General features: G+C 42.7%; 46 protein-coding genes, 2 tRNA genes and 4 pseudogenes (1 of these 52 running past the window's edge). 18 read left to right on the top strand and 34 right to left on the bottom strand.

What is annotated here, in order from left to right; translation table 11 throughout:
- The 4 genes from BTR1S_RS18285 to BTR1S_RS18270 all read right to left on the bottom strand — a co-directional run.
- Window positions 1-872: the 5' portion of a sugar porter family MFS transporter gene (locus tag BTR1S_RS18285; RefSeq protein ID WP_006638845.1), read on the bottom strand. Its footprint begins 568 nt before the window's first position; 872 of the gene's 1440 nt are visible here — the first part of the coding sequence; the start codon lies at window positions 870-872; its stop codon lies beyond the left edge, outside the window.
- Window positions 873-1541: 669 nt separating this feature from the next.
- Window positions 1542-2177, bottom strand: a complete 636-nt coding sequence (locus BTR1S_RS18280; RefSeq protein WP_006638844.1) for a class A sortase — start codon at window positions 2175-2177, stop codon at window positions 1542-1544.
- Between the two features lie 107 nt (window positions 2178-2284).
- Window positions 2285-8203 carry a SpaA isopeptide-forming pilin-related protein gene (locus tag BTR1S_RS18275; RefSeq protein ID WP_029419005.1) on the bottom strand — a complete coding sequence of 1973 codons (5919 nt, stop codon included), beginning with the start codon at window positions 8201-8203 and terminating at the stop codon, window positions 2285-2287.
- A 294-nt stretch (window positions 8204-8497) separates the two neighbouring features.
- Complete coding sequence (locus tag BTR1S_RS18270) at window positions 8498-9574, bottom strand: response regulator (protein WP_029419004.1); 1077 nt, start codon at window positions 9572-9574, stop codon at window positions 8498-8500.
- A 223-nt stretch (window positions 9575-9797) separates the two neighbouring features.
- On the opposite strand from BTR1S_RS18270, the pseudogene BTR1S_RS23435 reads away from it, so the two are divergent.
- From BTR1S_RS23435 to BTR1S_RS18260, 3 genes and pseudogenes are all read left to right on the top strand, one after another.
- Window positions 9798-11705: pseudogene (locus BTR1S_RS23435) on the top strand (sensor histidine kinase); the annotation flags it as partial.
- 87 nt (window positions 11706-11792) lie between these two features.
- Window positions 11793-12833 (top strand): response regulator, encoded by a 1041-nt coding sequence (locus BTR1S_RS23430; protein WP_326187254.1) that lies wholly within the window; start codon window positions 11793-11795, stop codon window positions 12831-12833.
- A gap of 225 nt (window positions 12834-13058) precedes the next feature.
- Window positions 13059-14231, top strand: a complete 1173-nt coding sequence (locus tag BTR1S_RS18260; protein WP_029419002.1) for an iron-containing alcohol dehydrogenase — start codon at window positions 13059-13061, stop codon at window positions 14229-14231.
- 48 nt (window positions 14232-14279) lie between these two features.
- Here BTR1S_RS18260 and BTR1S_RS18255 read toward each other — a convergent pair whose 3' ends face one another.
- Window positions 14280-15485, bottom strand: a complete 1206-nt coding sequence (locus BTR1S_RS18255; RefSeq protein ID WP_006638840.1) for a Bcr/CflA family efflux MFS transporter — start codon at window positions 15483-15485, stop codon at window positions 14280-14282.
- A gap of 210 nt (window positions 15486-15695) precedes the next feature.
- Between BTR1S_RS18255 and BTR1S_RS18250 the strand changes: the two genes are divergently transcribed.
- Window positions 15696-16142 carry an NUDIX hydrolase gene (locus BTR1S_RS18250; RefSeq protein ID WP_029419001.1) on the top strand — a complete coding sequence of 149 codons (447 nt, stop codon included), beginning with the start codon at window positions 15696-15698 and terminating at the stop codon, window positions 16140-16142.
- A 64-nt stretch (window positions 16143-16206) separates the two neighbouring features.
- On the opposite strand, the gene BTR1S_RS18245 is transcribed toward BTR1S_RS18250, so the two are convergent.
- From BTR1S_RS18245 to sigV, 3 genes are all read right to left on the bottom strand, one after another.
- Window positions 16207-18090, bottom strand: coding sequence for an acyltransferase family protein (locus BTR1S_RS18245; protein WP_029419000.1), 1884 nt, complete (start codon window positions 18088-18090; stop codon window positions 16207-16209).
- A 206-nt stretch (window positions 18091-18296) separates the two neighbouring features.
- Window positions 18297-19157, bottom strand: coding sequence for an anti-sigma-V factor RsiV (gene rsiV, locus BTR1S_RS18240; RefSeq protein WP_006638837.1), 861 nt, complete (start codon window positions 19155-19157; stop codon window positions 18297-18299).
- On the bottom strand, window positions 19157-19654 hold the full coding sequence (gene sigV, locus BTR1S_RS18235) for an RNA polymerase sigma factor SigV (protein WP_006638836.1): 498 nt from the start codon (window positions 19652-19654) through the stop codon (window positions 19157-19159). The genes rsiV and sigV overlap by 1 nt, the downstream gene beginning before the upstream one ends.
- A gap of 355 nt (window positions 19655-20009) precedes the next feature.
- Between sigV and BTR1S_RS18230 the strand changes: the two genes are divergently transcribed.
- The gene (locus tag BTR1S_RS18230) at window positions 20010-20273 is read left to right on the top strand and encodes a CD3324 family protein (protein ID WP_006638835.1); all 264 of its coding nucleotides are present in this window, start codon (window positions 20010-20012) and stop codon (window positions 20271-20273) included.
- Between the two features lie 143 nt (window positions 20274-20416).
- Complete coding sequence (locus BTR1S_RS18225) at window positions 20417-21235, top strand: alpha/beta fold hydrolase (protein ID WP_029418999.1); 819 nt, start codon at window positions 20417-20419, stop codon at window positions 21233-21235.
- A 48-nt stretch (window positions 21236-21283) separates the two neighbouring features.
- On the opposite strand, the gene BTR1S_RS18220 is transcribed toward BTR1S_RS18225, so the two are convergent.
- From BTR1S_RS18220 to BTR1S_RS18210, 3 genes are all read right to left on the bottom strand, one after another.
- Window positions 21284-22024 (bottom strand): SDR family oxidoreductase, encoded by a 741-nt coding sequence (locus tag BTR1S_RS18220; protein ID WP_006638833.1) that lies wholly within the window; start codon window positions 22022-22024, stop codon window positions 21284-21286.
- A gap of 23 nt (window positions 22025-22047) precedes the next feature.
- Complete coding sequence (locus BTR1S_RS18215) at window positions 22048-22629, bottom strand: TetR/AcrR family transcriptional regulator (protein WP_006638832.1); 582 nt, start codon at window positions 22627-22629, stop codon at window positions 22048-22050.
- A 159-nt stretch (window positions 22630-22788) separates the two neighbouring features.
- Window positions 22789-23154 carry a putative zinc-binding protein gene (locus BTR1S_RS18210; protein WP_006638831.1) on the bottom strand — a complete coding sequence of 122 codons (366 nt, stop codon included), beginning with the start codon at window positions 23152-23154 and terminating at the stop codon, window positions 22789-22791.
- A 297-nt stretch (window positions 23155-23451) separates the two neighbouring features.
- Here BTR1S_RS18210 and BTR1S_RS18205 point away from each other — a divergent pair, with 297 nt between their 5' ends.
- Window positions 23452-24237, top strand: a complete 786-nt coding sequence (locus BTR1S_RS18205) for a cyclase family protein (protein WP_006638830.1) — start codon at window positions 23452-23454, stop codon at window positions 24235-24237.
- Window positions 24238-24608: 371 nt separating this feature from the next.
- On the opposite strand, the gene BTR1S_RS18200 is transcribed toward BTR1S_RS18205, so the two are convergent.
- A complete protein-coding gene (locus BTR1S_RS18200) occupies window positions 24609-25241 on the bottom strand; it encodes a DUF2306 domain-containing protein (RefSeq protein WP_029418998.1) in 633 nt (210 codons plus the stop codon).
- Window positions 25242-25669: 428 nt separating this feature from the next.
- On the opposite strand from BTR1S_RS18200, the gene BTR1S_RS18195 reads away from it, so the two are divergent.
- Together BTR1S_RS18195 and BTR1S_RS18190 are read left to right on the top strand one after the other, a co-directional pair.
- Window positions 25670-27058 carry an amino acid permease gene (locus tag BTR1S_RS18195; RefSeq protein ID WP_029418997.1) on the top strand — a complete coding sequence of 463 codons (1389 nt, stop codon included), beginning with the start codon at window positions 25670-25672 and terminating at the stop codon, window positions 27056-27058.
- A 134-nt stretch (window positions 27059-27192) separates the two neighbouring features.
- On the top strand, window positions 27193-28554 hold the full coding sequence (locus BTR1S_RS18190) for a serine hydrolase (RefSeq protein WP_029418996.1): 1362 nt from the start codon (window positions 27193-27195) through the stop codon (window positions 28552-28554).
- A gap of 191 nt (window positions 28555-28745) precedes the next feature.
- Here the strand turns inward: BTR1S_RS18190 and BTR1S_RS18185 are convergent, their stop codons facing one another.
- The 3 genes from BTR1S_RS18185 to BTR1S_RS18175 all read right to left on the bottom strand — a co-directional run bounded on the left by BTR1S_RS18185 (window position 28746) and on the right by BTR1S_RS18175 (window position 30980).
- The gene (locus BTR1S_RS18185; protein WP_006638826.1) at window positions 28746-29384 is read right to left on the bottom strand and encodes a nitroreductase family protein; all 639 of its coding nucleotides are present in this window, start codon (window positions 29382-29384) and stop codon (window positions 28746-28748) included.
- 15 nt (window positions 29385-29399) lie between these two features.
- A complete protein-coding gene (locus BTR1S_RS18180) occupies window positions 29400-29861 on the bottom strand; it encodes a MarR family transcriptional regulator (protein WP_373870236.1) in 462 nt (153 codons plus the stop codon).
- 222 nt (window positions 29862-30083) lie between these two features.
- Complete coding sequence (locus tag BTR1S_RS18175; protein WP_006638824.1) at window positions 30084-30980, bottom strand: LysR family transcriptional regulator; 897 nt, start codon at window positions 30978-30980, stop codon at window positions 30084-30086.
- Between the two features lie 132 nt (window positions 30981-31112).
- Here BTR1S_RS18175 and BTR1S_RS18170 point away from each other — a divergent pair, with 132 nt between their 5' ends.
- Together BTR1S_RS18170 and BTR1S_RS18160 are read left to right on the top strand one after the other, a co-directional pair.
- Window positions 31113-31691 (top strand): LysE family translocator, encoded by a 579-nt coding sequence (locus BTR1S_RS18170; protein WP_029418995.1) that lies wholly within the window; start codon window positions 31113-31115, stop codon window positions 31689-31691.
- A gap of 104 nt (window positions 31692-31795) precedes the next feature.
- Window positions 31796-32173 (top strand): annotated as a pseudogene (locus BTR1S_RS18160) (VOC family protein).
- Between the two features lie 123 nt (window positions 32174-32296).
- Here BTR1S_RS18160 and brnQ read toward each other — a convergent pair.
- On the bottom strand, window positions 32297-33622 hold the full coding sequence (gene brnQ / locus BTR1S_RS18155; protein WP_006638821.1) for a branched-chain amino acid transport system II carrier protein: 1326 nt from the start codon (window positions 33620-33622) through the stop codon (window positions 32297-32299).
- Between the two features lie 430 nt (window positions 33623-34052).
- Entirely contained in the window at window positions 34053-34634 is a 582-nt protein-coding gene (locus BTR1S_RS18150) for a TetR/AcrR family transcriptional regulator (protein WP_006638820.1), read from the bottom strand.
- A gap of 247 nt (window positions 34635-34881) precedes the next feature.
- On the opposite strand from BTR1S_RS18150, the gene BTR1S_RS18145 reads away from it, so the two are divergent.
- Window positions 34882-36072 (top strand): MFS transporter, encoded by a 1191-nt coding sequence (locus BTR1S_RS18145; protein ID WP_006638819.1) that lies wholly within the window; start codon window positions 34882-34884, stop codon window positions 36070-36072.
- A gap of 186 nt (window positions 36073-36258) precedes the next feature.
- Here the strand turns inward: BTR1S_RS18145 and BTR1S_RS18140 are convergent, their stop codons facing one another.
- Window positions 36259-36843 carry an NAD(P)H-dependent oxidoreductase gene (locus BTR1S_RS18140; RefSeq protein WP_081723739.1) on the bottom strand — a complete coding sequence of 195 codons (585 nt, stop codon included), beginning with the start codon at window positions 36841-36843 and terminating at the stop codon, window positions 36259-36261.
- A 110-nt stretch (window positions 36844-36953) separates the two neighbouring features.
- Here BTR1S_RS18140 and BTR1S_RS18135 point away from each other — a divergent pair, with 110 nt between their 5' ends.
- On the top strand, window positions 36954-37334 hold the full coding sequence (locus BTR1S_RS18135) for a winged helix-turn-helix transcriptional regulator (RefSeq protein WP_029418994.1): 381 nt from the start codon (window positions 36954-36956) through the stop codon (window positions 37332-37334).
- A gap of 418 nt (window positions 37335-37752) precedes the next feature.
- Here BTR1S_RS18135 and BTR1S_RS18125 read toward each other — a convergent pair whose 3' ends face one another.
- Window positions 37753-38574 (bottom strand): MerR family transcriptional regulator, encoded by an 822-nt coding sequence (locus tag BTR1S_RS18125; protein WP_029418992.1) that lies wholly within the window; start codon window positions 38572-38574, stop codon window positions 37753-37755.
- A 192-nt stretch (window positions 38575-38766) separates the two neighbouring features.
- Between BTR1S_RS18125 and BTR1S_RS18120 the strand changes: the two genes are divergently transcribed.
- Window positions 38767-39969 carry an MFS transporter gene (locus BTR1S_RS18120; RefSeq protein ID WP_006638814.1) on the top strand — a complete coding sequence of 401 codons (1203 nt, stop codon included), beginning with the start codon at window positions 38767-38769 and terminating at the stop codon, window positions 39967-39969.
- A 164-nt stretch (window positions 39970-40133) separates the two neighbouring features.
- On the opposite strand, the gene BTR1S_RS18115 is transcribed toward BTR1S_RS18120, so the two are convergent.
- The 6 genes and pseudogenes from BTR1S_RS18115 to BTR1S_RS18090 form a co-directional block, all read right to left on the bottom strand.
- Window positions 40134-41243 (bottom strand): D-TA family PLP-dependent enzyme, encoded by a 1110-nt coding sequence (locus tag BTR1S_RS18115; protein ID WP_029418991.1) that lies wholly within the window; start codon window positions 41241-41243, stop codon window positions 40134-40136.
- A pseudogene (locus BTR1S_RS18110) lies at window positions 41243-41581 on the bottom strand (RidA family protein). The gene BTR1S_RS18115 and the pseudogene BTR1S_RS18110 overlap by 1 nt, the downstream one beginning before the upstream one ends.
- Before the next feature lie 220 nt (window positions 41582-41801).
- Window positions 41802-42899, bottom strand: coding sequence for a threonine synthase (gene thrC, locus BTR1S_RS18105; protein WP_006638811.1), 1098 nt, complete (start codon window positions 42897-42899; stop codon window positions 41802-41804).
- 74 nt (window positions 42900-42973) lie between these two features.
- Window positions 42974-43318 (bottom strand): annotated as a pseudogene (locus BTR1S_RS18100) (RidA family protein); the annotation flags it as partial.
- Window positions 43319-43343: 25 nt separating this feature from the next.
- Window positions 43344-44009: a helix-turn-helix transcriptional regulator gene (locus BTR1S_RS18095; RefSeq protein WP_029418990.1), complete on the bottom strand. Its 666-nt coding sequence runs from the start codon at window positions 44007-44009 to the stop codon at window positions 43344-43346.
- Between the two features lie 238 nt (window positions 44010-44247).
- Entirely contained in the window at window positions 44248-44589 is a 342-nt protein-coding gene (locus BTR1S_RS18090) for a winged helix-turn-helix transcriptional regulator (RefSeq protein ID WP_006638808.1), read from the bottom strand.
- Between the two features lie 105 nt (window positions 44590-44694).
- Here BTR1S_RS18090 and BTR1S_RS18085 point away from each other — a divergent pair, with 105 nt between their 5' ends.
- The 3 genes from BTR1S_RS18085 to BTR1S_RS18075 all read left to right on the top strand — a co-directional run bounded on the left by BTR1S_RS18085 (window position 44695) and on the right by BTR1S_RS18075 (window position 47554).
- Entirely contained in the window at window positions 44695-45609 is a 915-nt protein-coding gene (locus tag BTR1S_RS18085; protein WP_029418989.1) for an arginase family protein, read from the top strand.
- A 470-nt stretch (window positions 45610-46079) separates the two neighbouring features.
- Window positions 46080-47189, top strand: a complete 1110-nt coding sequence (locus BTR1S_RS18080; protein WP_006638806.1) for a Rap family tetratricopeptide repeat protein — start codon at window positions 46080-46082, stop codon at window positions 47187-47189.
- A 5-nt stretch (window positions 47190-47194) separates the two neighbouring features.
- A complete protein-coding gene (locus BTR1S_RS18075) occupies window positions 47195-47554 on the top strand; it encodes a hypothetical protein (protein ID WP_155910132.1) in 360 nt (119 codons plus the stop codon).
- A gap of 336 nt (window positions 47555-47890) precedes the next feature.
- Here the strand turns inward: BTR1S_RS18075 and gmuG are convergent, their stop codons facing one another.
- The 7 genes from gmuG to BTR1S_RS23645 all read right to left on the bottom strand — a co-directional run bounded on the left by gmuG (window position 47891) and on the right by BTR1S_RS23645 (window position 56099).
- Window positions 47891-48976: a mannan endo-1,4-beta-mannosidase gene (gene gmuG / locus BTR1S_RS18070; RefSeq protein WP_029418987.1), complete on the bottom strand. Its 1086-nt coding sequence runs from the start codon at window positions 48974-48976 to the stop codon at window positions 47891-47893.
- Between the two features lie 654 nt (window positions 48977-49630).
- Complete coding sequence (locus BTR1S_RS18065) at window positions 49631-50224, bottom strand: YdeI/OmpD-associated family protein (RefSeq protein WP_006638803.1); 594 nt, start codon at window positions 50222-50224, stop codon at window positions 49631-49633.
- 37 nt (window positions 50225-50261) lie between these two features.
- Complete coding sequence (locus tag BTR1S_RS23650; RefSeq protein WP_006638802.1) at window positions 50262-50981, bottom strand: metalloregulator ArsR/SmtB family transcription factor; 720 nt, start codon at window positions 50979-50981, stop codon at window positions 50262-50264.
- 562 nt (window positions 50982-51543) lie between these two features.
- Window positions 51544-52839, bottom strand: a complete 1296-nt coding sequence (locus tag BTR1S_RS18055; protein ID WP_029418986.1) for an MFS transporter — start codon at window positions 52837-52839, stop codon at window positions 51544-51546.
- Between the two features lie 115 nt (window positions 52840-52954).
- Window positions 52955-54340, bottom strand: a complete 1386-nt coding sequence (locus BTR1S_RS18050; protein WP_029418985.1) for an aminotransferase-like domain-containing protein — start codon at window positions 54338-54340, stop codon at window positions 52955-52957.
- Between the two features lie 794 nt (window positions 54341-55134).
- Window positions 55135-55338 (bottom strand): cold shock protein CspC, encoded by a 204-nt coding sequence (gene cspC / locus BTR1S_RS18045; protein ID WP_006638799.1) that lies wholly within the window; start codon window positions 55336-55338, stop codon window positions 55135-55137.
- Between the two features lie 632 nt (window positions 55339-55970).
- Window positions 55971-56099 carry a molecular chaperone TorD family protein gene (locus BTR1S_RS23645; protein ID WP_224254517.1) on the bottom strand — a complete coding sequence of 43 codons (129 nt, stop codon included), beginning with the start codon at window positions 56097-56099 and terminating at the stop codon, window positions 55971-55973.
- 150 nt (window positions 56100-56249) lie between these two features.
- On the opposite strand from BTR1S_RS23645, the gene desA reads away from it, so the two are divergent.
- Complete coding sequence (gene desA, locus BTR1S_RS18040) at window positions 56250-57278, top strand: Delta(5) desaturase DesA (RefSeq protein ID WP_029418984.1); 1029 nt, start codon at window positions 56250-56252, stop codon at window positions 57276-57278.
- A 198-nt stretch (window positions 57279-57476) separates the two neighbouring features.
- Here the strand turns inward: desA and BTR1S_RS18035 are convergent.
- Together BTR1S_RS18035 and BTR1S_RS18030 are read right to left on the bottom strand one after the other, a co-directional pair.
- Window positions 57477-57560, bottom strand: a tRNA-Leu gene (locus BTR1S_RS18035).
- 19 nt (window positions 57561-57579) lie between these two features.
- Window positions 57580-57662 (bottom strand) — tRNA-Leu (locus BTR1S_RS18030).
- Window positions 57663-57671: the final 9 nt, after the last annotated feature.

Here is a 57671-nt window from a genome sequence, read left to right as displayed (position 1 = left end):
TTTGTTTCAAAGCCGGCATTTTTAAGAATTTCTGTTCCATAGTACATAATCGAGTTCACACCGGTGATCTGTTGTACGATGGCGATGCCGATTCCAATAAATACGATGCGGCGCACCCACGGCACTGTCAAATCTTTAAAGGTCGCTTTCTTAATTTCCGACTCCCTGTTGAGCGCTGCTTCAATTTCAGCCAATTCTGATTGGGCGCGTTTTTCTGGTCGGATTTTTTTGAGGACGCCCAAAGCATGTTCGCTTTTCCCCTTCGATACAAGCCAGCGCGGACTCTCAGGAACCCTCAGCATACCGAAGAACAACAATACGGCCGGAACCGCCGCAATCGCAAGCATGTAGCGCCAGACATGGGAGCTGTCTCCCATCGTGGTACCGAGAATGGCGTTGAATGTAAAAGCAAGCAGCTGTCCGGACACAATCATTAATTCATTTTGAGTCACCATCCGGCCTCTTTTTTCAGCCGGCGACATTTCCGCCAAATAAGTCGGAACCGTGACAGACGCGCCTCCTACAGCGATCCCCAGCATAAAACGAGAAAAGACCATGACAGATACATTCGGCGCTAAAGTACATCCAAGTGTCGCGAAAAAGAACAGCACTGCCAGAAAAATAATATTTTTGCGCCGTCCGACATAATCTGAGAGTCGGCCTCCAAATACCGCTCCAAGCGCAGCGCCAAGAAGAAGCGAGCTTGCAACAAGGCCTTCGGTAAATGCATTGAGGTTAAGCTGGTCTTTTTCAGCCATATAAGGCAATGCACCATTGACGACACCTGTATCATATCCAAAAAGGAGTCCGCCAAATGTCGAGACTAAAATGATGGTGCTTAAAAACGATTTTTGACTTTTCTGTTCATTCATGTCTATTCCCCGCCTTTATTAAAGAATGTTCAACGAATTGTTTCCTTTGTTTATTCCCTCGGGTATTGAAGCATAAATCCAACGGAGTGCAAATTCTGCGCCGTGATTGCCATGTATCACCACATCATGTATAAGTTCTAATACCTTTCCGCTTTCAGCCGCTACTCATCGAATTGTGTCCGCCAGGCTCCCTCCTCGATCATCACCTTTTTGAAAATTGGGAATTTTATGTTGGCAAAAACGCAAATCAATCTCAAGCCAAGACCGAAATGCAATCGCTTTCATTTATGCGTTTGCAGCCATCCCTTTTTTCATTGTTATGTTATAGTTATATTTTTGTTATTTTTTTGTGATGTCTGCTATTATCATAATTATAAAAGCGCTTACAGTCAATATAAAAATTCAGAAATCTTAATTGAATCTATATAATTTTTCCGATAAAACCTTGATATATCCGGCATAAATCCTATTTCTTTTTACAAACCGACTGCCCCTCGTCCATTTCTCGAGGGTGGATGTGCTTTTTTACTTTTTGTCATGTTATAGTTATGTTTTAGTTATCTATTTGTAAACTTTAATATAACAAAAAGTAAAAAAAAAGCCGTAGGTTTAAAACCTCCGGCTTTTTAGATGCATTCATATTGTATTCCTTGGTCCAATAACAAAGTATTATTGCGAATGAACAGTGATATGAATCAGTTTTCCTTTCACCGCAAGGCGTCCTTCGGTTCTTTCCGGTTTGTCACATGTAATCAGCGTAATGTTCTTTTCTTTTGTCTCTTGAATGACAGCTGCATCCATTTCTGAAATAACGTTTTTCGATGTCACCGCATAGATGTAGTCTTTTTTAAAATCTGTGATCACGATCCTGTCCCCTTTCTTGATCTGGACCAGAGGACCGAATAGAAGGCTCTCCCGCCTCATATGATGGCCGGCTAACGGGTAATTACCCTCGCCCATTTTCTGCTCGGGACGCATTGTCGTCGCTCCGAAAAGCAGGTTTTGATTGGTTGTGCCTTTCAAAATCGGCAGCCGAATCCCGACACTGCTAATGGTGATGCGGCCGATCACCGCTTTCGGATCGCGTTCGATGCCCGCTTTTACCGCTTCGAAAAAAGAAGGCGGCTGAATCGCATCGAAGTCGAATGATGCCTGTTGTTGATTATTTCTTTCCGCCTGCCCCGCAGTCAATTCAGAACGATGGCCATTGCTGAGATTGATGATGATGCTTTCTTTAATGAAAGGGGACAATATGAGCAACAGACCTGAAAAGACAAGCACCGCAATCATTATTTTTTTATACATGCTCATGATCCCTTTCTCACTGATCAGCCTTTTAGCGGCGTCGCGTCGTTTTTTCTTTAAAAAAACACCTGATCGACTCTTCCTTGATCAGGTGCCATAACAACTATTTACGCCTTTTTCCGCCTCTTTCTGGAGAGAGCCAAGGCTCCGCCTGCCAGGAGCATCAGAATGCCGGTCACAATCGGAATCATGCTGTCTGTATCACCGGTTTTCGGAAGTGTTTTGTCAGTTTTCGTATGACCGTTTGAGTCATTGGAATTGGAATGGTGTCCTTTTCCATTGACATTGTCATTCGGTGTGTCTTTGTCAGGCGGTGTTGTTTTTAATTTCGTATTAAAAGCCGTTATTTCCACTGCTCTCGACTGTCCTGCTTTAATGTCGAACTGAAGCGGTGTTTCGTCCAGCTGATAGCCGTCCGGCGCTTTTGTTTCGATGAATTGGTAGCGCCCAGGCGCCAGTCCTTTCACCGTGAACTGTCCATTCTGATCCGTTTTCCAGACTGCCGGCAGCTCTTTGCCGTAGCCATCGGTTTTAACAGGATGGCCGCTGGAATCCACCAGCTTGAATTCAGCCCCTTGCAAAACGGCATTTTTATCGTTACGATCCACTTTCGTCAGTTTGACATCGCCTGGCGTCAATAGATTCGCCGCGGTGATTTCGACTGGTTTTGTATCGGTATTGCTGATCTTGAACGGTATTGGCGTCTTATCCAAACTGTAATTCTCAGGTGCTTTTGTTTCGACAAACTGGTAATCGCCCGGTTTGAGACCGCTGACTTTAATCTGCCCTTTGTCATCAGTGGTCAGTCCGGCTTTCAATACTTTGCCGTTTGCATCTGTCAGATTGAATGTCGCGCCTTGAAGAACGGAGGCTTTGTCGTTCTGATCCACTTTTGTCAGGACAACGCCGTTCTCCTTGTTGACCGCCGTTAATTCAACCTGCTCCGGTTTTCCTGCGTGCTCAGCCTTGATGGTGAACTGTACTGGGCTGGTTGACAAAAGATAGCCGTCGGGCGCCTCTTTTTCAACAAATTGATAGCTTCCCGGAGCCAATCCGTCCGCCTCAATTTTACCGCCATCTTTTGAGACTAGATCGTCTCTGACTGTTTTTCCATCACTGTCAATGATTTTGAAAACAGCGCCGGCTAATCCTTTTCCATCTTCATCTTGTTTCAGCAAATGAACAGCGCCTTTATAGTTGACAGCAGTGCCGGCATCAGCCGCCTTCGGCTTCCCTTCTGCTGATTCAATGATGGTAAACTCTATTTTCTCCGTATTCAACACATATCCTTCCGGCGCTTTTGTTTCGACAAAGGCGTAATGCCCCGGCGCGAGACCTGAAGCTGTTACGTTCCCGTCTTGATCTGACGCCAGATCTTCCTGAACGGTATTCCCTTTCTGATCAACAATCTTGAAGACCGCTCCCTCTAGTTTATGGCCGTCCGCATCTTCCTTCGTCAATTGGACAGAACCTTTATGGTTGACTGCAATTCCGGCGTCAGCCGCCTCTGGTCTGCCTTCTGCGGAATCGGAGATGGCAAACTCTATTTTCTCTGTATTCAGCACATATCCTTCTGGCGCTTTCGTTTCGACAAAAGCGTAGTGTCCCGGAGCCAGACCCGAAGCCGTGACTTTGCCGTCTTGATCAGCGGTCAGCTCTTCTTGGATTGTGTTCCCTTCCCGGTCAACAATCTTGAAGACCGCTCCCTCTAGTTTTCGGCCGTCCGCATCTTCTTTCGTCAATTGAACCGAACCTTTGTAGTTGACGGCTATACCGGCATCGGTTCCCTCCGGTTTTCCTTGCGCAGAGCCGGAGATGACAAACTCTTTTTTCTCCGTGTTCAGCACATATCCTTTTGGCGCTTTCGTTTCGACAAAAGCGTAGCGCCCCGGAGCCAGGCCCGAAGCTGTGACTTTGCCGTCTTGATCAGAGACCAGCTCTTGCTTTACGGTTTTCCCTTCCTGATCGATAATCTTGAAGACCGCTCCTTCTAGTTTTCGGCCGTCGGCATCTTCCTTCGTGAACATGACACCGCCTTGATAATTGACCAGTGTGCCCAAATCCAGGTCAGGCACTTGATTTTTGCTATTCTTTGTTACTGAGAAATCAATCGCTTTTGTATTCAAGATATAACCTGACGGAGCTTTTGTTTCCATCAGACGATAGTCGCCCACCGGCAAACTGTTAATTTCAACCTTTCCGTTTTCATCGCTTTTGATATTCGTGCGTATCGGAATATAGCTGCCGTTGTTTGACTTTTTCTCCAGCTTGAATTGAGCTCCCGCCAAAGGATTTTTTTGTTCGTCTCTTTTGATAAGCGTCACCTTGTTCTGTTGATTTATAACTTTATGAAAAACGCCTGTGCTTGACGATTTGCTGTCTATTTTGACGGTGACTCCGTTAGCATAATCATCGCTGATGGTGTATCCGTCCGGAGCCTTTACTTCTTTCAAGACGTAGGTGCCGTAGCGGATATTTCCAAACGTAATCTTACCGTCGGCTTCGGTCGTTCCCGTACGCAGGAGCTGCTTGTTGTCTTTCGTCCACAATTGAAAATCTGCTCCTGAAAGAGGTTGATTGTCCTCTCCTGTTTTAAAGATGGTTAAACTTCCTCTTTCCCCTGATCCGGAACCGCCGCCGCTAGAAATGGCGACAAAGACCGATCTGCTGTTTTCCTGTGTCTGCTCCTGGACATTCGTTCCGGAAATCGACACTTTGTTGCTGACGTGGCCGTTGCTGCCGGCTATGTTGATCAGAGAACGGTATTGTATAACATATGCACGGTCAATCTGTTTGTACTTGCCTGTGAATGTCAGGACAAATGATTGTTCGCCCGTTTTATGATCAGTTTTGATGTCTAATGTATAGTCTTTGTCCTTCTGAAGCTGGATATCACCCGGGAGCAGATTTCCGCTGCTATCTTTGAGTACGCCGCTTTCATCATATTTTGCCTGGTGCACTTTAAATGAATCTGCATCTAAAATCTGATTATCGTCCGGAGTGTCAGTAATTTTAACGTCATCCAGCGTTGATTGACTTGAATTGACATTGATATTCCAATCGATATAGCTGCCATCCTGTTTGCCGCCTTTGAAAATCAGGTTTCCACCGTTGGCGACCGAAACTGAGCCTGTCAAGGTGCGGTCTGAATGGCCGTCATTATGGTACGTTGCCTTGTTTGAATATTGATTCTGCTTAATGACCTGCCCTTTAAGCGATGTTTTGAATTCAATCAAGTATGGTACAGAATCATCCGTTTTCAGGTGTACGGTCAAGGTATGATCATTGCCCGCCGATGGCTCTTCCACATCGTATTTGGAAGAATCAAGGGCTTCTCCTTCTGTAATGGAGCCGTTTTTATTGATCGTATAAGTCTTCACCACAACAGACCCCGGCACAAATTGCTGGTTATCTGCTATCGAATCTTTAATATAAGGATTTTTTAAAGGTTCGCCATTATAATTAACGCCGATTTTCCACGTGATTTCTTTTGAAACAGCGTTGTACGAACCGTTTTTGAATCCGTTGTTGGAAGTCTGGTCATTAGGTGTAAAACCGTTTGACTCCTTGTTTGTACGTTTGCCGCCGCTTTTATCAGTCCAGATTGACTCAGCCGTATTCTTTATATTTTCATTAGAAAAATCAACATTGAATTTTGTCGTGTATGTTATGTTGAAATGGCTGTTTGTCGTTGCATAGTCCCCGATCAATGCCAATGTAAATCCTTTATTGTCGGGTTTTTTCGTCAATGTGTAATCATGGCCTTCCTGCAATGTTTTGTTATTCGTCTTGTCTTGAATGCTGAATGACCCATCAACAAGCTCAAGTCCTCCGCTGACGAATTGATCATCCATTGTCCAGCTGTTCATTGTATAGTTGTTCTTATTAATGATGATCGTCCAATCAACTGTTTTCTTCTGATAATCAACGTTCGAATAACCTTTAATCAAATTCTGCTGGATCGCCGTACCTGAAGCTTCCCTTGACTCCCCTGTTCCGGTCACAGCGCTGTTGGTGTATTTCGTCGATTTATCAATGATCACTCCGCTGTTGACCTGGGTTTGATAAGTGATTTTGTAAGCTCCTGTAACAGTGTGATTGAATTTGATTTCAAAGCCGTTCCCATTGTCGGTCAGCGTGTAGTCTACACCTTCCTTTAAAGGGGTTCCGGCCTGCTCGCCGCCGTTCTGACTAAACGTAATCGGAATCACTTTCAAGGAATCAGAAACAAGATGCAAGTCGCCAGACCCAAACGCATCCTTGATGCTGGCTTTGGACTGATCTATCTTTTTCTCTCCGTAGTTGTACAAAATCGACCAGCTGAATGTTTGGGAATCCCCTTTGTAGCCTGTCGAGGATTTTTCGATCATTTTTCCGTAATTGGCTGTAACAGTGGCTTCTGCAGAAATGGGTTCCAAATTGTCCCCGCTGAATGACGCCTTGTTCGTCAGCGCAACATGTCCGCCCTCGCCCGGTTTTGCTTGATTGTCAATGTCTGTGTCATATATGAGGCGATAAGCCGAATCAATGGTCCCGTCGAATGTGACATTTCCATTTGCGTCCACGCTGAAGCCTGACATCACTTCACTTCCCCGGCTTACCGAACCGTCAATGTTGACATCGAGTTGATACACTTTAACCGAACGATAGATCAATCCCTTCGGAAGGCTTTCGGTCAGTTTTGCGTTTTTAACTTGATCTAATTTTTTATTGACATCGACCGTCCATGTTACTTTGCCGGGGTTGATGCCTTTATCCAATGTTCCCGATTTATCAATGGTTTTGCTGACATTCGGTTTAAAATAAACCGTTGTTTCCGGTGTATCGGAATTTACCGGAAATTTAATTTTTTGTGTTGTTGAACCAGTGATTTTTTTCTCATTGAACTGCGTGTTGATGAACAATGTCCCTTTAACATTGGAATCCTGTTTGACTTCATCGTTGAACGTCATCACCACATGCCCGTTCATATCAATTGAAAATGTGCCGTATGTGGTATCGCCTCCGCTCAATGGCTGGTTCGCAATGCCGTTGTGCATGATAAATTCCTGAGGCAAATCAAATTCATATTGATCGCCGGCGTTTATCGTTTTGCCCAAGTCATTCGGAATGGCCCAGGTAAACGAAATGTTGGCCGGTGAATTCGTATTGGCGCGATTGTTCTTGTCATACGGTTTTCCGTGTTCATCTGTCAGTGTCACACCGGTCAAAATATTTTGCGTGATTTGTTTTTCTTCGGATTTAAGACTTCTGACTGCCGAGTGACCTGAAGGTGCCGCCGCACGTCCATCGCCTTTCTTAGAGTCGGCAGGCGGTTTTGCTTCAGCCTCTTCTTGTTGGCCGGCGGAAGATTTTGATTTGTCTTCCGCTCCTTCGCGCCCGCCCGCAGATTCTGAAGAATCATTTTTTGGCGCTTTTGATTCGGATCCAGATGTCTCATTTGTCTTCACTGGTATGATCAACTGCTGGGTCTTGCCGGCGCCGAGATCAAAAAGAGCTGTCACCGTTTTGGCATCGTCTTTAACACCATCTGCAAACTTTGCTGACAGCGTGATGGTCCCTTTGGCTTCGGCAGAATCACTAGCTGAGCCGTCGTTGAACTTCACCGTTAAGACATTGTCGCTTGCTGTCACGTTATAGCTGCCGATGATCTGTTGATCAGCCGTTTTCACATCACCTGCAGCATCCTCGTCAAATTCAAAACTTTTAGGGATCTTGACGGTGACGCCTTTCGCGATGTCGGCTTTTTCATCTTTTAAAGACCAATCGTATGTCAGCGTTACTTCATCCCCAGGCGCTAATGCGGGATCGTCACCCTTTGACCCGTCAACAGCCTGATTTTTGCCGTTTTTGACTGTCACTGAATCGAAAAGCCGGCTGTCACTTATTGACGTGCCGACAGCCTCCGATTTAACTGTAAACCCAAGCACCTGGCTGAAGACAAAAAACAGTGTCAAACAAGTGATCAAACATGTTTTTAGCCTTCCGCTTTTTCTCGGGCCGAGCGGAAATTTACTCAATCTCAAACTCTTATTCCCCCTTTTTTTAAACTTTTTTTACTTGCTGATAGATTCGCGAGCCTTGAGCTTCTTGAACTTATCTGCATCTGGCGAATGATACGTTTTAAAATGAAATGCTATATGTTTCAGCGGTGATCATCAGGATTACCCCGAGGTATGAGGTATTTGGCTTCCCCTTGAGCAGCTGTCATCATCCGAACCAAACTACATTGTATGAAATGGAACTATACAATTTCTGTACATGCGACGATGGGTTTCACCATTTCATTGCACAAAAAAAGACCGGTGCATCCGGTCTCGTCATTTCATCTGATCCTTCATTCGTTTGTAGCGCTCATACTCCTTTATCGCCTCTTCTACATTTCCGATCTTATTAAATAACTTTATCTTGTATTGCATAATGTTATGATCACAAGGTTCAATTTTTTCGGCCTGCAGGCATACGTCCAGCGCCTGGTGGTCGTTCTTTTCATCAATGAGAAAATCGATCAGTTCATAAGCCTTGCCAAGCCACAGCTGAGCAAGCCTTGCTTTCTCAGGTTCTGCCCAAAGATAGCCGTGCTCCCCAAAGTAATGGTCCCGGTATGACATGAACATATCCATCTGCTTGTTAATTGTGGCTTTGTTGATGGGGGGAGACTCTTTCAGTGACTTCTCCCATTCTATTGCATCGACTTTTACGCCGGAAAGCCGCAGAATATATCCTGTGTCGGTCTTCTCGATGGATTGGCTGAAAGGCAGCTGGCCGATTAGCTTTCGTATTTGGTAAATCGTTGAATAAAGCTGAGTGCTTGCTTTAGAAAAATCATAATTGGGCCAAAAAAGGTCGATCAGCGTGTCTTTGCTGACCACATGCCCTTGGTGGTGAAGCAAATATGCGTAAATCTCGCGGGCTTTAGACGTTCTCCATTTGACTGGTATGTATGTCTTGGCACCATCTTCCATTTGGTGAAACTGCAAGCTTCCAAAGCATTGGATGAAAAAATTTTTCCCGGTATGATCTGCAGGTGATCTGAGCATGCCATTCATTCTGATTCTCTCAATCGTCTTCACCAGGCGGGCATAATCTACTGGCTTCAGCAAATAATCCACGGCATTCAATTCAAACGCTTTGATAGCAAATTCATCAAAGGCTGTAATAAAAACAACTTGAATGTTTTCATTGATCGATTGTATCGCTTCAGCGAGCTCAATGCCGTTTATCCCGGGCATTTCAATGTCAAGAAATACCGTATCCACATCAAGAAACGCTGAAAGCTCCTGAACTTCAACCGGGTCTTGAAAAGTCGCAATGGATTGAAAGAAGTTTGTCCGTTCAAGCATATGTTTTAAATGAAGCAATGCCAGTTCTTCGTCATCGACAATTAACGCTTTCACGAATCATTCCACCTCATTTTTCAAATCGAGTCATCTGGAAATAATTTTTATTATATCATGACCTGCGACCCATTCTGTTGGATTATTTTTCTTGCTCTTGTTGTTTTTTAACATGTAAGAGTACAATATTTGTGCTGATCAGAAAGGAACTTGGCAGGTGTCTTTAGTTGATTTTAGATAAGGAGTGCTGATTTTGAAAAAGATATTCGTTTTAATTTCGATTATGATCGGCTATGCAGCCTTCTTTTTTATTTTTCTGGCGGTTACCGATCCGCACGATTCGACATATCCCGAAGCAAAAAAAGGGATCATCAATCTGGAAAATTGGGATTTTAAGAAAGATGGGAACGCGGCTCTGATCGGGGAGTGGACATTATACCGAAACCAGCTGTTGTCGCCAAACGCCATTCATTCAGGCAAAGGAAAAGAACCAACATTTGTTGATGTGCCGGACAGCGTGACATTCAACGATTCAAAAGAAAATGTGGATTACGGAACATACAAGCTGACAATTCGGTCAAATCAAGACAATCAGATTTTCGGGCTCAGAACTTCATTTATTAATAGTGCAAACCGCATCTATCTCAATGGGACATTAATCGGACAAAGCGGAAGCCCCTCAAGCAAAGCGAATTTTACGGCGCAAAACAGACCGTATATTAGCTTTTTCACGATTCACCGCGGTGACAATGAACTGGTTGTGCAATTTTCGAATTTTCGAAAAGCGCCTGCATGGGGGATTGAAAAACCAATTACGATCGGAACCCAGGAGAACATTTTACTAAAAAGCAAAATATCTTTTTTTAATGAATCCATCACGATGACGGCCTTTTTCATCACCGGTTTGTACTTTTTGGGCTTTTTTCTGCACAGAAAAAAGGATAAGCGATTGTTATTTTTTTCTGTGATGTGTCTGCTTTTTTCGATCATCATTTCTTTAATCGGAAGAGAACGGATTGTATTTCTCTTCTATCCGTCTATTTCATTTTCGGCATTAAGCTCTTTAAGGGCGACCACTATGGTACTCGTCAGTGTTGCAATTTTTCTCTATCTCTATTTTGCATACAGGGAGATTGTTTCAAAAACATTCATCATCACCGCGATTGCCTTCTCTATATTAATTTTGGTCATTGATTTTCTATCGTACGGTTTCACTGACCATCTCTCATACGTATTGCATTCCGTTCTTGCCGTTACGACTCTGATTTATATTACGTATACCTTTGCGATGGCGGTCATTCGCAAAATGAAAGGAAGCCTGTATTTGACCATTGCATCTATATCGATGAGCGCATTTGTGATTTTAACAACCATTTCTGCTTACAACGGCAAAACAGTCTCTTCTTTCAATTCGATCTATTCATTGCCTTCAATCATTGCTTTATTGATGATTGTACTGTTGATGGCGCAGCAATTTGCCGACGCCTTCCGTGAGAATGAAACCCTGTCAAGGAAGCTGCTCAAGATGAACCGGCTGAAGGATGAGTTCATTGCCAAAACATCGCATGAATTTAAAACACCTCTGAACAGCATTATTAATATATGCCAGACTTTGCTGGCAGGTAAGAGAAGTAAAACGATAGAAGAAGAGAAAGATAATATGCAACTGGTCATCCGCATGAGTTATAGATTGTCCAATCTGGTGAATGACATTCTGGATCTGGAAAAAATGAAGCAGGACATGCTGCAGATTCACCCGGCTCCCCTCGATATTTATTCGGTGATTGATTCGGAAATGGACTTCTATCGGCTGTTGTCCAGAAATAAACATCTGAGCATCGTTCATCATTTTCCAGCCGATCTTCCGCCCGTTTTCGCTGATGAGAACCGGTTTCGGCAAATCATGACCAATCTGGTAGACAACGCCATTAAGTACACGCCGAAGGGGCGCATTACGATATCTGCCGTGAAAGTAAACGGCAGCATGGTGAAAATAACGGTAGCAGATACTGGAGTCGGGATACCCGAGGCCATCCGCCACATCATATTTGAAACCTTCCAACAGGCGGAACGTCATAAAGACGACGGCGCCGGACTCGGGTTAAGCATCGTCAAACAGCTGGTCAAACTTCAAAACGGGGACATTTGGGTTGAATCGGAAGTCGGGAAAGGATCGGCATTTCATTTCACATTGCCAATTGCACAGAATGGCTCTTCTCCTGCCGCTGACAAGGAGCATCCTGTATTACAAACAGGCAGGGATCTTACGGGCGTCTCGATGAGCACACCTTATTATTCAAAGAACATTGAAGGGGCTGCAACTGTTCTGATTGTCGATGATAACATAGATAGTTTAAAAGTTTTAGCCGATATGCTTGAAGGTGTTCCTTATCAAGTGATTGCGGTCAAAAGCGGAAAGGAGGCTTTGGAAGTCGTCTCCCGCTCCAAGCTGGATCTCGTTATTTTGGATTTGATGATGCCGGATATGACCGGTTTCGACGTCTGCATGAACATTCGTGAACGATTCAGCATGGTGGATCTGCCTGTTCTCATTATTACGGCGGCCATCATCGATCATGACAAGTACATGGCTTTCCATGCCGGAGCAAATGATATTTTGCAAAAGCCTTATCATTACTCTGAATTTGTCGCTCGTATTAAAAATCTGATTATGATGAAAGATACAGCAAACCAAGCGACAAATATGGAGATGGCGTTTCTTCAGTCGCAGATCAATCCGCATTTTCTTTACAATGTATTGAACACGATCATTTCCCTCAGTCATCTGGATATTGAAAAGGCGCGGGAAGTAACTGCTGAGTTTACCAATTTTTTAAGAATGAGTTTTAATTTTCAAAATACGTCTGCGATCAGCACATTCAGAAAAGAGCTGTCAATTGTCAGATCCTTTCTTTCAATTGAAAAAACGCGCTACGGTAACCGACTGGAAGTCATATTTGATATCGATCAAGACATCGATTTCAATCTCCCGCCTTTAATGATTCAGCCTCTGGTCGAAAATGCCATTCAACACGGAATCGGCAGGAAAAGAGGCGGAGGCTGGATCAAACTGACAGCCAAAAAAGAAACCGACCATCAATATGTCGTCAAAGTCGAGGACAACGGAGCCGGCATGACACCGGAAAAACAAAAAGAAATCCTTTCCCCTGGTTTCGATCGCGTCGGCCTGAGAAATATTAACCAGAGGCTGAAGTATTTCTGCGGAAGCGAACTGGAGATACAGAGCACTCCAGATGTAGGCACCGCTGTCTCGATGGTGATCCATAATCATGAATCTGCGGACATTTCAGTGAGCTGAACCGGCTCACGCTCAGTATTTTTAGATGTAATCGCGGCAAATCCGCTGAAAATGGTTTTGCAGGCAAGCTTTTTTCGTTGGAAACAGCTGTTGGGAGGTGCCGGCCTCACGCTTTTTTGTGCTGTTTGGTCCTTCATTCCGTAAGAAGTTCAGCTCTTTTGCTCTTTCCGGTTATATGTTATAGTAGGAAACCTGTTTTTATTTACATATTGGAGGTTTGATGATATGGAAAATTTCAGCTACTATAATCCGACGAAGCTGATCTTTGGCAAAGGTCAGCTTGAACAATTGAAACAGGAATTAAAGAAATACGGGAAAAGGGTTTTGCTTGTATATGGAGGCGGCAGCATTAAACGAAACGGCCTTTATGATCAAGTAACAGGCGTTTTAAGAGAAGAAGGCGCTGATTGGCATGAACTTTCCGGAGTCGAACCGAATCCGCGCCTTGCGACAGTGCAAAAAGGAATCGATTTGTGCAGACAGCATGACATCGAATTTCTTCTCGCGGTCGGCGGAGGGAGCGTCATCGACTGCACCAAAGCGATTGCGGCCGGCGTCAAGTACGAGGGCGATCCTTGGGACATTTTCAGCAAAAAAACAACTGCGAAGGACGCTCTTCCGTTCGGTACGGTTTTGACCCTTGCCGCAACAGGATCTGAAATGAACCCGGATTCTGTCATTACAAATTGGGAAACAAATGAGAAGTATGTGTGGGGAAGCGATGTGACACATCCGCGTTTCTCTATTTTAGACCCTGTCAATACATTCAGCGTCCCTGAAAATCAAACGGTCTACGGCATCGTCGATATGATGAGCCACGTATTTGAACAATACTTCCATAACGTCGAAAACACGCCGCTTCAAGACAGAATGTGCTTTGCCGTGCTGCAGACGGTGATCGAAACAGCACCGAAACTCCTGAAGGATCTGCAAAACTATCAGCACCGCGAAACGATTTTATACGCCGGCACCATCGCATTAAACGGGACGCTGCAAATGGGATATTTCGGCGACTGGGCGTCCCATACGATGGAGCACGCCGTTTCAGCCGTTTATGATATCCCGCATGCGGGCGGACTGGCGATTCTATTCCCAAACTGGATGAGATATACACTTGATACAAATGTCGGCCGCTTCAAAGCCCTGGTGCTCAATATGTTCGACATTGACACTGAAGGCAAAACAGATAAAGAAATCGCGCTTGAAGGGATCGACAAGCTGTCCGCCTTCTGGACAAGCCTTGGCGCTCCTTCCCGTCTGGCCGATTACGACATCGGCGAAGACAAGCTTGACTTGATTGCCGATATTGCGGCTAAAGAAATGGAGCACGGCGGCTTCGGCAACTTCCAAAAACTGAACAAAGACGATGTGCTCGCTATTCTCCGCTCGTCTCTATAAAAGCAAAGGACGGAATCAAACGATTCCGTCCTTTTTTGTGTGGATGTGTTAGTTCTGCTCCGCTTTTTCTTTTGTCAGCGTGAAAAAGGCGACAGACCCGATGACGGCTGTGACAAACATGATGGCGCCCATTGGGATTGCCGTCGTTTCATTCATTCCGACAAGCGGGGAAACGATTGACCCGAGCAGCAGCGGGAGCATCCCCAACATCGCGCTTGCGCTGCCGGCACGGTGGCCCTGATTTTCCATCGCCAAAGTAAAAGTGCTTGTCAGCGTCATTCCAATCGTGATCATGTATATAAAAATGGAAATGACCAGTGTCGGAAGCGGACCTTTGATGATCGTCATCGTAAGCAGTACAGTTGTTGCAATGAGAGCGGTAATGACCGCCATGCGAAGCAATTTTCTTTCATGAACGATTCCTCCAAAGCGTCCAATGATAAAGCTTCCGGTAATGATGGCCAAGCCGTTAATGCCGAATAACACGCTGAAAACCTGCGGAGATACCCCATAAATATCCTGATACACAAAAGGCGTACCGGAAACATATGCAAAGCTCCCCCCGTGGATGAACCCGACTGTCAGCGCATACCCGATAAAAGACCGGTCCTTTACCAAACTGCCCATCGTCTTCACAGATGATCCGATTGAGCTTGGAATCCGCTTCTCAGGCGGCAAGGTTTCTTTCAGCCTCAGCGCAATAATCAGAACAAGGAAGAAGCCGATCAATGTCAACGTGTAAAAAATCGTGTGCCATGTTGCGAACGGCAACAGCAGAATGGCGCCGCCCGTCATCGGCGCAACCATCGGTGCGACCGCAGTGATGACCATTAAAAGCGAGAAAAACTTAGACAGTTCCCTTCCGGTAAACACATCCCGCACGATCGCGCGCGAAAGCACAATCCCCGCTGAAGCGGTAAACCCCTGCAAAAACCGGGCCAGCACCAATATGCCGATGTTCGGAGAAAGCGCACAAAACAGCGAAGACAGCGCAAATAAAAAGATGGATATTAATAAGGGCTTGCGTCTCCCCTGTGCATCACTGATCGGACCGATGACAAGCTGGCCGAATGTCAGTCCGATCAGACATGCCGTTAAACTGAGCTGTACGAGCGAGGCCCGGGCAGACAAATCATCGGCAATCTCGGGAAAGCTGGGCAAATACATATCGATATTCAAAGGGCCCAGTATGGCAAGCATGCCAAGCAGGAAAGCCAATGCGAGCCGTTCTTTTCCGGTTGGATTATGAAGCATATTATCAAAACCTTTCTATCAACCTAGTGAGCATCTATTCTTCAATCATGAAATGAAATCGGGCTGCAAACATTCGTATATTGTACCATATTTTTTTCATAGTGAAAGCCGTCTGCTCAAGTCGTATCCAATTTAATAGATACGACCGTGCTTTTTTTAGTACACTCATACTTGGAAGCGATGACACATAGAAAAAGGAGTTATGTTCATTTGAATGCTGTCAATACGATAGGCTGTTTCACGATTGTGGAAAATGATGAAGGAAAAATACTTCTGGTGAAAAGAAAAGATGTTCCTCTCTGGGATTTACCCGGAGGCAGATTGGACAAACATGAACATCCGGAAACATGCGCCATCAGGGAAATGAAAGAAGAAACGGGTTACCACGTGTCCATTGAACGCAAAATAGGAGAATACTACCAGCCCGATTGCCGGGATATGCAGTATATTTATACAGGAAAATTGCTGGGCGGTGAACCGCTGAAAGAAGGGGATGAAACAGCAAAAATCGGCTGGTTTCATCCAAGCCGGCTGCCTTTGTTCATGGTTCCGCATAGAAGAAAACAAATCAATCATTTTAGCAAACAGCCAAGCACACTAATAAAAGAAACTTTAAAAACGCCGTATGTCATCAAGCTGCTCAGAAAGAGGGTTTAGAAAAACCCGGCAATTTCTTAAACGAAAAGAGGCTTCACCAAAAGCCTCTTTTTATGTAAAATCTTTATTCCACCGCTTGAACGATAAGTGCTGTCAAAGCTTCAGCTCCTTTAGGCACAAGGTGTACGCCGTCTGAGGTAAAATATTCGGGGTGCTCAATGGCTTCGCTGTGCCAATCAACCAATGTAACATTCCGGCGGCCTTCTGCCTGCCTGCGCAATGACTCGTTCACCTTTCTCTCCCATTGGCGCGGCACCCGCGTGTTCACGAGATAAATGCGGGCTTTTGAGAAGGCGTTAAGGAGCTCGTCCATTTGGCTGTCTGTGAAATACCCGTTCGTCCCCAGTTCGATAATGACGGATTTGTCCGGCTGGTTAAACGATGCGTATTTTGGCGTTAAATGGAGCGCTTCTGATACCTGCCGCCCCACCTTTCCGTCTATCGTTATATGTGGATATTTGCGGCGAAGGTTTGACGCGATGTCAAGCATGACGGAATCGCCGATGGCCAGCACGTGTTCCCCTGAATCCTTCTCCGCCTTTCCCTCTGTTTGCTGTTGTGATGCCTTCTTTTCTTTATGCGGATGCCCGCTCGAGTTTTTCTTCTGTATCCCGGTTTCTTTTTGATCGTGCGTTGAATTGGTTTCGCCTGTTTGATCAGAGGTCCGGTATGAAGAATCACCTGCTTCTCCTGTGGCCTGGACATGCGGCAGCCGCGGCTGTTTGCTTTCTCCGGCTATTCCGGAAAGCCCTCCCGCAAAAATGATGAAGGCGGCAAACAGCAATCCCAGCGACATTCTGCTGACTGTTGAAGACGTTTTCCATTCCACAATCCTGTTAACAAAAACGCGGCGGAAAAACGGTCGAAAGCCGTCATTCCGAATCGGCTTCTCGATGAACCGATACGAAAGCTCGGCGAGAATCAGTGTTGCGGCAATTTTAAGGGCATCATGCCAATAAACCGGATTGCCAATCTCATGAACAGGCGTGCTCAATACGATGACAGGGTAATGCCAAAGGTAAATGCCGTATGATCTCGTACCAATCCAGCGCAGCGGCTTCCATGAAAGGAGATGACCCAAAAAGCTGCTTGGATGGCTGACGCATGCGATCAAAATGGCGGCGATGATACTGATGAGAAGCATTCCGCCATGATAAAGAAAGGGAGCGTATTCATCAACGAGATAAATGCACAGTATTATGATCATAAAAGCGGCGAGCTCGGTTCCGTGCAATGCCCGCTTCAGCCTGATTGGGAGCCTGTTTGAAGAAAGCCTTTTCATCGGCCACACAAGGGCTAAAGCGCAGCCAATCAAGAGTTCGAAAGAGCGCGTATCTGTTCCGTAGTAGACGCGGCTCGGATCTCCGCCCGGGACGTAAAGCACGCTCATTAATACAGCCGAGCAAAGCGCAAGCAATAAAACCGCTCCCGCCAGCTTGGTTCTTTTTTTACATATGTACATTCCCGCCACCAGAACAATCGGCCATGCGATATAAAACTGCTCTTCAATTGCCAATGACCAAAGGTTTTTTAAAGGCGATGGAGAGCCAAAGCTGTCAAAATAGGATAGATCATGGAAAATAAACCACCAATTGCTGACATACAAGAGAGAGTATGCCGCATCTCCTCGCACCGTATGGAGCAGCTCCTGGTGAAACAATACGACCCATATGACAGTCGCGATGATCATGAGGGATGCGGCCGGCGCCAGGCGCCGCATCCGGCGGATCCAAAAGCCGCGGAAATCCAAGTTAATATCATCTCCATACGCCGGCAATATGATGGATGTAATCAAGTAGCCGGATAAAACAAAAAAGATGTCGACTCCGATGAAGCCTCCGTCGGCCCAATTGAAGTTCAGATGGTATGCGATGACCGCCAGAACGGCAAAAGCCCGAAGTCCGTCCAACCCCGGTATGTAGCGATGATGCTGCGTCTTGTCTAACATGGTATTCCTCCAATAATGTCGCGGTTATTCCCGTTTTTACGTCATCTTTTTCTATTGGTTCCGAGATAATAGACGAAAACGAGATGGCATTTTGTTTCAAAAAGTACGATGAAATGCTAAACTTTTTTCTCCCTGACCGTTCCTCATAGAGCAGGCAACGCACAGCAAACATCCATGATCCGCGGCATCATGGATGTTTTGCCTTGCTAGCGGATGTAGCGGCTTCCGACGAGCAGTTTTGAAATAACGCCGGTCGGAATTTCAAACTCTGCGACCCCCATATATCCGGGCGCAACTTCATATTCGTCAAACGAAATCACCAATTTATGATCTTCAGTAATGTAAAAGTTTTGGTCAGCGCGAATTTTTTTGAATGGCTCGATTTCATCATCATCAATCCAATAAATTTTATCATGATCTTCCTTCATTTGCTGCTTCATTTGCTCTTTAATGTTTTGGCTGATGACATCGATATAGCGGTCATCTTTAAACAAACTCTTCAGCGTCAGCAGGATTTCGTTCTTTTTGTCGATGGTGATATAGCGCTGCTGAGTGTAGCTGGATGCCTGCGTTTTTTCGATATTCCGGCGAATCGAGATCAAGTCCCTCGTGTCTGTTACTGTCTCATAATCGCTGTAAATGCTGAGATGCCCTTTTTTATGTTTGGAGGTGGCCTCCATAAATTCATTGTAAAGCTTTTGGCTTTCTTTCAAATACTTTTTGTTGACGTTCTCCTCAAGTTCACGATTGGACAGCCCGGACAGTGCCGGTGTTTTCACATCAATGCTCGACTGGTCTTTCTCTTGTTTGATCTCGGTAAACGTGATCGCTTTGACGACTTTGCCGATAACGGGGATTTTCGACATGGCTTGGGCGGCGTCGGGGTTGATGTTGACGGCCGCGGCAAATAACACAGCCGCCGCCACGGCTATTGATGCGGGCCACATCAGGATCTTCCGCTTCCTTTGCGGACGATGCTGAAGGGCTTTTTCGACCATTTCGTCCAGCTCTTTAGGAATGGGCACGTTTTGATACTCTTCTCTTAATTGTTCCAATTTCTTATCCATTACGACAGGTCCTCCTTCGCCAAATGAATGCGCATGAGCTTCAGCCCTCTGTAGAGCCGGGTTTTGGTCGTATTGATGTTTTCCCCGGTGATTTCCGCTATTTCTTCTAATTTCAGATCCTCGAAAAACCGCAGGACGATAATCGTTTTATATGGATGCGGCAATTCTTCAAGGGCTTCATAAAGGTCTGTATCTTGATATGTATCTTCTTTTCCTTTGCTTAGATACTCTATTGTTTGATCATCCATCACTTTTAGTTTCTTTTGCTTTCGGAGAAAGTCGATTGCTGTGCGTACCAGAATTTTATAAAACCAGCTTTTCATGGTTTCGGGATTTCGAAGGGAATCGACAGAAGCCAGCGCTTTGTGGATCGATTCCTGAACAATATCTAGCGCGTCCTCCTGATTTTTCACATAACTGTACGCCAGTCGGTAAACATGTTCTTTCCCGTCAGTTATGAACGCAACAAGCGACGCTTCGGCTGTTTGTTTCTTCATTGCTATAAAGAGCTCCTTTTTCCATAGGCTTTTCCAATATGTATAGACGTGAAAAGGTGGAAAATAGTTTGCGCCATTGACATCTTTTTTTCAGCTTTAGAAAACCAGATGGCAGTTTTGCCGTCTCACGATATTCTTCATTTTTGTTTTGAACCGTTTTATAATGGGTTCCAAGAGGAGGTGGGAATATGGCAATTATCACAATGCCGGATACAAAAGCGACTCATGCAAAGCCTGTGATTGGAAAGGCGATACTTTGCATGGGGCGGACATGATCACCCATCGCCTGAATGAGTTTTTCTGATCGATTGGCTTTGCACCTTATTTTGCGATCAAAAATAAGGAGCTGGCAGACATGGCATATCTCAATGCAGCGGCTATTTTACCCGAAAAGCTGATATCAGAAATTCAACAATATGTTCAAGGAGAAACAATCTATATCCCTAAACCCGTATCCGCCCATCAAAAATGGGGCGCCCGGTCTGGGGCGAGAAAGCTGATTGATGACCGAAATGCTTTGATGAAAAAAGCTTTTAAAAACGGCAGAACGATTGATCAATTGGCTGATGACCATCACCTCTCTGTAGAAACGGTCAAAAAGATTGTGTACTCGAAATAAAAGAAGCGAAGCACTGATCGGTCACGATCGGTGCTTTTCCTATATGGCGAGTTTGTTTCTCAGCCGATTTCTGCCTGTTGATCACGGCTCTCATCATGTATTGTAAAGGTGTGATGATCACAAAGAGAGGAGAGTATGTCATCATGACTGAAGTAAAAAACAGGATATTGAGGGTGCCCGGGGCCAGCCTCTACTACGAGATGCGCGGAACAGGACCTGTCCTGCTTATGATACACGGCGGCAACGGCGATGCTGATTCATACCCGATTGCCGGCCTTTTGTCCGACCGCTATACCGTCGTCACCTATGACCGCCGCGGCCACTCGCGCAGCAGACTTGAAAACCCGAACGAAAGCTGCCGGATTTCCGTGCACAGCGATGACGCCCACCGTCTGCTCGCCAGCCTGACCGATAAACCCGCCTTTGTTTTCGGCTGCAGTTCGGGAGCAGTCATCGGCGTTGATCTGGCCATCCATCATCCTGAACAAATCCGCGGTCTTGTCGCACACGAACCACCGATTCCGCAGCTGTTGTCAGGCAGTGACCGCATCTTGGGAATCAAAAGCTTGAAGAACCTTGAAAACCATTATCAACAAAACGGTTTACCGGCTTTGGAAGAGTTTGCACAAGCAATGGGCATTACGGCATCCGCCCAGCCAAAGCGGCCGGCGGCCCGGATGGAGCAGCTGATGGCCAATATCGATTATTTTATACGATCGGAAGTGCCGGCGCTGAGAGAATACAGGCCTGATCTAAACAGGTTGAGGGCTTCATCAATGGTCGCCGTGCCTGCAGGCGGGATTGATTCAAAGGGATTTCTCCCTTACCGGTATGCGCAAGCGTTGGCTGAGCATGTCGGAACGGGCGTTGCCGATTTTCCCGGCAATCATGTCGGCTGCTCATTATATCCGAAGGAGTTCGCTGAGAAGCTGGATGAAGTTTTGCAAAATCGCTTTGATTGATCACAGAAAGAGCCCAAGAAAAGAATTCTTAGGCTCTTCATCGTGTTTTTAAATAAATCCGCCGTTCACGCGGATCGTCTGGCCTGTGATCCATTGCGATTTTTCGCTGACCAAAAATTCAATCACATTTGCGATGTCTTCCGGTTCACCGATGCGCCCGAGCCCAATCGACTTTTTCAGCCCTTCGATCTGCTCTTCCGTCTTCCCTTCAGTAAACAGCTCAGTGTTGACAGGCCCCGGGGCTACCGCGTTAATCGTAATCTGCTTTGCGGCGAATTCCTTGGCAAGCTGGCGGGTAAACTGTTCAACAGCCCCTTTTGTTCCCGCATAGACGCTGTATGTCGGAAACATTTGCCCCGCGACAGATGTCGAAAAGTTGACGATTCTCCCCTTTTCCTCCATGTATGTCATCGCCTGCTGGCAAGCAAAAAATGTGCCTTTGACGTTAAGATTGAATTGCTTATCAAAGTCTTCTTCTGTGACGTCTTGAATCGGTTTGTAAATGTTCACTCCGGCATTGTTGATCAGGATATCCACTTTGCCGAAAGCCTCTACTGTTTTGGTAAATAACGATTTCACACCGGCGACCGTGCTGAGGTCAGCCTGGACGGCAACGGCTTCACCGCCCTTTTCCCGAATGCCTTCTACCACTTCTTTTGCCTTTTCCGGGCTGCTTGCATAATTAACGGCGACTTTGATTCCGAGCCCGGCCAGCTGTTCGGCAATCGTCCGGCCGATTCCTCTTGAAGCCCCTGTTACAATTGCTGTTTTTCCTTTTACATCCTGCATGTTTTATCCTCCGCCTCAATGGTTTATTTTAAAAATCCTTTTTCTATCACATTCCAAACCATGTCAAATTCCTGTTCAATCGTATCTCTTTTCCACTCATTTGCATGTGCCGGATGATGGAAGCGTTCTGTTGCGTAAAAGACGGCCTTTGCCAATTGTTCTGAATCGCTTGGATTGACAGGACAGCGGGCAATAAGCTCACTCAATTGCTTGACGATTTGGTCGATGTTTTCGTCGACCAGCTTAGACGATTCATTGGTTACTTTTGCATACATGGCAAACAATTCTTCATCTTTTCCGGCATAATACCGCTTAAGCTCGAACAATTTCTCGATATAAGCTTTCACATGCGCTGCGCCTTTAAGAGAAGAATCGTGATAAACATCGGTAAGCGGCTTCAAAATCTTTTCATTCAGCCACATCTCGGTAGCGGCTTCAAAAATCTCTTTTTTGCTTTTAAAATGGCGGTAAATCGTGCCATGACTGACGTTCAGCGCTTTCGCCACATCTGTGATCGATGTTTTGGCAACGCCAAACCGCCTTAATGTTTCTTCTGTTGCTGTCAGTATTTGTTCCTTGGTTAACACTTCTGAAGAATTCTTCATCATTGTTCGGCTGCTGTATTCGAGCCGTTTGTGCCACCTCCTTGGATTCATCATAGCAAAGAATATTACAAATGACAAATAATTTATTTTGTCATTTGTAATCTCCGCTATGCCGTAAAAAAAACGACTACCGGGATAGTCGTTTTCTAAATGAACAGCTTAGGATTTCTGATTTGTGAGCTGCAAAATCTGATCATACGCATTTATATAAAGGACAGGGTCAGGATCTACACCCTTTTTCTTTGGTACATTAAAATCCGACAGTATGAAATGATGCTTTGGCTGAACGTCATGCTTAGCCAAACAGCTCTTGCAGCAGCATAAAGGACAGCCGTCAATTGCAATGATATCCCGTCCGGATGTTGCTGTTTTAACAAGCGGTTTCACATCACCGCCAACTCCGGCAATGCAGGACATTTCGGCCAATTTTTCCCGATCCATTTTGATGGCGATCATGTTAGCCGTTTGTGCGGCCGAGGAACATCCGGAGCATGAATACACTAAAGGCAAATCAGTTCTTTTCATCGGTTAACTCCTCCCAATTCATTTCTTGATTCTGATCACGGCAAAAACTATCATTCACTTTACACGAAGGGCATAAAGGAAACTGTGAGCTATATCACGTTTTCCAATTCCCGGCCAAATTTAAAAATACTAGCAGAGACTTATATAAATGAAGCTTACATCTATGTACAATAAAAAATATACAGAATGATTGAAAATTGCCGTCTTTTTCATTTTCTTACGTGCAGGTACAGGAAAGTTTTAAACATCATCCAGGTTGTTCAGGATGATCCATTCTTTAGCAAAGGAGAAAAACGAATGAAAATACAGCAAATCGTAGATCTATCAGTATCCCTAAAAGGCGGTATTCCATCTGACCCGCCAGGTTTTATACCTGAAATCGAGTATGCAGACCACAAACAAGGTGCTCAGCAGATGACCCAAAGCTTTCCCGGGCTTTCTCGAAAGGATCTTCCCGGCCAGGAAGGCTGGGCAATAGAAAAAGTGAACATGTCGACGCATGCGGGAACTCATATCGATTCACCTTATCATTACCGCTCTGTTACAGATGACGGCAAACCAATGCCGACTATAGATGAGGTTCCTCTTGATTGGTTTCATGGCCCTGGCGTTAAATTGGATTTTAGACATTTTGAAGATGGACATATCGTCACTGCTGAAGAAATCGAACGAGAACTTAACCGAATCAACCATCAGCTGGTTCCCGGCGATGTTGTGTTTGTGAATACGTCGGCTGGTGCGAAATACGGGGAAAAGGATTACTTAGACAGCGGCTGCGGAATGGGCCGCGAAGCAACGCTCTATTTAACTGAGCGCGGCGTGCGGCTTGTCGGTACTGACGCTTGGAGCTGGGACGCGCCATTCAGTTCAACGGCCAAACGCTACGCGAAAGAAAAAGATCCCGCCATAGTATGGGAAGGACATTTTGCCGGAAGTAAAATTCCTTACTGCCAAATTGAAAAGCTTGCGAATCTTGATCAACTCCCTTCCACCGGTTTTTATGTGATGGCGTTTCCGATAAAAGTCGAAAAAGCCTCGGCCGGATGGGCTCGTCCTGTTGCCATTCTTAGCACTGAGGATTAATTTAAGGAGTGACTTGATCTGCGGCAAAAATAAAATTGGCCGACCTTCATTGAATGATTGGTGAACAGAAGGAGCTGATTGACCGTTTCCCGGCGGACTTAACACGGGCTTTACTGCGCACGAGACCCAACGAGACAAATCGTTCCTTCAGCAAAAAGAAGATGTCGCCAAGCCCCTTGTCATTGAAAATCCGTCCGGCGACATAATGGAAACGAGCGTTTCCGCTCATCCCCCGGGCGGTAAACCATGGCCGCGGCAATATTTCGGCGATGCCCAGACAAATGGGCTATGCCTCTGTCATGACAGATGATGGCCTTTATTTATATGTAAAAGCAAAAATACCTGGGGTTTAGAAACCCTTGGTATTTTATTCAAAAAGAAGACATCCTTTCATTTCGGCTGGGAACTGTCGCATGCGGATGAGGCCGCTTCTGAATGACCCATTCAGCTATCGCGACATTCAGCACAATTGCCCCATAAACGCCTATCGTGTAGCTCACCTCATATATCAAGCCGAATCCGCTATGACATACAAAGGTGATCAAATGAATGAACAGATTGGTAAAGCAGAATAAATAACTGCGGATCATCCACTTCCGGTGCTTGTCAAACTGCTTTCGCCTGGCCTGGAATACGGAAACGACCGTAGCCGCAGGCCAATACATGTTCACCAAATTAAAGGCTATGCTCACGATTCTCCCGCCCGTGGAATGGGGCGCCATATAGCCTGACGACAGCGTCACAATCATCACGCAAACGACATAGATGTAGCCGTTAAACCGGTGAAACTTGCGGCTGCTTGTCAGTCGTTTTCCAGAGAAATTGACAGCTCCGCTCAGCATTGCCAAACAGGCGGCAATCACGTGGACGTACATGACGCCAAGCCAGACCGGGAGATAAAACGAGTCGCGCAGATTTGTTTTATGGCTTAAAAAGGCTGTTGAATTCGGATCATAAATGAAATTTTTAAACACGGTATACAGTATATATATCATGATCAGCATTGCCGAACATATCGTGACTCTTTTTTTACTCAGCTTTTGTTCCTCCCTTGAAGCTGTGTTCTGACTAATAGGCAACTCGTATTGGCAAACCGCATCGGTCAGCCCGAACCGTCGAGTCCCTTTTTTAGGATACACCAATTGGGTTAGGATGCAACGGCGAAAAAGTTACAATTTTCCTCCATACTTCATTCCCGTCCGCATAGTTTTGCTCACTGAGATGAAGATGAAAAAACGCGAAAAGCGTGAACAAATCCATCCGATACCACTGCTCCTCTCTCTATGATCAGCAAAAAATAAATTCGGTTTATGAATCCCCTTTCATTTCATTCTGTCATAAATCCCTTCAAATTTTAGTGTTATAATAGAAGATAAAACATACGGGAGCTAGGTTAACATAATAAAGAAATTTAATTGGAGGCACACTGAAATTGACAGACGACATAACAAGAGACAGTGGTCGGCATGACCAAAAACTGTCCAGAGGTTTATCAAACAGGCATGTACAACTGATGGCCATCGGCGGGGCAATCGGAACAGGGCTGTTTCTCGGCTCGGGAAAATCGATCCATTTTGCCGGACCGTCGATATTATTTGCTTACTTGATCACAGGAATCATTTGCTTTTTAATTATGCGTTCGCTTGGAGAATTGCTCTTGAGCAATTTGAAATACCACTCTTTTGTTGACTTTGTAAGAGAATATTTAGGCGATACGGCGGCTTTTATCACCGGGTGGACCTACTGGTTTTGCTGGATTTCACTCGCGATGGCCGACTTGACGGCAGTAGGAGTCTATACCCAGTACTGGTTTCCGAACATCCCGCAGTGGCTGCCCGGCTTTATCGCCCTGATTATTTTGCTGATCATGAACCTGGCAACCGTAAAACTTTTTGGAGAAATGGAATTTTGGTTCGCGCTCATCAAAGTCATCGCGATCCTGGCCCTGATTGCGATCGGTCTTTTTATGATTATAAGCGGCTTTTCGACGCATTCAGGTGCTGCAAGCTTCGCAAATCTTTGGAGCCACGGCGGCATGTTTCCAAATGGACTGCACGGGTTTCTCCTTTCGTTCCAGATGGTTGTCTTTGCATTTGTAGGGATTGAACTTGTAGGACTGACAGCAGGCGAAACCAAAAACCCGGTGAAAGTGATTCCTAAAGCAATCAACAATATCCCGATCAGGGTTTTGCTTTTCTATATCGGCGCTCTATTTGTGATTATGTGCATCTATCCGTGGGACGTCATCAATCCTAGCGAAAGCCCGTTTGTCCAAGTTTTCGCAGCGGTCGGGATTGTTGCCGCTGCCACCATCATCAATTTTGTCGTACTGACATCGGCGGCTTCAGCTAGCAACAGCGCCATATTCAGTACAAGCCGGATGGTATATTCGCTGGCTAAAGAAGATAATGCGCCCGGGTCAATGACAAAATTGACTTCCCGTAAAGTACCGAGCAATGCATTGTTCTTTTCAGCCGTCGTGATTCTTATTGGCGTTTCTTTAAACTATATCATACCAGAGGAAGTATTCACGCTGATCACCAGTATTTCTACCATATGTTTCATTTTCATATGGGGAATTACAGTTATTTGCCATTTGAAATACCGCAGAACAAGACCGGATTTGGCGAAATCGAACACATTTAAGATGCCGCTTTATCCATTTACTAATTACCTGATTCTTGCTTTCCTGGCGTTCATTTTGATTGTGCTTGGACTGGCGACAGATACCCGTGTTTCCTTATTTGTCACCCCGGTATGGTTTATTTTGCTGATTGTGATTTATAAGATGCGGAAAAGAAAGGAACATCAAGTGCATTAACAAAGAGCACATTTTAAAGCCTTGAGAGAAAAACTGTTTTCTCTCAAGGCTTTTATATTTTTTCGAAAAACACAACCTGACAACAGCTGGAACCTCTATTTTCCATATTCGTATAAAAAAGCGGAGGTGGAAAAGTGAAACAGAAAAAAAGAGAACGGCTTGCAAATTTGTTTAATGTATTGGGCGAAAGAAATCATATCAATGCGGCGGTATTAGTTGCGGAGGACGGCGACATTATCTATCAAAACTCCTTCGGTTATGCAAACCTGCCGGAAAAACGTTTATTACAGGATCATTCATTATTTGAATTAGCATCTCTATCGAAGCCCTTTACTGCCTTGGGGGTCCTTCAATTAGCACAGCAAGGGGCAGTGAATGTCGAAGATGAAGTAGAGCGGTGGATTCCGGGATTTCCCTATCAAGGTGTAACGATTCACCATTTATTGACGCATACGTCAGGCCTGCCTGATTATATGGAATGGTTTCACAAATATTGGGATCATAGCAGGATCGCCGTAAACCAGGATATTGTTGATATGCTGATGAATCATCAGCCGCCAGGCTATTTTGCCCCGGGTGAAGGCTGGCTGTACAGCAATACAGGATACGTACTATTGGCGGTTATTATTGAAAAAGCATCCAGCCTGAGTTTTCCGGACTTCATGAAAAAAAACATCTTCGGTCCGGTGAATATGCAGAGCACAAGGGTGTACAACAGAAGGCTTCAGCCTGAAACCATTGACGATTATGCGTTTGGATATGTGTATGATATCCATAAAGGACAGTATATTCTGCCTGATGAACTTGAAGAAACCGAATATGTCTACTACCTTGATGGGATACAAGGGGACGGAACCGTAAACTCAACCATTCGGGATTTATATGTGTTCGACCAGGCTTTATATACAGACAGCTTGATCATTCAAGCTTCCAAAGAGCTTGCATTTTCTCCCGTACGTCTGAAAAACGGAGAGACCGTAGATTACGGGTGCGGCTGGTTGCTTCAGAACAGTCCTGAAAAAGGGCGGATCGTCAGTCACAGCGGAGGCTGGCCCGGCTATTCGACTAAAATGATCCGATATATCGATCAACAGAAAACGTTCATTTACTTGAGCAATGTGGAACAGAATGATGAATATGAACAGGCCATTTTTGAAGCCGTGGACAATATCCTGTTTGATCAGGCTTACGTCATACCTGAGCGTCATGCAGATAAAAAGAAAAAAGAGATCGATCCGGCCATTTACAGCCGGTATATCGGCAGCTATTCATTTCCAGATGGAACCATCGCTTATGTAACGGTTGAAAATGAACGGCTTTATATACAAATCACCGGACAAGCTCGTTTTGAGATATTTCCATCCTCGGACACACGTTTTTTTCTCCGGTCATTGTCTGTTGAAATAGAATTTATTTTGGAAGGTGGAACTGTCACTCGCTTTACCATATACCAGAATGGGGCAGTGGAAGAAGTGATGCGGATATTTGAGGAATGACCAACCGGAGAAATTGGAATTTTAGCGGGGACAGGTCCAAAACCGCTCTCCCTATTTTCAGAACAGGTGATGTTCTGCTGCCAGAAACTTTTATAGCGATATGAAAATAAGGGCTTCATCATGAGAAGCCCTCTTTTATTTAGAAAATCAATTGTTTGTAGCTTTTTTCCCGCCATCAAGGTCGGTTCGGATTATTTCCATTGGGCAATTTTAGCGACCGGAAGACGGTATGAAGCATATCCTTCGTCAGCAGCTTTTCCAATCGACAGAAGCATGACCGGTACATAGCGCTCTTTTTCCAAACCGAAGGCTTCAGCAATGTTTTCTTTGTCATAGCCGCCAATCGGGTTTGTGTCGTAGCCGTGTGCGCGGGCTGTCAGCATAAGCTGCATGGAGACAAGGCCGGCGTCAATCAGAATGGTTTCCCGGTTTACTTGGGCCGGAAGTTTTTCAAAATGCGCCGTCAAAGCTTTTATTTGTCTGTCTTTTACTTCTTGCGGCATGTAGCCAAGTTCAACGGCTTTTGAATAAATCTCTTCTAAATAATCTGCATTGTTCATGTCAGCAAATACAGCAATCACGGCAGATGAAGTAGCGACCTGTGTTTGGTTAAATTGAGCAAGCCCCGCGAGCTTTTCTTTGCCTTCCGGGCTGTCGATGACAAGAAAACGCCATGGCTGCGCATTGACTGAAGATGGCGCTGTCGTCGCTTCCTCTAATATTTCGGCCATTTCTTCCTTGCTGATTTTGACTGCCGGATCATAGTTGCGTATGGACCGGCGCCCTTTCATGATTTCCATAAAATCGTTTGTTTTTAATGCAGTTCCCATGTGTAAACACTCCTCTTACGCTTTCATATTGTCTATATTTTTCTGCATCTGTGACAGCACATTCTTAAGCATACTGCATTCTTCTGCGCTGACACCGGCGAGCATTTCCTTTATGAAACGCTCCTTTTCTTTTTTGGAAGATTCGATTCGCGCCCGCCCCCGATCGGTCAAGCGAACAAGTATGATACGGTTGTCTTCAGGCTTCCTTCTTCTTGATACCATTCCTTTGGCTTCAAGCTGTTTCAAGTGTCTTGTGACGGCTGCGCCATCGAGATTCACCTTTTTTTGAAGGTCGCTTTGACTGATTTCATCTACGTGGAAGAGCAATGCGAGCAACTCCAGGCGAGATTGGCTGATGCCGGTGCATGCCTCAAACTTCGTGCCGATCACTTTGTTTAAGCATTGCAGCTGATATAAAATCTCGGCTTCTTGTGAACAACGCGTTGTCAAAACCCATCCCTTCTTTCTATTGAACAATTAATTGATGCATCAATTATTGATATATCAATAATATACAATCGGTTTGCTGTTTTTGCAAATGGTTTGCTTTTATTTTGGAACCTCTTCATACGGCAACAATGCAAAGGAGCCAAAGCCCTTGCATCTCTTCATGCGGCCGTTAGAACTGAACCTTCACGGTGTGAGCCAAAGTTTTATCTGTGATCAAAAGCAATCAGAACGATCGGAAATGACCTGATATCAAGACACTCCGGTATCAGACTCATTCACCGAATGTAGCACCAGTTCAACAAAAGCCTCTACAGCCGGCAGCTGCCATTTTTTCTTTTTGATTAACAAATGGGAATAAAGCGGATCAAGCTCTTCGGAATGGCAAAGGATTTTCAGCTTACCGCTCTCCACTTCTTCTTTGACTGTCATATAGGGTAAAACAGCAAATCCAAGTCCGCTCATAACCATTTGTTTAATCGCTTCGATACTCCATAACTCCATTGTTTGAAAGTGACGGATGTCATGCTTGATAAGATACCGTTCAAACATGGACCGATAGCTGCAGCCTTCTTCATTTGTGATAAAAAAATGTTTGCTGTTCTGTTTTTTATATTCATCAAAATGATCCGGTCCATCATGACTTCCTACAAGGACAATCTTCTCCTCGGTTAAAGTATAGTGAATGCACTTTTCTGGTTTTATTTCCGGATAGACCATAAAAGCGATATCGACACGTCCGCTTAACAGGTCAACCTGGTTTTGTCCGCATGTTCCGTTGCTTAATACGATGTTCACATAAGGATATCTCAATGAAAATTCCCTGATGATTGGTCCAAGTCTGGAAATGGTTAATGACTCGGGTGCAGCCACTTTTAATGCGCCCTTGATCTCTTGAGCGCTTTTCATATTCTTAATCTGATCGTGAGCAGAAAGCAAATCTTCCGCTAAAGGGATTAATTCCCTGCCTAAATGAGTCAGCTTTAAATTCCTTCTTTCATACGTAAATAACGCGCCGCCGATCTCATGCTCAAGCGCCTGGATATGAGTGGTTATCGTGGATTGCGTATAGCCCAGCTTAGCAGCAGCTCCTGTATAGCTGCCCATTTCGACAATGGCCTGAAACGTGATAAGATGTCTAATTTCCATGCAATTTCTCCTCAAATGTATGATGTATCGAAAAAATCGATAATGCTTTTTTATATTTCAATTTTATTTATAGATATCATTATCATACAATAAAAGCTGCCCACTATGACATAAGCAAATGAAGGTGATTCAATGAGTATCATAGCTTTTCTTTCGTATGTGATTTTAACATCAATTACGCCTGGTCCAAGCAACATCTTAATGATGAATGAAGCGCAGAGGTTCGGCTTTATCGGTTCATGGCGTTTCAATAGCGGCATTTTGTCGGGGTTTGCGGTGCTTGGGATTTTCAGCGGGGTATTTACGATTGGTCTATACAATTGGATTCCTGTTGCAGAGCCTTACTTTAAAATAGCCGGTGCGGTATATCTGCTTTATTTGGCCTGGCAAATCGGTTTATCTAAAAGGTCAAAGAATGATTCTGGACATGTCCATTCTTCCTTCTTATCAGGATTCATATTTCAAATAATAAATATCAAGAGCATTTTGTTCTTCTTAACATTGATGAGTGCTTTTATATTGCCGTTTCATCATTCTATGAAATCGATTATTTTTTATTTAGCGTTAGCCATTTTTCTGGGCTGGCTGGCGCTGCTTTTATGGTCGGGGTTCGGCGCTGTTTTTAAAAAGCTGTTTGCGAAGCATGATCAGGCATTTCGGGTCATCATGTGCTTGCTGCTCATTTACTCTGCGGTAAGTATTTTTCTATAAACCTTCTTTTAAGCCCCTTTGCCTTTTCAGTAATCAGCCTGGCAAACAGGATTTCAAATGTATGCAGTCGAATTTCTTTACATTGTATAGAGGAGGAAACGTACATGATCAAACGACTTGACCATTTTGTGTTAACCGTGAAAAACCTTCAGGAAACGATAAACTTTTACACATGTGTTTTGGGAATGGAATAAGAAACGTTTGGTTCAGGCCGAAAAGCATTGCGTTTCGGCAATCAAAAAATAAATTTGCATGAGGCCGGCAATGAATTCGATCCCAAAGCAAAACACCCGTTGCCTGGATCTGCGGATTTGTGCTTTATTTCTGACGAAACGATAGATCATATCATCGGGCATCTAAGAAAAAACAACGTCAGCATTGAGGAAGGGCCTGTCAGAAGAACCGGTGCGCTCGGCCCGATTGTATCTGTTTATATGAGAGATCCAGATCAGAACCTCATTGAAATATCACAGTATCTGTAGAAAGAAAATGCTCCCGCTTCATTCTTCGTTTAACAGACCTTTCGCCGCGATTTTAGACAGCAAAAAATACCAAGGGTTCAAAACCCTTGGTATTTCTGTGATGCGGCGGTTTCGTCCACTATATTACGCAATACGTCTTTTTCGCATCAAACTCATCATATAACCGCCAAGCCCGCCTATAACAGCAGGAAGGAGCCAGCCTAAACCTATGCTGTAGAATGGAAGAAAATGAGTGAAGACATCATGAATGACTTCGACTTTTATTCCTCCGGCATTTAAGCCATCAAACAAGCTCACGATAAATGTTAAGATTAAGCTGCCTTGATAGACCTCTGACCTGCCTTTAAAGGCTGAATGCAAAAATGTTAGAAACATTAACGTAATCGCGATTGGATACATCGTCATTAAAACCGGGAGTGAAATGTTAATCAGCTGTGTCAGTCCTAAATTAGCAACCACTGCACTAAATATGGACAACGCAATCGCCAGATTTCTGTAAGAAACCCCCGGAAACAATTGATGAAAAAATGAAGCGCAGGCAGTGATAAGCCCCACACTTGTGGTCAAACACGCCACGGTAATCATTAATCCTAATAAGATCGCGCCATAAGAACCAAAATAATATTCTGACACTTTCGCCAACACTTCAGCCCCATTTTCAAACCGGCCTAATTTTTCAACGCTCGAGGCACCCATATAAGCAAGCGCAGAATAAAGAAAGGCTAAGAGTGTCGCAGCGATAATTGCTGCTTTTACGCAAACAGCCAAGACTTGTTTTCTATCTGTAGTACCTTTTTCTTTAATAGCCTTCACAATAATAATCCCAAACACAAATGCCACAAGCGCATCCAATGTTAAATAGCCTTCTTGAAACCCTTTAAAAAATTCATGTGCCGAATACTCTTTTGAAGGCGATTGAAAAGAACCGATTGGGTTGAAAATTGCTACAATTACAAGTATTCCTATAAAAGTCAATTTAATCGGCGTTAACACTTTTCCGACAATATCAACGATTTTGGCGGGATTAAGTGAAAGTAAACATGCAATTGTATAAAATATAACCGTAAATATAATTAAAGGGACATGTCCCGGATCATGAGATAAAAAAGGTTTAACCCCAATCTCAAACGACACACTCCCCGATCTCGGTATCGCAAAAAAAGGACCGATCGCCAGATACAGAACGACGGTAAACACCAGCCCGAATAATGGATGCACACGGCCCGCTAAAGATTGAAGATCATTTTTTCCCGAAAACACAAACGCTGTAATGCCGAGCAGCGGCAATCCAACTCCAGTGACTAAAAAGCCTGCATTAGCCGTCCATAAATTTGTTCCGGCTAATTGACCAAGCATCGGTGGGAAAATTAAATTTCCTGCTCCGAAAAATAGCGCGAATAACATTAGACCTATAATAATTACAAAAGATAACGGAATTTTTTGTCCCACTAGTAATCCTCCGATGTGTAAATAATATCTGTAATGTTAGCTATGTAGTATATAGAATGCAGTTATTACATATTAAAATTCCACTCCTGCTTTTTCTTTATTACCCTCGGCCCAGAAAATCAGAGGTTCATTAACTAACTCATTATAACATCCTTAACCAAACTTTAAACGTTTCAAAAAATTGAATTTCGCTATATATTCCGAATAATTTAAAAAGAGGTTGATTTTTCCTTTATAGGAAATTATCAATTTTGTTATTTGCATAAAAAGCTGACCGAAAAGCAACCGTTCGAGTATAACATAAATGAGAGCAAAACATAAAAAAACCAAGGACATCAAATCCCTTGGTATCTCGGGAATGCGGCAGAGAGGCTGATGAATCAAGTCTATGATTGAAAACGGCTATATAAGATGTTCCCAGATCCCGCATCTATTCTGGCAGCCGAATTCCTTTAAACGCATTCATCACCAAATCATGCACATAGGAATCGTTCACCTCGTCCCCGGTTATAAGCAGTCGATAGAAAATCGGTCCGTAAATGAGATCTATGCTCACTTCAATATCAAGATTCTCTCGCAATTCTCCTGTCTGAATTCCCTTCTCTAAAAGACCCTTAGCTTGGAGGCGGCGAGGCTGGAAAAATCGTGCGCGATATTCTTCTGCCAATTTTGCATCCAACTGTCCTGCACCTATTAATTCCGTAATAACGGTTCCTTCCCGGCTTGTCAAAAACCTTGCTAAATTCGTGGCATGGGTTAATATGTCATTTACTGCCGATCCTGTATCAGGCACAGGCAATCTGTCCGTAGCGGTCGACAGAAAGCTGTCCATTATAACGGCAGCCTTGTTAGACCACCATTTATAAATCGTTGCTTTACTCACTTTAGCACGCTCTGCAATTTTATCGACTGTCACCGCATCAAAGCCATTTTCCAGCAATAGTTCATAGGCTGCAGAAAGAATCGCCTTATGCGTTCCCTCATCACGCGGCCGCCCTCGTTTACTCTGCACATGAATCATTCCTTCCCAAAATATAAACTATACGTTTAGTGTACTTAATGTGAGTAAAAAAGAAAATAGAAAAAAACCATTTACAAAACTGAACGTTTAGTATATTATTTCCCTATAAATAAAACTAAACGTTTAGTTTACAAAATAACCTGAGAGGAGTCTTCATCTATTGAATCCATGGAAAGGAGATTAATCAGCGAAACAAATCATGGCTAAATCTTAAAATCATTAAACAAGGAGCTTAATCATGGCTAATTTAAACACACACACAACTAATAAGAGGATTTCACCCAGTTTAACCGTTCTTCTCGCAACTTCATGCGGTATCATTGTCGCTAATCTTTACTATGCACAACCCTTGGTCGGATTAATTAGTAAGGCCATTGGACTTTCTCCTAGCAGTGCTGGATTGATTGTCACACTCACCCAGATTGGATATGTTGCCGGCTTACTATTTCTCGTCCCTTTGGGAGATATTATCGAAAACAAAAAACTTGTCGTTGTATCGCTCCTTCTAAGCGCAGCGGCTCTGACTGCAACAGCATTTGTGAAACATGGAACACTGTTTTTAGCAGCTGCGTTTTTGATCGGGTTGGGATCGATCGCAGCCCAAGTGCTCGTACCATTCGCATCATACCTTGCCTCAGACGCTGCACGCGGTCGTGTTGTCGGCAATGTCATGAGCGGCCTATTACTCGGTATCATGCTTTCCCGTCCGATATCCAGTCTAGTCGCTGATATCTGGGGGTGGAATGCAATATTTGCTTTGTCCGCGGCGGTTAGTGCTGTCCTGGCAATCGTATTATCAAAAGTGCTCCCTGCCAGAAAACCAACAGCAAACACAAACTATACTGCCTTACTGGGTTCAATGTGGAAGTTGCTGCGCACGACTCCAGTCTTACGCCGTCGTGCCGTCTATCATGCGTTTGTATTTGGAGCTTTCAGCTTGTTCTGGACTACTGTTCCATTATTATTGTCCAGTCCTGCTTTTCATTTTTCGCAAAAGGCAATAGCACTATACGCACTTGTGGGCATTGCAGGTGCAGTAGCTGCGCCAATAGGCGGCCGTCTGGCTGATCGCGGCTTGACCCGGCTTGCCACTGGAATAGCTCTCGGTGTTGTCATCGCTTCTTTATTACTGCCGCTAGTAATTCAGAGCAGCTCCCCCGTCGGAATAGCAGTTCTAGTGGTCGCAGCTATTCTGTTAGATATGGGCGTATCTGCAAATCTTGTGCTCAGCCAACGTGCCATTTTTTCGTTGGCACCAGAAATTCGCAGTCGGTTGAACGGATTATTCATGGCAATCTTCTTTCTAGGCGGGGCTATAGGATCGTCAATTGGAGGGTGGGCATACGCCTCAGGCGGATGGGGTACAACATTATGGATTGGCATCGCTTTTCCGGTCATAGCTTTGCTTTATTTCGCCACAGAAAAATAGTCTTTCACCAAAAATAAGCAGTCAGGTACAAGCTGATCGCTTATTTTTGGTGTATTTTTCTTTTTTCTCGGTAAGTCAACATCCCTTGGCGTAAATTTCCTATCATTGAATCGGAGCGGTTTGCTGAACAAGAAAAATCCTGTGTGATGATAACAGGATTTTCGACGATTTTTTTATAAATTAAATCTATTCACTTTCTAGTTGCTTCAGATAGTTACGCAGGCGAACCTTAGGGTTTAATTCTATATTTGTAATATGTTCTACATACCGACTCGCACTTTGGGCGATTTCTTGGTCACTGATTTTATTGGCGCGATATTCGGCAAAGGAAGGCAGATAGGCCATGCCTACTAAACTGGCAGACGCCTGGAACGGCTTTGTCAGTTCGCTTATTGAAAATAAGTTATATCCGCCGGCTTGATAAGAATGTTCAGGTGAACCGATGGACATGGCCGTCACCCACTCTTTTCCTTTCAATTTCGTTCCGCCGGGGCCATGAGCCCAACCAAAAGTAAACACCTCATCAAACCACTGTTTTAAAAGCGGGGGACTGCTGTACCAGTATAATGGAAATTGAAAAACAATACGATCATGGGCAAGAAGCAATTGTTGTTCATATTCCACATCAATCGGTTGATGGCGATATTTTTCATAAAGATCATGGACAGTTATTCCCGGTTCACTTAAAACCGCTTCTTTCCACTTTTTGTTGATTCGAGAAGCTTCGATGTTCGGATGTACTACGATTACTAGTGTTTTCATATGAATCATTCCTTTCATTTCTTTGATGTGACATCATTATATGATGTATATTAAAATATAAAAAGTACGCACATTAATTGTATATAGTATCAAAAAGTATACTATGAGGAGTGAACAGCATGAGAAATCGAAAACTTGGTTTTGATTATTCTTCGGATCACTTTGAAGGATGCCCGGTGGAGACCACATTAGATATAATTGGCGGTAAATGGAAAGGCGTTCTCCTTTATCATCTCATTGACGGCAAAAAGAGATTTAATGAATTCCGAAGACTTTATCCTAAAATTACCCAGCGCATGCTTACTTTACAATTAAGGGAACTGGAACGTGATGGCGTGATTCACCGCGAGGTTTATAAACAGGTCCCTCCAAAAGTGGAATACTCTTTAACTGAGTTTGGAAAAACTTTGGAACCTATTATTTTACACATGAAGGAATGGGGAGAGAAGTATAAAGACAGAATGGTTAACATCGAAACCACGCTTAAAGCTGAAGATTAAATCTAATTGACTTTAGCCTCGAAAACCATTCCTGATTTCGCAAAAAAAATACCAGGGGCATCACAACCCTTGGTATTCCTATGATGCGGCCGTGAAGGCCTGGATTATGAGCTTCACCTACTTTTTCGTAATGCCTCAGTGTCTTTACAGTCGTATTCCCACTTTGCGCAAATTGACTCACTTTCAAAACCATTCCCCCTTTCAGGATCTATCATCATCTGTGACGTTGCGTCTTAGGCAATGCCTTTTTAAAAATACGTGCTATCTATTGAAACAAAAAGAACTGCAGCTCATGCAGCCCTTCTCCTGTTTTAAAGCCCGTTTCCCAAGAGCTCAATGGGCACTGTTTTCCGCTATAAAGATGGTTATTTCATGCATATCTCATTGGTGCCAGGTTCGTTTACATCAAAAAAATCCGTTACATCTCTTTAACTTGAATGAAGATTTTGGTGATTTGATTTTCAAATCCATCGACCATCACTTCATCAAGCATGAATTCCTCATATGCATACTCGCCTATCTGCATCCCGTTCTTTTCAATGAATTGAATCATTCTGCTGTAGGCATCTTCAACTTCTTCGCCTTTTTGATAGCCGACTGCATACAGCCCTTTTGGTCTCACATGATGGTTTACCGTATCGATTCCTTCTTTTACTTTTATATAAAAGTGACTGTAATTATAGAAGTCTTTTTTTAGAATTTGTTCCCGTGCAAATATCCCGCCGACAGGATAGCCCTCATCTAATTTGCGGGACTCAACATAGTGAATGAGTTCTGAAATGGCCGCAATGTATTTTCGTTCTGGTAAATCTAATGTATATCTGCTGATCAGATATTTTTCTTCATTTAAAAACTGAAAAGAAACCGAAGAAAAATCTGTTTTTAATGCTTGTTCAGCTAACGCCACTTTCGTCTGTATAATCTTTTGCAAATGCTTAAGCTTGTTGATTTTGTCCTCAATTTCAACAGTCTTTTCTTTCAGAAGCGGTACGATCCTGCCCGGTGTTTTGCCTTTTATGAGGGATTTGATTTCTTTTAACGGTACACCAACCTCTTTAAACAAATTGATCACTTGAAAAAGCTCAAATTGATGATAAGAATAATATCTATAGCCATTGTCTTTTTTTATTTCCGGAGAAAACAGACCAATCTCGTCATAATGAAACAGCGTTTGTTTTTTTATGTTGCAGAGCTTGGCAAACTCACCTGTTGTGAAATACTTTTTTAAATCTTCGCTCATAAAAAATCTCCTTGACTATACGGTAGCTATATACTTTATGATTATTGTACTGGAAAGAGGCTTCGATCAACAAAGAAAAGGATCAGTTTGAAGCGGAAAATCTCTTCGCTTGTCTTGGATCATTCTCAAAGTATAAATGGCAAAACAAAGCGTTACTCTTTGCCTTGATTAATGTTAGAGGAGTTTTCACAGATGAAAAAATCAATTAAAGAACAAAAAACGGTGCTTATTATTTTATTAAGCAACATTTTCATCGCATTTCTTGGCATCGGTTTAATTATTCCGGTTATGCCTTCTTTTATGAATATCATGCATTTATCCGGCAGTACCATGGGGTATCTTGTTGCGGTTTTCGCCATTTCCCAATTAATCACTTCCCCTTTCGCAGGAAGATGGGCTGACCGTTTTGGAAGAAAAAAAATGATTGTCCTCGGATTGCTTGTATTCAGTATATCAGAGTTGATTTTTGGATTGGGGACCCATGTTTCAATGTTTTATTTATCGAGGATATTGGGCGGAATCAGCGCGGCCTTTATCATGCCTGCTGTAACAGCGTATGTGGCTGATATAACAACCCTGCAGGAAAGGTCAAAGGCTATGGGTTATGTATCTGCCGCGATTAGCACCGGCTTTATTATCGGACCTGGTGCAGGAGGGTTTATTGCCGATTATGGCATTCGCATGCCATTTTTCTTTGCTGCCGGCTTAGCATTAATAGCAGCCGTCTCTTCCGTTTTTATATTAAAAGAATCATTGTCAAAAGAAGAACGCGAACAACTCTCATCTCATACAAAGGAATCCAGTTTCTTTAAAGACTTGAAGAAGTCGATTCATCCTGTCTATTTCATTGCATTTATTATCGTCTTTGTGCTGGCTTTCGGCTTATCAGCCTATGAAACGGTATTTAGCTTGTTTTCCGATCATAAATTCGGCTTCACACCAAAGGATATCGCGACCATTATTACGCTCAGTTCCATTGTTGCCGTCATTATTCAAGTTTTATTATTCGGGAAATTGGTCAATAAAATTGGCGAGAAAAGGATGATTCAGCTTTGTCTCATCATCGGTGCGGTCTTGGCTTTCGTATCTACTGTGATGTCAGGATTTTTAGCTGTTTTGCTTGTCACGTGTTTTATTTTTCTGGCGTTTGATTTGCTGCGCCCGGCCTTAACTACTTTTTTATCCAAAGTTGCCGGTAACCAGCAGGGGTTCGTCGCGGGCATGAACTCCACTTACACGAGCTTGGGGAATATATTTGGTCCGGCTCTGGGCGGTATTCTATTTGATCTTAACATTCATTATCCTTTCCTTTTTGCAGGTATCGTTATGATTGTCGGCCTGAGTCTTACAATGGTATGGAAAGATCAATCAAATGAAGTTTCAACCTTGAATTAGCCGGATGATAGCTGTGAGGAATAGGGGCGTATATGAAGAAGAAAACATACCAAATCATGTTGGTATGTTTTTTATTTTAGTGTTATAAACGTCTCATTCATTACACCCGTTTTAAGATTTTGGGCGCAAAATTGCACTGTTTTTGGCTTTAAATGAATGTCATCTTATTGTAATTTCCCTCTGCACTCTACCAAAATCTCTTCAAGAACCTTACCTTCCGAAACTAAGTAGGCTTTTTCATGCAAGTTACATACCGGACAGATATGATTTGGAATAATCCGCACCTTATCTCCGATGCTTACTTGCTTGTTGAATTCTTCATTGTAAATAGTAGCATGTTCGTCAAACACATCGTGAATATAGACATTTTCAAATTCTTTCATTTTGCCAAGACCTGTAGTGGCTGTCAGGCCTTTCGTTCTTGTTTGGGCAGTAATCCCTTTTGCTCCCACATCAGTAATGACACGCTCTTTTGTTGGTTTGCTTATAATGGTTGTAAGTACAGTTGCTGCACACTTATCGTATGATCCAATCACATTTGCTTGTGAGGCATCCATTAAAATGTAAGTGCCAGGTCTGATTTCGGTTACTCCTTTTGGGATGTCGAATTGAAACATAAATGGCGGCGGAGTAGATCCTATGCTGACAACCTCTGGCTCACATCCCATTTCAGCTGCTATCTCGGCAAAATAAAGCGTCCTGTCTGCACTGGACATATAAAGCTCTTTGCATTCATCTGCACTCTCCGCTTTATATGTATGTCCATCATGAGAAAAAACCCCTTTTAAGTGAACATTACGACTATTTTTCACAGCTTCCAATAGTGTACGAAAATCGCTTTCCTCAATAATGCCTGACCGCTTTTCGCCAACTTCAATTTCCACTAATACCTGTGCTTTTTTGGCTGATCCTTGAAAAACCTCTTCTATTTCATTTACCTGATAAACACTGTCAATTCCAAATGAGATATCGATGGTCTCTGACAATTTTCTGATTCTCTCGATTTTGGTTTTACCGACAATCTCATTGGCAATAAATATGTCTTTCAAACCATTCTTCGCCATTACTTCAGCTTCGCCTACTTTGGCGACCGTAATTCCAACAGCCCCAGCTTCTTCTTGAATTTTCGCCAGTTTGGGCATCTTATGGGTTTTCGTATGAGGACGTAAATTCACTTTGTAACGATCAGCATATTCTTGCATTGATTTAATATTTTTATAGAGAATATCTTTATCTATCAGAAGTGCTGGCGTATCTAATTCTAAATCATTCATTATTCTTCCTCCTTTATAGCCGCCACTGCTTCCATTTCAACAAGACAGCCCGCATATAAATGATTTGATGGAACAACAACTCCAGCCGGTTTATGGCTGCCAAAGAAATGAGCATAAACCTCATTGATGTCCGGCCAATATTTTACGTCTGGGGTATACAGTCTGGATAATATAACATTTTCCTTGCTTCATCCTCTTTCTTTGAGCGCAAGCTCCAAATTTGCTAATGCCTGTTTTGCTTCTTCTTTCATGCCCCCGGCTGGAGTTTTTCCCGTTTCCGGATTCATAGACAACTGCCCTGAAATATAGAGAACACCATTGTGCTCCATAGCCGGCACGTAATGGCCCCCATGACGTGTTGAATATTTAGTGTGTGCAGGCTTCAATATCACCATCTCCTAAAATATGACACCGAGCATATGAAGCTGCCCGCATCGACGTTCCGGTCGGCAGCCAAACAAAACAGCCAGGTTTTAGGTCTTGCTTTCTTACTGTCTCAGGATCGCGCTTACTTGCAATCGTGCCGCGGTACTAAGCATAATGATTTTCTTTGTTCTGCTAATTAGATTTAATCCCGGCTCCGCATAAAGGAATGACGATTTTTTCATCAGAAGAACGATCGTATTTTACATAGCCCGCATAGTTTGCAGCTGTTGTAGGTTCTACATAAAAGCCTTTACTTGCCAGTGCAGCCCGCGCTTTTAACATCTCATCTTCATTCACTGTTATCATTTGGCCGTTTGTAGCACGGATGGCTTCTAATATTTGAGCAGATCTTGCCGGTTTGGCAATTGCGATGCCTTCAGCAAGTGTTCCGCTGTTTTCAACGGGTTGAGCCGCTTGTTGATTGTTGATAAATGCCTTTGCCAACGGCGCACAATTCTCCGCCTGTATCGCAACCAGTTTTGGCATTTTTTCGATACATTTGTTCTCCATTAATTCTTTAAATCCATAGTAGGCCCCGAGTAGCAGCGTACCATTTCCAACTGGAATCATCAGCGTATCCGGCGCTCCATTCATTTGTTCCCAAATTTCATAGGCATACGTTTTTGTTCCTTCATAGAAAAATGGATTATACACGTGACTGGCATAGAATTTTTTCTCTTTATCAACAGCCTTTTGCGCCGCTTCAGCTACATCTTCTCTAGTGCCTTCAATTTCGCGAACGTTGGCGCCATGGGCTTTCACCTGCGCGATTTTCTTAGGTGATGTGCCTTTTCCGAGAAAGATGTCACATGCTATATGAGCCCGCTTCGCATAAGCTGCAATCGCTGTCCCCGCATTTCCGCTGCTGTCGGCTATGACATGTTTCACTCCCAATTCTTTTGCCTTGGCAATTAAGACAGCTGCACCACGATCTTTAAAAGATAACGTAGGCATCATATAATCGACTTTCACAAACGTATTCGGTTCTGCGCTGTCTAATACAATTAAAGGTGTATATCCCTCCCCCATAGTAATGTCACTCCATATTGCGGAGTCATGTTCAAACGGCATCACATCAATATATCTCCACATTGAAGGCATTTCTTTGTATACTTTAGAAAAAGGTACATTCTCTTTTACCAGATCTAACACTCCGCCGCACTGACATTTCCATCCTTGTTCGGTCACATTGTATTTCGTTCCGCAAGAATGACATTCATACTGATCCATCATCTTCCTCCCTCTTGTCATATATTTTTTTATATTTCATGTATTTTTTTATACAACATAGGCAAAAAAATATATTACATGCTGGCGATCGCTTCAATCTCAATCTGAAAACGATAGTGCAGCTCGTTCGTCGGGACAATTGATCGCGCCGGCTGATAACCGTCAACGACACCCTGATAGACATTATCTACACGGTCTAATAAACCGATATCGTGAAGATACAGCGTCACCTTTAACATTTTGTCTTTATGACTGCCGGCTTTTTTTAAGATATACGCTATATTAGACAATGCCTGTAAAGTTTCTTCTTCAATCGTGCCAAATTTCTTTTCCTGTGTGATTGGATCAATGGCAAATTGTCCTGATACATAAATCGCGTTCTGATGAATGACGGCTAATGCGTAATGGCCATTCGGTCTGCTTCAAAAATACTCTCCACTACGCTCACTCCGATTGCTTTTTTTTGACTTCATCCAAGTAGCTATAGACCGTTACTTTTGAGATGCCTAATTGATCTGCTACTTTATCAACGGCACCTTTCATGAGGAATATCCCTTTTTCATCCATAAATCGGATGAGTTCGATTTTTTCCCGGCGTTTCATCAGAGAATGTTTGCGGTTCGCAACAATTTGTTCGATTAACTGATTTGTAATTTCTTCCACATTTTGAATCGATGTTTCCTGATTTTTTGCATTCGGAGTTTGTATGTGAGTATCTTTTTCATTGTGCGGCATTAATGCCTCCAACATTTCTTTCATCTGAATCATTACATTCATGTCATAGTTGATGCAAAACGCCCCAATCACCCGGTCATTACAATCTCTAATAAGGGTGGTCGATGATTTGATCATTCTCTGATCATCTGTCTGGATTTCATATCCTGCTAAGTAATCCTCTTTGAATTCATCGGATAATAGCACCTTTTTCACCAAATGGTCAAAGGATTGACCGACCTCTCTTCCTGTCACATGATTGTTAACTGTAAAAATGACGGAAGACTGGGGTGTTGTCAAATCATGAATGACGAATTCACAATTTGGTCCAAACATTTCCCCAAGCGTTTTTGCAAATGGAATATAACGGTTTAAGGTCTGTTTTGCTTCTGTCAAAATCTAAACACCTAACTTTCTTTTTCCTGCATAAATCTCTAAAAATTTCAGTTCGTGAATTCATTATATAATTTTTTATATGAAAATGAAACATGCATATATTTTTTTATATGATCAAACCTAAAAAACCATACCTTCACCGGGTACGGTTTACTTAAGGAAGGTTCGATAAATATTCTCACTCTCATTTGTTTTTTTCCATGGCCTTTCTAATATGAAAGCAATCAGAAAACCAGGTTTAATTATTTTGATTTTTTACGCCCCACTCACATAACTCTTCCAAAACCGGTAATAGAGTTGCCGCTTTTTCTGTTAGACTGTACTCGACTTTAGGCGGAACTTGAGGATACTCTTTTCGGTTCACCAAACCATCCGCTTCCAATTCTTTAAGTTGTGAACTCAATGTTTTATAAGTAATAGTCCCTATCTGTCTTTTCAGCTCATTAAAGCGAACCGGTTGATTTTCCGCGAGGAGGTAAATAATCACCATTTTCCATTTGCCGCCGATCACGGACAATGTGTAGCCAAAAGGTGTATCTTGAATATTTTTAACTTTGCCTTTATATTCAGCCATGCTCATATTCACACTCTCCTTTTGGATAGTACCTGTCATTAAAGTGCGTACTATTTTTTTATTTGCGTTCATTTTATACTAACATTACTTTGAAGTAAAGGAGAGTAAAGCATGGCTAAAAAAACGATCCGTCTGTTAATGCCGCAATGGCAAGGGGGAAACAACCCTAACTACTCTTTTGGAGCCGAACTGCTTGCTTGGCTGGCGCCTGAAAATGATCAGCCCCTTATTCATGTTCCGGTTCAAGCTTATGATGGAACTCCGCTTGAAAACGAGAACGGTATGAATGGGAGAAAACAGCTGCTGGAACAATTAAAGTCTGCTCATCATATCATTGATGCTCATAAGCCAGACCGCATTGTCATGTTTGGCGGTGACTGCTTAGTTGAACAAGCCCCATTTGCCTATTTAAACGAACGATACGGCGGGGAATTAGGTTTAATTTGGATCGATGCCCACGGCGATTTAGTTAGATACGTCGGGTATGATAATGGCCATACATTGCCTCTCGGGAATCTTTTGGGAGAAGGAGATGAGGAGTTCGCCAACCATGTGAAAATCCCTCTAAAACCTGAAAATGTCTTTATCGCGGGATTAGCAGATCCTGCAGAACAAGAAACAAAAGTGATTTCAGAAGAATTTCAAAGACTGGGTATTGCTTCTGGAGAACCAGACACAGAAGTGATTCAAAGACTGGGTATTAGAACTGCTGGAACCAAAGAGTTAGCGAACAGTACTGAATCTATAAAAGAGTGGATTAAAGAAAGCGGCATTAAGCACCTGGCCATTCACCTTGATTTAGACGTACTTGACCCAAAGGCATTTCGTTCTTTATTATTCGCCAACCCTGAAGCACCTGTAAATTATTCTCCTGAGGGAACAATGCAAATGCCTCACCTGCTTCATCTGCTGAAAGAACTGTCTGAAGAAACAGACGTAGTCGGATTAGGGATTACGGAGCATTTACCGTGGGATTCTATTCATTTAAAGAATCTGCTCGGGAAGATACCTATTTTAAATCAATAAACTCATAAAATGGAGCCTGAGCATCCTCAGATGAATAGCCCCCCTACAAAAAAGATATCTTTTGTTTTTTGTAAATCAGTCTTCTAACCTCTGTTTTCCAAACAAAGAGTAATAAAAAACAATTGAATGCAAAGCAAAAAATACCAAGGGCGTCTCAACCCTTGGTGTTCCTGTGATGCGGCCGAGAGGACTCGAACCTTCACGGGGTAGCTCGGGGCCAGGTCTCCCTAAAGTGAATCGTATCAAAACCTGCCATTTCGATGATTTAAAATTATTCGTTGCACTTATTTGCATTATTTTCATTTTGTGAACATCATAGGCACTGCAATCCCACCCCAAACCTGTCAAACGACTTCTATTGCGGCACACCGAAAACTTTTATTTTTTTAATTCTCGAAACTGAGGAAATGTGTTAACATGTGCAATAAATGGATAGAGAGAACGTCTTGATTATGAAAGGGGTTTGCATCATGAAGCAAAAAATTCCATCGGAGAATGTTGCTATAAAAATAAATGATTGGTATTCGATGATACGCAGAAACCAAGTCACAGACGCAGAATTTATTAAAGCCGAAATTCAACAAGAGCTTGAAGAAATGGAAGAAAATCAAACCGTATTGTTGTATTACTCTTTAATTGATTTCCGCCACAATCTCATGTTAAGAGACCTGAAGCCTAACGACGCAATAGACATTTCTGATTCATTATCGAGTATTGAAACCAAAAAAGAGGACATGCAAAACACCCAAGTTGATGAAATGATTCACTACTACTATTGGTTTTTTAAAGGGATGTATGAATGTAAGCAGCACAATTTCAATACGGCCATAACCTGCTACAAAATCGCCGAAAAAAAATTGGCATCTGTTGACAGCGAAGAAGAAAAAGCCGAGTTTTACTATAAGCTGTCCGAAATTTACTATCACCTCAGACAAAACTATATCTCCATGAATTATGCCACAATGGCGCTCGATACGTTCAAAGCGCATGAGACCTTGATAGAAAAAGAAATCTATTGTTATTTTGTTATAGCCGGAAATCAAGTTGATACCATGAAATATAAAGACGCCTTAATGACTTTACAATCCGCTTTACTTGAAGCTAAGAAAACGGATAATAACCGCTTGTTAGCGTCAGCTTATTTTAATTTGGGGAACTGTTATTTTTATTTGAAACAATTTTCTGAATCATATGAACATATACTAGAGTCTTTAACAATATTTAAAAAAGAAAATTCCTCATATATCCCTAAAGCTTTATTCCAGCTCATGTATGTTTGTTTAAAACAAGAAAATCACCCAGAGGCACTAAGCCTTTATGAACAAGGTATAGAGCAAGCAAGGGCCATCAATGACAAATCCCATGAAGCCCAACTTAACATATTGAAAAAAATTTATTTGGAACACGGTTCTCCAGAGGAGGAATTCAAATATCTTGAAGATAAAGGGCTGTATGCGGATATTGAAGAATTGGCATTAGACGCGGCAGAATATTATAATGAAATTGGTAAACTTGAGGAGTCAATCCAATTTTACCGGAAAGCGATTCAAGCAAAGAATATGAATAAAAAGGGGAGTTGATTATGATGAAAAACAAAATTCTGCTCGGTTTTACTTTGTTTTCTTTGGCTGCATTAGCAGTGATTTCAATTACATTTGCGGCCCCATCCGACTCTTACCAAATCGCCGGAAGAATGATTACGTCATCATCAACCAATGATTTTCAAACCGCTGGCCGAATGATCACATCATCAACCAATGACTTTCAAACCGCCGGCCGAATGATCACGTCATCAACCAATGATTTTCAAACCGCCGGCCGAATGATCACATCATCAACCAATAATTTTCAAACCGCCGGCCGAATGATCACGTCATCAACCAATGATTTTCAAATTGCCGGCCGAATGATCACGTCATCTCTCAATAATTTTCAAACCGCTTAAAAAGCAGGCATATGCCTGCTTTTAATTGTTATTTAACTATTCGGTTTCCTTCACTTTGTTTTTTCTTGTCCAGATTCAAATAACTAAGCAAATGTGGAGTAAAATAAGAATAAAAATACCAAGGGCGTCCAAACCCTTGGTATTCCTATGATGCGGCCGAGAGACTTGAACCTTCACGGGTTATTAACTCTTTAAGGAAGGGGTCTAACCCCCTTTCTCGTTATACATGGCATCTTCTTAGACACCCAATCTGTCATTTTCTCCGTTACCGGCAGAATCATTTTTTCTTCAAAAAAAGCACTATATAGAAACTGCTTTGTGGTGTTCAGGTTTCATTTATTCAGCTATTGGTGTAAGTGAGCTGCCGCCCCATATCTCGCCCTTGTTCAGTGTCCAGCTGTCATTATAGAGATTAGAGGCGCCCTGATTAGCCGCAGGGCTCCAACCCTCATCCCAAGCTAAGAAATAAATGGTTTTTGGATATTTTTGTTTAACCGCATTGATAAATTGGGAATAATCCAGACTGCCATTTGTTGTTTGCGGGCCAACTTCAGTGAAAGCAAATGGCTTATTAAGAGCTGTTAACTCGTCATATCCTTTAATCGAATAAGCATCTGAGAAATACGCGTCTAATCCAACAATATCAACATATGAAGACCCGGGATAAAAGTCTGTCTTAAAGTCTCGATTGGCGTCTGGCGCGTATACCCAAATCAAGTTGTCCAAACCTCTTGTATCAGTCATATAATGATAAATTTTTTGGTAAAGCTGTTTGTAAAGTGAGATACGCTGGTTATCCTTTTGGTTATAACCGGTAAGTCCCCACCAGAACCATTCTCCGTTCATTTCGTGAAGAGGTCTGAAAAGAACTGGAACGCCTTCATTTTCTAACTGCTGAAGGCCATCTGCGATTTTGGCCAGTACGGCGTCCAACCGTTTGCCCTCTGTGGTTGATGGGTCTAAGATTTTTTCATACTGACTGTTTGAGATTTGTGTTTTATAATGGCCAGATTGAAACGCAGGATTAGGAAGATGCATACTGATCTGAGGTATGCCTCCGCTCTTCCAATGAGAGATTAGATCATTGTTACAGCTATAGTCGATCGCATCGGCAATATTAGCAGTCTCCATCCATCCTCTCGAATAATCACAAGCATAAACAGCAGGTAACTGGCCTGTAGCATTTTTGATTCGATTGGCTTCTGTCATGGAAAACGTCGCACTTGTGTATCCGCCGAATGCACCTGACAATACGCGGTTTTCCGACCGGTTTGGCAGGTGAGCGAGCCAATTCATCAGCTCCTTTGTTGTCGACTGGGCTTTTGGGTTCACCGAATTCACTGTATGAGCAGACACCGTCTGCGAGAAAGCTGAAACGATTAATAAAGCAACTAATAAAGAGATTCCAAATTTTTTGTACATAACATAATCTCCAATTTTCTTTAATTTTTAGTAGGTCATAATCAATTTCTCTCAAAAAAATTACCAAAATGATATTATGTGCAAAATTTATGAATGCCGGTTTTGTATCACCCTCTTTTTCTTAATCTGCTGCTTGAATATTCAATCTCCCTTTCAGCTAAGAAAAGGAAATATATTCCCTGTAGGAGCGAAACTAATAATAAGCTGAAAATTACTCCTTATCATGAGACTGTTGACTTATTTTATTTCAGTCTTTAAGATATGCTTTTTTGTTCCAATTGACTCTTTTTACCTATTTATCTTGTTACATTAAGTACGATAAAAAGAGGTGGATGAATTTTTCATCCACCTGCTCTATTTTAAAGAAGAGGAATTTTTAAAATGAGTAACAGATATGAAACTACTTAATAACCCAGCAGTGATCGCAATGCAAACTTTCATACATAAAAAAGAGGAGTAACACATTGTCTACTCCTCTAGCTTTATCTCTTTCCCCTCAATAAAACGGTATCATCAGTTACAAAACTTTTAAGCATTTGAAGTTATTCATTATACAGATTTGCATCATTTTTTTCCTTTTAAGCACTTAAAGGGCACTGTTTTGTTCGCTTGCGATTCTTAAAGTTTGATTTATTTAATTTCTCATCGGATGTGCTAATCCTTTAAACCCTTGCCGTCGAGAATTTTCTGCACGCATTTTTCAACCCTTGACTCGCGTGTTTTGGATTGTTTGGCTTGAGAAAAATAAAGAATGTATGCTCTTTGCCGCCCGGGGGTCAATGCTTCAAAAGCAGCTTTCAAACCAGGGATTTCAGCGAATTTATTTTGAAGTTCTTCAGGAATTTTATATTCTGTATTCTTTTTAAAATCCACTTCCAAACCGGCCTTTTCAACTTCAATGGCTTCATGAATATAGGCTTTCAAGACGGCTTCCATTTCAGCGATTTCCTGAACATTGGTGAACCGAATCTGGCGCGCCGCCTGTACGTTCTCCGTCTGCTGGATCAGAATCCCATGGGGATCCTTTAACAAGGCGCCTTTGTGAAACAGAAGCGCACAATATTCTTTAAATCCGTGTATTAAAACGATGTTTTTATTGTTAAACGTGTAACAAGGATGCATCCACTTAAATTCTTCGGTCAGCTCACAATCAAGAACAATATTTCTTAACTTCTCAAATTCTTCCTTCCACTTTGCAGCTTTGCTTAAAAATTCATCAACCTTTGGATTCATTTTACCGTTTGTCATCAAGGACACCCCTCTTTCCGAGCAGTTTGCTGTGGTCTTACATTTCCTCTAACAATTTATTAAGTTCTTCGCCCATTCTCGCCCAACCGAATTTTGCACCATTGAACGCTTGATCTTCTTTTTCGAAGCCTGTGTGTTCAAGATGTAAAGAGGTTTTTCCACCCTCATGCTTTAATGTCCAGGTGACTGTAGTGTTTATCCCGCCGCCTACCCAGGTGTAAGATAATTTATAAGGCTCATCCACTTCAAGAACTTCGGAATCAATAACTAAATTCCACTGTTCATTCCGAAACTGAAATTGATGTCCGACGACAGGTTTAAAATCATTAGGCATGATCCATTTTGCAAGAGTATTTGCATCCGTTAAGGCGTGCCATACCTTTTCGATCGGGCTATTAAAATGAAAATCGTGTGATACCGTTAAACTCATGTTTTGTTCCTCCTGCAGTATTTGATTTAAAAGCAACATTCTCTCGCTCCAGAATTTCCTGTAAAACGACACCCAATCCTCAATTTCTTTCAATGGGGCGGCATTCAGCCGATAGCGCGTTTCCCTGCCGACCTTTCTGCTCATTACGAGGCCGGACTCTTTAAGGATTGCCAAATGCTTTGAAACCGCGGTACGGCCCATGTCAAAATGAGCAGTCAACTCTTTGAGCGGCAATTCTTCCGCGTCAGCCAACAAACGCATCAATGTGCGTCTTGTCGGGTCTGCGACGGCTGTATAAATGTCACGCTCTTGATTGTTCTCGTTCAAAATCCTCCTCCCCTTAATAGGACACTGATTGGTGTCTTGATTATAGGACACTAATTGGTGTCATGTCAATTTTTATTTTTGCCATCACGGTATTGGTTTTATTCTCCTATCATTTAATTTATAGGTTTCTTCTTTATGATTTGGTCAATAAATATGCAACAGTAAAAGAAAGGCTTGGACATGCTTCTATAAAGACGATGATAGATGTTACGGACACCTTTTCCCCACAAACAAAATACCAAGGGCGAATAAGCCCTTGGTAATTCTATGATCGGCTGAGAAGACTTGAACCCCACGGGGGTGCCCACTAGGCCACAATATAGTGAAAGCTTACTATCAGTTACAAAACCCCGTCATTTCAAGTATTTGAAGTCGTTCATTATACTCGTTTGCATCAATTGATGTGCATTTTGGGCACAAAATGGGCACTTTTCAAGCAAGAGAAATAGCTGTCAATGCCGGATTTATACCCAAGTGATTCATTTTTAATCCATTGTTTTATAATTTATTTCATCTCTTTTGATGTACATGCAAATTTACTGTTTTCATAAAACAATCCGGCTTATTTTTTACCTCCGCGAGACCATATCATCACGGGAATTAGTAATAAGGATACAATCCCTCCAGTAAATGATAATGTTAGATAACTTGAACCTGCCACAATCATTCCAGACAATGCTCCCCCGGCAGCACCTGACAACGCAATCAGAACATCCACTGTACCTTGAGTTTTCGCCCGTGTGGCAGTTTCAGTAGAATCAACAATAAGTGCAGTTCCACTTATCAAACCCAAATTCCATCCTAATCCAAGTAAAGAAAGAGCAATGACGATAAGAACCATAGAATCTCCTGGTGCAAATGCTGCTATTAAGCCTGCCAGAAGCAATGTAATTCCAGAAGCAACTGCCGTCGCAGGACGTCCCAACTTATCAACAAGAACACCTGTAACCAGCGAAGGGAGATACATGGCGCCTATATGAAAACCAATAACAAGACCGACTGCACCCAAGCCATGTCCATGATGTCTCATATGAACCGGTGTCATTGTCATAATAGCGACCATTACAATTTGAGTAAGAACCATAATCGTTGCACCAACGATTATGCCTTTTTTGTTTTCTGAATGCTCAGTTGTCGCTAAATGATCTTTATCACTGAACTCTTGGTTGGTCGCTTCGATTGTTCTTGCTATAACTAATGGATCCGGACGAAGCATGATGAAAAGGACAACACCTGCTAAGATATATGCCGCCGCGGCTAAAATGAAAGGACCTGCCAATGATGGAACACCGATAGAAAGAGCGAAATCCCCCGTCACATTCACTAAATTCGGACCTGCAACCGCCCCAAATGTTGTCATAACCATCGTCACGCTGACAGCAGTCGCCCGCTGTTTACGATTTGCCAAGTCCGTACCAGCATAACGGGCTTGTAAATTTGTCGCTGTTCCTGCACCATAAATAAGCAATGAAGCAAATAACAAGAAAATACTATTTATGATTGCTGCAATGATGACTCCTATTGCTCCAAGACCGCCGATCATAAAACCGGCTGATAGACCTGTACGGCGTCCATAGCGCTGAGAAAGTCTGCCTACAAATAAGGCTGCTCCCGCTGATCCTAAAGTAAATAAAGCTGTCGGGACCCCTGCGTAAGCATCCGTTCCGAGCATTTGCTGAGCAATAAGCGCACCGACAGTAACTCCTGCCGCCAGCCCTGCACCGCCAAAAATTTGCGAAATACTTACAACGAATAATGTACGCTTGTATAACATTTTTTGTTTTTCTGGAGAACGAATGCAGCTTTGTAAAGAAGCTGTTTGGAAATCTAATGATTTTGCACTATCCTTTTGTAACATATTCTGCCCTGCCTTTCTAAAAGCCTAATTCTATATTTAATCCTCCAACTTGATTTGGATCATCATAACACGCACAAAAAAACCATACAATATTATAATTGTATGGCGAACAATATTAGGTAAGATCGTTTAGCAGACGTTTAAGGATCATTAATCCTTGCTCAAGCTCTTCGAGCGTTTTTGGTGCACATACAGAAACCCTTACCGCCCTTTCCGGACAACTATTTCCAACTACGAAGCGTTCAGCCGCATACACTTGCACGCCATGTTCTGCAGCTAATTTTTCAAATTCAGCACCTGTAATCCCACCCGGTAACAACAGCCACCGAAAGATGCCTGTTTCAACACCTAAACATGTATAGTCCGCAAAATATCGATTTACGATGTGGTTTCTGCGAATGGTTTGTTCAAGATGACCCTCAATTAAGACTTCAAATTGATTCGATACAATCGTCCGTGCCGTAAGTTCAGCCAATAGCGGGGAAACGGTGATATTTAAATTATAAAGCGCCTTCGAAATCGGCTCCTTAAATTGGCTTGGCACTGCCACATACGCTAGCCGCAGCCCTGGCGCTAATGATTTAGATAAACTTGCAATATGGATAACTTGTTCCGGCGCGAATGAAGCAAGTGCTGGAAGCGGATTTTTGCCAAGAAGATGGTACGATGCATCTTCAATAACAAACAGATGATATTTCTTTGCAATTTCTGCAATCATCCTGCGATTCTCAACAGACATAAAGGAAGCTGTCGGATTATGATAATCCGGGATCAAATAAACCCCTTTAATATTTTCATTTTTACACGCATACTCAAGTGACTCCGGACTCATTTCATAGTTCTCTGATTTTATCGGTACGATTTGCACACTAAGCATTGCTGCAGCAGTTTTTAATCCAGGGTACGTATGATCGTCAACACCAATGCGATCCCCAGGCTTACAAAGACTCGCCAATGCAGCGGCAATCGCATTTTGCCCTCCATTCGCAAATAAAATGTGATCAACGGCTGTTTCAAACCCGCCTCTTCGGATTAGCTTTACAGCTGCATCCTTTTGCCAAAGGCTTTCGCCTGCCCGGCCATAACCAAACCATTTTTCATAATCTGTCTCTTGCAGCATGCTAATCAGTTGGAGCAGCAGCGGCTCATAAGAAGCATGATCCGGCAGTGTCGCTCCCATTTCAATGAGCTTTGGCTTTGTATCTTCAAGTAAATACGCATTCGATAACGCATCATACGATACAAATGTGCCGCTTCCAACAGTCGCACTTAACAAGCCCTTTAACTCACACACTTTAAACGCCTTTGAAATGGTACTCAAATTTAAATCCAAATAATCAGCCAGTTCCCGCTGAGGAGGAAGTTTTGTTCCCGGCAATAAAACTCCGTTTACGATATCCTGCTCCAATTGCCTTGCAAGTGCTTTATAAATGGGCTTTTCCGTTTTATCAATCGATGGCTTCCAGCTCATCGGATAGTTTTCAAAAGAATTGATCGGCATGATACGCCATCCTTTTTCACTCAATTATATGATTGTGTGGTTTATAAAACAATCATCATTTATATCCTGACCATCAGAAGGAAATGGCGGACAAGTTTATGACTTTTTTTAAGTAACTCAAGCACATGTGGGGTAAAGCAAAAAAAGGGCTCATAAACCCTTGGTATTCCTGTGATGCGGCCAAGAGGACTTGAACCTTGACGCGGTTGCCCCCATTGTTTTCATTACAACCTCTATCTTCCATTTTCATCATTTCTATATGTTCTGACGAATTATGGTTAACAATTGGTGATTAAATTTGTGCCCATAAATAGCGCCAACTTTATTTAATAGAAATCGGTACTTCGTTTATCGTGACGCTTTTGGCGGATGGCACACGACACATTTACGCAGGCTATTTTTTTGAATATCGTAAATGTTTTTTGCCTCCTCGCTAAATAGTATTGGTCCCGAACGACGGCTGCCAAGCATTTGGAATAGAAAAGATCTTAGCTGATCTGAAAATGGTTTGCAGGACTTGAGATTGTGAAGTCTTGTACTTAAATGAACGGGCAGGTTAGTAAAAAAAATATAATTGGATTTGAAAAGAAAAACAAATAATTTATACACACTCCGCATATTGTCAATTCAGTATGTTATACTGTAAACAAACCTTTGAAGCGTTAAATCTTTTTCTATTACCTTTTACCACCTCCCTACTCGAACGTTGAGTAGGTTTTTTTATTAAGCATTATACAGAGAACATAAAAAAACAGGCCCTACATAGAGAGCCTGTTTGTATAAACGATTGAAAATTAAGCAGATTTTTGAACGTTAGCAGCTTGAGCTCCGCGAGGACCTTGCTCAACGTCAAATGTTACTTTTTGACCTTCGTCTAATGATTTGAATCCGTCACTTTGGATTGCAGAAAAGTGTACGAATACATCGTCTCCATTTTCACGTTCGATAAATCCAAAACCTTTTTCTGCATTAAACCATTTAACTGTACCTTGTTCCATTTTTTTTGCCTCCTAGTGCGTTACCGCACATTGTATTACTATCCTTGCCCAAAGTATCATCAAGACGAAAAGTCAATATTCATACTATCCTTTACACCGAACAAAAATAATTCCTCTTTATCATAACAGGAAACGGAAATAATTGCAATTAATCTTTTCGTTTTCTTCATGGCATTATTTCTTAAATGTGGAAATCGGTGCAAAAGCGGAATATCCCATGTCTAAGCGGCCTAATAACTATGGTTTGAAAACACCGTGAAATGAATCACGAGTGTCTTCAAAACTTTTTCTTTGCTAAATAGTACTTCATTATTGATTGTTAAAGATTGCTTTAAAAAGCTCAGCTGTTTCTTGTTCAAGTGCAAGATATTCTTTTAAAAGCAGGGCTGTTCACCGGTAAAGCTTTGTTTCTGCAGATGTTTCCAAAAGTCACTCATGGTATATCCCCATTTGCCAAGATGCTCATAAAAAATAAAACTTGACCATAAATAATCTTCGTTTTCTTCATTTCTACTTTCCAAAGCTTTTTAATTCAAGCTCAATAGTCTTCTAGCTCTCTTTATTTTGACACTCAAAAATCAATCGATATATAGGGCAGGATTTCCTTACTTGTAATATTTGTCCTCAAATAATCAATGTTCACGGTCTAAATAAACCGATTTCCATAGGGGAGCAGGGAGAGAGTTTGGCCCGATAAAGAGCCGGGTATAATTTTCATACGCCTTTTGTATCCCGGCTGGCTCTGCTAATAAAGATTTAATTGAGCTGGAAATCAGTCTCTAATTCCCGATACTTTTTACAGATGGATAGGAAAGATACTTCACATATAGGTGTATGACGTTGGGACTTCAAAGGGCAATAAAACGTTTTCTATACTTAGAAGATCATCATGGGAGGGGAAACTTTAACAAATGAATGAGCAAAACTTAAGTACTTTGAGAAAACTGGTTACACCTTATGAAAAGTCCGATTTACAAAAAAGTATTTGTCAAATCATTAACACATTGGTACCATTTTTCCTGTTATGGTGTTTGGCATATAAGAGCTTGTCGATTTCTTATTTCCTCACATTAGCGATTTCTATCGTTGCGGCAGTTTTTTTAGTGAGAACCTTCATCATCTTTCATGATTGCTGCCATTATTCCTTTTTTAAGAACAGAAAGGCGAATCGAATCCTTGGAACAATAACAGGAATTCTGACTCTGCATCCTTTTGATCATTGGGCACACGACCATTCTGTCCATCATGCGACAAGCAGCAACCTGGACAAACGCGGTACAGGCGATATTTGGGTGCTGACCGTTGAGGAATATAAGGAAGCCTCAACTAAGACAAAAATAATGTACCGTTTGTACAGAAATCCGTTTGTTATGTTTATTTTAGGGCCGATTTACGTCTTCGGAATTACCAATCGTTTTAATCGTAAAGGGGCAAAACGCAAAGAACGGATGAATACGTATGTAACGAACCTGGGAATCGTCGCTTTGGCAGCACTTTTATGCTGGGCTATTGGCTGGCAAAACTTCCTGCTGGTTCAGGCGCCAATTTTTATGATATCGGGATCTCTCGGAATTTGGATGTTTTATATTCAGCATACGTTTGAGGATTCTTATTTTGAAGAAGATGAGCATTGGGAATATGTAAAAGCAGCAGTTGAAGGAAGCTCTTTTTATAAGCTTCCAAAAGTCATGCAATGGCTAACAGGCAATATCGGTTTCCATCATGTTCATCATTTAAGCCCGAGAATCCCAAACTATAAGCTTGAAGAAGTGCATAACAACATTGAACCATTGCAAAACGTTCCGACCATTACACTGGCAACAAGTCTTAAGTCGTTAAAGTTCCGCCTATGGGATGAAGAAAGCAAAAAATTTGTTGGTTTTAGCCACTTAAAAAAAGCTTCTAAAAGCCAAGTATCAGCGCAGCTAAGAACGGATTAAATAACTCCCCATAATCGATGATAACAGGCAGGGTATCTTACAGAATAAAAGTGCAGACTCGCACAACGGTTTTGTGCAGAGGTCAGCACTTTTTTAGTGCCAAATATACTTGCAGACTTGGACAATGCGGTACATTTGTCGCCGATTTTCCGCAAAAAAATAATAACAAAGGTGATTAAACCCTTGGTATTAATGGGATGCGGCCGAGAGGACTTGAACCTCCACGGGTTATTCACCCACTAGGCCCTCAACCTAGCGCGTCTGCCATTCCGCCACGACCGCATGTGATAAAGTTGTAAAGTGCGGGTGAAGGGACTCGAACCCCCACGCCGTAAAGACACTAGATCCTAAGTCTAGCGCGTCTGCCAATTCCGCCACACCCGCGTATGTGAC

The organism is Bacillus sonorensis NBRC 101234 = KCTC 13918, assembly GCF_001592005.1.
GTDB classification, from domain to species: Bacteria; Bacillota; Bacilli; order Bacillales; family Bacillaceae; genus Bacillus; species Bacillus sonorensis.
The sequence above is the reverse complement of the archived record's forward strand: the minus strand, read 5'-3'. Positions and strand labels throughout refer to the sequence as shown.

Coding starts and splice junctions, on each gene's coding strand:
- BTR1S_RS18280 (WP_006638844.1), bottom strand. CDS start 2,177: ATGTATAAAAAAATAATGATTGCGGTGCTTGTCTTTTCAGGTCTGTTG.
- BTR1S_RS23430 (WP_326187254.1), top strand. CDS start 11,793: ATGAGCACACCTTATTATTCAAAGAACATTGAAGGGGCTGCAACTGTT.
- BTR1S_RS18260 (WP_029419002.1), top strand. CDS start 13,059: ATGGAAAATTTCAGCTACTATAATCCGACGAAGCTGATCTTTGGCAAA.
- BTR1S_RS18255 (WP_006638840.1), bottom strand. CDS start 15,485: ATGCTTCATAATCCAACCGGAAAAGAACGGCTCGCATTGGCTTTCCTG.
- BTR1S_RS18245 (WP_029419000.1), bottom strand. CDS start 18,090: ATGTTAGACAAGACGCAGCATCATCGCTACATACCGGGGTTGGACGGA.
- rsiV (WP_006638837.1), bottom strand. CDS start 19,157: ATGGATAAGAAATTGGAACAATTAAGAGAAGAGTATCAAAACGTGCCC.
- sigV (WP_006638836.1), bottom strand. CDS start 19,654: ATGAAGAAACAAACAGCCGAAGCGTCGCTTGTTGCGTTCATAACTGAC.
- BTR1S_RS18230 (WP_006638835.1), top strand. CDS start 20,010: ATGGCATATCTCAATGCAGCGGCTATTTTACCCGAAAAGCTGATATCA.
- BTR1S_RS18225 (WP_029418999.1), top strand. CDS start 20,417: ATGACTGAAGTAAAAAACAGGATATTGAGGGTGCCCGGGGCCAGCCTC.
- BTR1S_RS18220 (WP_006638833.1), bottom strand. CDS start 22,024: ATGCAGGATGTAAAAGGAAAAACAGCAATTGTAACAGGGGCTTCAAGA.
- BTR1S_RS18215 (WP_006638832.1), bottom strand. CDS start 22,629: ATGAAGAATTCTTCAGAAGTGTTAACCAAGGAACAAATACTGACAGCA.
- BTR1S_RS18210 (WP_006638831.1), bottom strand. CDS start 23,154: ATGAAAAGAACTGATTTGCCTTTAGTGTATTCATGCTCCGGATGTTCC.
- BTR1S_RS18205 (WP_006638830.1), top strand. CDS start 23,452: ATGAAAATACAGCAAATCGTAGATCTATCAGTATCCCTAAAAGGCGGT.
- BTR1S_RS18200 (WP_029418998.1), bottom strand. CDS start 25,241: ATGCTGATCATGATATATATACTGTATACCGTGTTTAAAAATTTCATT.
- BTR1S_RS18185 (WP_006638826.1), bottom strand. CDS start 29,384: ATGGGAACTGCATTAAAAACAAACGATTTTATGGAAATCATGAAAGGG.
- BTR1S_RS18175 (WP_006638824.1), bottom strand. CDS start 30,980: ATGGAAATTAGACATCTTATCACGTTTCAGGCCATTGTCGAAATGGGC.
- BTR1S_RS18170 (WP_029418995.1), top strand. CDS start 31,113: ATGAGTATCATAGCTTTTCTTTCGTATGTGATTTTAACATCAATTACG.
- BTR1S_RS18145 (WP_006638819.1), top strand. CDS start 34,882: ATGGCTAATTTAAACACACACACAACTAATAAGAGGATTTCACCCAGT.
- BTR1S_RS18140 (WP_081723739.1), bottom strand. CDS start 36,843: ATGATTCATATGAAAACACTAGTAATCGTAGTACATCCGAACATCGAA.
- BTR1S_RS18135 (WP_029418994.1), top strand. CDS start 36,954: ATGAGAAATCGAAAACTTGGTTTTGATTATTCTTCGGATCACTTTGAA.
- BTR1S_RS18125 (WP_029418992.1), bottom strand. CDS start 38,574: ATGAGCGAAGATTTAAAAAAGTATTTCACAACAGGTGAGTTTGCCAAG.
- BTR1S_RS18120 (WP_006638814.1), top strand. CDS start 38,767: ATGAAAAAATCAATTAAAGAACAAAAAACGGTGCTTATTATTTTATTA.
- BTR1S_RS18115 (WP_029418991.1), bottom strand. CDS start 41,243: ATGAATGATTTAGAATTAGATACGCCAGCACTTCTGATAGATAAAGAT.
- thrC (WP_006638811.1), bottom strand. CDS start 42,899: ATGGATCAGTATGAATGTCATTCTTGCGGAACGAAATACAATGTGACC.
- BTR1S_RS18090 (WP_006638808.1), bottom strand. CDS start 44,589: ATGAGCATGGCTGAATATAAAGGCAAAGTTAAAAATATTCAAGATACA.
- BTR1S_RS18085 (WP_029418989.1), top strand. CDS start 44,695: ATGGCTAAAAAAACGATCCGTCTGTTAATGCCGCAATGGCAAGGGGGA.
- BTR1S_RS18080 (WP_006638806.1), top strand. CDS start 46,080: ATGAAGCAAAAAATTCCATCGGAGAATGTTGCTATAAAAATAAATGAT.
- BTR1S_RS18075 (WP_155910132.1), top strand. CDS start 47,195: ATGAAAAACAAAATTCTGCTCGGTTTTACTTTGTTTTCTTTGGCTGCA.
- gmuG (WP_029418987.1), bottom strand. CDS start 48,976: ATGTACAAAAAATTTGGAATCTCTTTATTAGTTGCTTTATTAATCGTT.
- BTR1S_RS18065 (WP_006638803.1), bottom strand. CDS start 50,224: ATGACAAACGGTAAAATGAATCCAAAGGTTGATGAATTTTTAAGCAAA.
- BTR1S_RS18055 (WP_029418986.1), bottom strand. CDS start 52,839: ATGTTACAAAAGGATAGTGCAAAATCATTAGATTTCCAAACAGCTTCT.
- BTR1S_RS18050 (WP_029418985.1), bottom strand. CDS start 54,340: ATGCCGATCAATTCTTTTGAAAACTATCCGATGAGCTGGAAGCCATCG.
- cspC (WP_006638799.1), bottom strand. CDS start 55,338: ATGGAACAAGGTACAGTTAAATGGTTTAATGCAGAAAAAGGTTTTGGA.
- desA (WP_029418984.1), top strand. CDS start 56,250: ATGAATGAGCAAAACTTAAGTACTTTGAGAAAACTGGTTACACCTTAT.